The 56,625-nt window shown below is 54.8% G+C and carries 55 protein-coding genes, 1 other RNA gene, 1 pseudogene and 3 riboswitches (2 of these 60 only partly in view); of the genes and pseudogenes, 42 read left to right on the forward strand and 15 right to left on the reverse strand.

Annotated features, from left to right (window positions below):
- The 3 genes in view from carB to pyrE are tightly spaced (at most 49 nt apart) and all read left to right on the forward strand, a layout consistent with a single transcriptional unit that may run on beyond the window.
- Positions 1–1,939 carry the 3' portion of a carbamoyl-phosphate synthase large subunit gene (gene carB, locus M655_RS10755; protein WP_005833369.1) on the forward strand. 1,277 nt of this gene lie to the left of the window's left edge, so the window shows 1,939 of its 3,216 coding nt (coding positions 1,278–3,216); the start codon falls outside the window, past its left edge; it ends in the stop codon at positions 1,937–1,939.
- Positions 1,940–1,988: 49 nt separating this feature from the next.
- A complete protein-coding gene (gene pyrF, locus M655_RS10760) occupies positions 1,989–2,726 on the forward strand; it encodes an orotidine-5'-phosphate decarboxylase (protein WP_025844987.1) in 738 nt (245 codons plus the stop codon).
- Positions 2,727–2,756: 30 nt separating this feature from the next.
- Positions 2,757–3,395 carry an orotate phosphoribosyltransferase gene (gene pyrE / locus M655_RS10765; RefSeq protein WP_025844985.1) on the forward strand — a complete coding sequence of 213 codons (639 nt, stop codon included), beginning with the start codon at positions 2,757–2,759 and terminating at the stop codon, positions 3,393–3,395.
- Positions 3,396–3,610: 215 nt separating this feature from the next.
- Here the strand turns inward: pyrE and M655_RS28315 are convergent.
- Positions 3,611–4,696 (reverse strand): annotated as a pseudogene (locus M655_RS28315) (saccharopine dehydrogenase family protein).
- 425 nt (positions 4,697–5,121) lie between these two features.
- Positions 5,122–5,436 carry an ArsR/SmtB family transcription factor gene (locus tag M655_RS10780; RefSeq protein WP_007784302.1) on the reverse strand — a complete coding sequence of 105 codons (315 nt, stop codon included), beginning with the start codon at positions 5,434–5,436 and terminating at the stop codon, positions 5,122–5,124.
- 191 nt (positions 5,437–5,627) lie between these two features.
- On the opposite strand from M655_RS10780, the gene M655_RS10785 reads away from it, so the two are divergent.
- The 3 genes from M655_RS10785 (at position 5,628) to kynB (ending at position 8,993) form a co-directional block, all read left to right on the forward strand.
- A complete protein-coding gene (locus tag M655_RS10785; protein ID WP_286086007.1) occupies positions 5,628–6,746 on the forward strand; it encodes a peptidoglycan-binding domain-containing protein in 1,119 nt (372 codons plus the stop codon).
- 308 nt (positions 6,747–7,054) lie between these two features.
- Entirely contained in the window at positions 7,055–8,236 is a 1,182-nt protein-coding gene (locus M655_RS10790) for an ATP-binding protein (RefSeq protein WP_025844976.1), read from the forward strand.
- A 139-nt stretch (positions 8,237–8,375) separates the two neighbouring features.
- Positions 8,376–8,993: an arylformamidase gene (gene kynB, locus M655_RS10795; protein ID WP_005829717.1), complete on the forward strand. Its 618-nt coding sequence runs from the start codon at positions 8,376–8,378 to the stop codon at positions 8,991–8,993.
- A gap of 78 nt (positions 8,994–9,071) precedes the next feature.
- Here the strand turns inward: kynB and M655_RS10800 are convergent, their stop codons facing one another.
- Together M655_RS10800 and M655_RS10805 are read right to left on the reverse strand one after the other, a co-directional pair.
- Positions 9,072–10,274, reverse strand: coding sequence for a saccharopine dehydrogenase family protein (locus tag M655_RS10800; RefSeq protein WP_026557371.1), 1,203 nt, complete (start codon positions 10,272–10,274; stop codon positions 9,072–9,074).
- 549 nt (positions 10,275–10,823) lie between these two features.
- Positions 10,824–12,119 carry an IS110 family RNA-guided transposase gene (locus M655_RS10805; RefSeq protein WP_023555147.1) on the reverse strand — a complete coding sequence of 432 codons (1,296 nt, stop codon included), beginning with the start codon at positions 12,117–12,119 and terminating at the stop codon, positions 10,824–10,826.
- Positions 12,120–12,445: 326 nt separating this feature from the next.
- On the opposite strand from M655_RS10805, the gene zwf reads away from it, so the two are divergent.
- The 5 genes from zwf to M655_RS10830 all read left to right on the forward strand — a co-directional run bounded on the left by zwf (position 12,446) and on the right by M655_RS10830 (position 18,952).
- Entirely contained in the window at positions 12,446–13,945 is a 1,500-nt protein-coding gene (gene zwf / locus M655_RS10810; RefSeq protein WP_005829721.1) for a glucose-6-phosphate dehydrogenase, read from the forward strand.
- A 138-nt stretch (positions 13,946–14,083) separates the two neighbouring features.
- On the forward strand, positions 14,084–15,136 hold the full coding sequence (locus M655_RS10815; RefSeq protein WP_026557370.1) for a Gfo/Idh/MocA family protein: 1,053 nt from the start codon (positions 14,084–14,086) through the stop codon (positions 15,134–15,136).
- The gene (locus tag M655_RS10820) at positions 15,123–15,743 is read left to right on the forward strand and encodes a cyclase family protein (protein WP_005829724.1); all 621 of its coding nucleotides are present in this window, start codon (positions 15,123–15,125) and stop codon (positions 15,741–15,743) included. Before M655_RS10815 ends, M655_RS10820 begins: the two co-directional genes overlap by 14 nt.
- Before the next feature lie 216 nt (positions 15,744–15,959).
- The gene (locus tag M655_RS10825; RefSeq protein ID WP_005829727.1) at positions 15,960–16,475 is read left to right on the forward strand and encodes a DinB family protein; all 516 of its coding nucleotides are present in this window, start codon (positions 15,960–15,962) and stop codon (positions 16,473–16,475) included.
- 105 nt (positions 16,476–16,580) lie between these two features.
- Positions 16,581–16,780: riboswitch (cobalamin riboswitch) on the forward strand.
- Positions 16,781–17,245: 465 nt separating this feature from the next.
- A riboswitch (SAM riboswitch) is annotated at positions 17,246–17,353 on the forward strand.
- A gap of 143 nt (positions 17,354–17,496) precedes the next feature.
- Positions 17,497–17,606, forward strand: a riboswitch (SAM riboswitch).
- 83 nt (positions 17,607–17,689) lie between these two features.
- Entirely contained in the window at positions 17,690–18,952 is a 1,263-nt protein-coding gene (locus M655_RS10830; protein WP_007786304.1) for a homoserine dehydrogenase, read from the forward strand.
- A 66-nt stretch (positions 18,953–19,018) separates the two neighbouring features.
- Here the strand turns inward: M655_RS10830 and M655_RS10835 are convergent, their stop codons facing one another.
- Both M655_RS10835 and M655_RS10840 read right to left on the reverse strand, forming a co-directional pair.
- Positions 19,019–19,174, reverse strand: coding sequence for a hypothetical protein (locus M655_RS10835; RefSeq protein ID WP_007786301.1), 156 nt, complete (start codon positions 19,172–19,174; stop codon positions 19,019–19,021).
- Positions 19,175–19,327: 153 nt separating this feature from the next.
- On the reverse strand, positions 19,328–20,467 hold the full coding sequence (locus tag M655_RS10840; protein WP_005829732.1) for a CapA family protein: 1,140 nt from the start codon (positions 20,465–20,467) through the stop codon (positions 19,328–19,330).
- A 77-nt stretch (positions 20,468–20,544) separates the two neighbouring features.
- Between M655_RS10840 and M655_RS10845 the strand changes: the two genes are divergently transcribed.
- From M655_RS10845 to M655_RS10860, 4 genes are all read left to right on the forward strand, one after another.
- On the forward strand, positions 20,545–21,351 hold the full coding sequence (locus M655_RS10845) for a VOC family protein (protein ID WP_005829734.1): 807 nt from the start codon (positions 20,545–20,547) through the stop codon (positions 21,349–21,351).
- A gap of 42 nt (positions 21,352–21,393) precedes the next feature.
- Positions 21,394–21,801 (forward strand): NUDIX hydrolase, encoded by a 408-nt coding sequence (locus tag M655_RS10850; RefSeq protein ID WP_026557369.1) that lies wholly within the window; start codon positions 21,394–21,396, stop codon positions 21,799–21,801.
- Between the two features lie 221 nt (positions 21,802–22,022).
- On the forward strand, positions 22,023–23,099 hold the full coding sequence (locus tag M655_RS10855; RefSeq protein ID WP_026557368.1) for a P-loop NTPase family protein: 1,077 nt from the start codon (positions 22,023–22,025) through the stop codon (positions 23,097–23,099).
- 1 nt (position 23,100) lies between these two features.
- Positions 23,101–23,937 carry an alpha/beta hydrolase gene (locus M655_RS10860; RefSeq protein ID WP_026557367.1) on the forward strand — a complete coding sequence of 279 codons (837 nt, stop codon included), beginning with the start codon at positions 23,101–23,103 and terminating at the stop codon, positions 23,935–23,937.
- Between the two features lie 179 nt (positions 23,938–24,116).
- On the opposite strand, the gene M655_RS10865 is transcribed toward M655_RS10860, so the two are convergent.
- Positions 24,117–24,599 (reverse strand): CcdC family protein, encoded by a 483-nt coding sequence (locus M655_RS10865; protein ID WP_005829742.1) that lies wholly within the window; start codon positions 24,597–24,599, stop codon positions 24,117–24,119.
- A gap of 113 nt (positions 24,600–24,712) precedes the next feature.
- The gene (locus M655_RS10870) at positions 24,713–25,912 is read right to left on the reverse strand and encodes an MFS transporter (protein ID WP_005829744.1); all 1,200 of its coding nucleotides are present in this window, start codon (positions 25,910–25,912) and stop codon (positions 24,713–24,715) included.
- A 195-nt stretch (positions 25,913–26,107) separates the two neighbouring features.
- On the opposite strand from M655_RS10870, the gene M655_RS10875 reads away from it, so the two are divergent.
- On the forward strand, positions 26,108–26,788 hold the full coding sequence (locus tag M655_RS10875) for a CPBP family intramembrane glutamic endopeptidase (RefSeq protein WP_026557366.1): 681 nt from the start codon (positions 26,108–26,110) through the stop codon (positions 26,786–26,788).
- A gap of 28 nt (positions 26,789–26,816) precedes the next feature.
- A complete protein-coding gene (locus tag M655_RS10880) occupies positions 26,817–27,359 on the forward strand; it encodes an RNA 2'-phosphotransferase (RefSeq protein ID WP_005829748.1) in 543 nt (180 codons plus the stop codon).
- A gap of 5 nt (positions 27,360–27,364) precedes the next feature.
- On the opposite strand, the gene M655_RS10885 is transcribed toward M655_RS10880, so the two are convergent.
- Positions 27,365–27,907, reverse strand: a complete 543-nt coding sequence (locus M655_RS10885; RefSeq protein WP_005829750.1) for a DUF309 domain-containing protein — start codon at positions 27,905–27,907, stop codon at positions 27,365–27,367.
- A gap of 171 nt (positions 27,908–28,078) precedes the next feature.
- Between M655_RS10885 and M655_RS10890 the strand changes: the two genes are divergently transcribed.
- Complete coding sequence (locus tag M655_RS10890) at positions 28,079–28,327, forward strand: hypothetical protein (RefSeq protein WP_025844653.1); 249 nt, start codon at positions 28,079–28,081, stop codon at positions 28,325–28,327.
- A 54-nt stretch (positions 28,328–28,381) separates the two neighbouring features.
- Here the strand turns inward: M655_RS10890 and M655_RS10895 are convergent, their stop codons facing one another.
- Positions 28,382–28,552: a YjzC family protein gene (locus M655_RS10895; protein ID WP_005829753.1), complete on the reverse strand. Its 171-nt coding sequence runs from the start codon at positions 28,550–28,552 to the stop codon at positions 28,382–28,384.
- A gap of 137 nt (positions 28,553–28,689) precedes the next feature.
- Between M655_RS10895 and M655_RS10900 the strand changes: the two genes are divergently transcribed.
- From M655_RS10900 to M655_RS10915, 4 genes are all read left to right on the forward strand, one after another.
- Positions 28,690–29,634, forward strand: coding sequence for a GntR family transcriptional regulator (locus M655_RS10900; RefSeq protein WP_005829754.1), 945 nt, complete (start codon positions 28,690–28,692; stop codon positions 29,632–29,634).
- Between the two features lie 589 nt (positions 29,635–30,223).
- Positions 30,224–30,574 carry a DUF4870 domain-containing protein gene (locus tag M655_RS10905; RefSeq protein ID WP_005829756.1) on the forward strand — a complete coding sequence of 117 codons (351 nt, stop codon included), beginning with the start codon at positions 30,224–30,226 and terminating at the stop codon, positions 30,572–30,574.
- 136 nt (positions 30,575–30,710) lie between these two features.
- The gene (locus M655_RS10910) at positions 30,711–31,886 is read left to right on the forward strand and encodes a CaiB/BaiF CoA transferase family protein (RefSeq protein WP_026557365.1); all 1,176 of its coding nucleotides are present in this window, start codon (positions 30,711–30,713) and stop codon (positions 31,884–31,886) included.
- An 18-nt stretch (positions 31,887–31,904) separates the two neighbouring features.
- A complete protein-coding gene (locus tag M655_RS10915) occupies positions 31,905–32,678 on the forward strand; it encodes an enoyl-CoA hydratase/isomerase family protein (RefSeq protein WP_005829759.1) in 774 nt (257 codons plus the stop codon).
- 13 nt (positions 32,679–32,691) lie between these two features.
- On the opposite strand, the gene M655_RS10920 is transcribed toward M655_RS10915, so the two are convergent.
- On the reverse strand, positions 32,692–33,114 hold the full coding sequence (locus tag M655_RS10920) for a Gmad2 immunoglobulin-like domain-containing protein (protein ID WP_026557364.1): 423 nt from the start codon (positions 33,112–33,114) through the stop codon (positions 32,692–32,694).
- A gap of 155 nt (positions 33,115–33,269) precedes the next feature.
- On the opposite strand from M655_RS10920, the gene ssrS reads away from it, so the two are divergent.
- Positions 33,270–33,463: non-coding RNA, 6S RNA (gene ssrS, locus M655_RS10925), on the forward strand.
- A 115-nt stretch (positions 33,464–33,578) separates the two neighbouring features.
- Here ssrS and M655_RS10930 read toward each other — a convergent pair.
- Positions 33,579–34,046: a hypothetical protein gene (locus M655_RS10930; protein ID WP_025844644.1), complete on the reverse strand. Its 468-nt coding sequence runs from the start codon at positions 34,044–34,046 to the stop codon at positions 33,579–33,581.
- 390 nt (positions 34,047–34,436) lie between these two features.
- Complete coding sequence (locus M655_RS10935) at positions 34,437–36,185, reverse strand: Rqc2 family fibronectin-binding protein (protein ID WP_005831058.1); 1,749 nt, start codon at positions 36,183–36,185, stop codon at positions 34,437–34,439.
- Positions 36,186–36,373: 188 nt separating this feature from the next.
- On the opposite strand from M655_RS10935, the gene M655_RS10940 reads away from it, so the two are divergent.
- The 15 genes from M655_RS10940 (at position 36,374) to rpe (ending at position 51,872) form a co-directional block, all read left to right on the forward strand.
- Positions 36,374–37,258: a YicC/YloC family endoribonuclease gene (locus tag M655_RS10940; RefSeq protein WP_026557363.1), complete on the forward strand. Its 885-nt coding sequence runs from the start codon at positions 36,374–36,376 to the stop codon at positions 37,256–37,258.
- 24 nt (positions 37,259–37,282) lie between these two features.
- Complete coding sequence (remA, locus tag M655_RS10945) at positions 37,283–37,543, forward strand: extracellular matrix/biofilm regulator RemA (RefSeq protein WP_005831055.1); 261 nt, start codon at positions 37,283–37,285, stop codon at positions 37,541–37,543.
- 16 nt (positions 37,544–37,559) lie between these two features.
- Positions 37,560–38,180, forward strand: a complete 621-nt coding sequence (gene gmk / locus M655_RS10950; RefSeq protein ID WP_007779210.1) for a guanylate kinase — start codon at positions 37,560–37,562, stop codon at positions 38,178–38,180.
- Between the two features lie 4 nt (positions 38,181–38,184).
- Positions 38,185–38,391, forward strand: a complete 207-nt coding sequence (gene rpoZ / locus M655_RS10955; RefSeq protein WP_005831051.1) for a DNA-directed RNA polymerase subunit omega — start codon at positions 38,185–38,187, stop codon at positions 38,389–38,391.
- A 196-nt stretch (positions 38,392–38,587) separates the two neighbouring features.
- Positions 38,588–39,277, forward strand: coding sequence for a hypothetical protein (locus tag M655_RS10960; RefSeq protein WP_026557362.1), 690 nt, complete (start codon positions 38,588–38,590; stop codon positions 39,275–39,277).
- A gap of 543 nt (positions 39,278–39,820) precedes the next feature.
- Positions 39,821–41,074, forward strand: a complete 1,254-nt coding sequence (gene coaBC / locus M655_RS10965) for a bifunctional phosphopantothenoylcysteine decarboxylase/phosphopantothenate--cysteine ligase CoaBC (protein ID WP_005831049.1) — start codon at positions 39,821–39,823, stop codon at positions 41,072–41,074.
- Complete coding sequence (gene priA, locus M655_RS10970; RefSeq protein ID WP_026557361.1) at positions 41,071–43,506, forward strand: primosomal protein N'; 2,436 nt, start codon at positions 41,071–41,073, stop codon at positions 43,504–43,506. The genes coaBC and priA overlap by 4 nt, the downstream gene beginning before the upstream one ends.
- A 16-nt stretch (positions 43,507–43,522) precedes the next feature.
- Positions 43,523–43,999, forward strand: coding sequence for a peptide deformylase (gene def / locus M655_RS10975; protein ID WP_005831045.1), 477 nt, complete (start codon positions 43,523–43,525; stop codon positions 43,997–43,999).
- A 5-nt stretch (positions 44,000–44,004) separates the two neighbouring features.
- Complete coding sequence (fmt, locus tag M655_RS10980; protein WP_007779202.1) at positions 44,005–44,955, forward strand: methionyl-tRNA formyltransferase; 951 nt, start codon at positions 44,005–44,007, stop codon at positions 44,953–44,955.
- Between the two features lie 3 nt (positions 44,956–44,958).
- The gene (gene rsmB, locus M655_RS10985; protein ID WP_026557360.1) at positions 44,959–46,305 is read left to right on the forward strand and encodes a 16S rRNA (cytosine(967)-C(5))-methyltransferase RsmB; all 1,347 of its coding nucleotides are present in this window, start codon (positions 44,959–44,961) and stop codon (positions 46,303–46,305) included.
- 198 nt (positions 46,306–46,503) lie between these two features.
- Positions 46,504–47,574 carry a dual-specificity RNA methyltransferase RlmN gene (rlmN, locus tag M655_RS10990; protein WP_005831039.1) on the forward strand — a complete coding sequence of 357 codons (1,071 nt, stop codon included), beginning with the start codon at positions 46,504–46,506 and terminating at the stop codon, positions 47,572–47,574.
- Between the two features lie 4 nt (positions 47,575–47,578).
- Complete coding sequence (locus M655_RS10995; protein WP_005831036.1) at positions 47,579–48,334, forward strand: Stp1/IreP family PP2C-type Ser/Thr phosphatase; 756 nt, start codon at positions 47,579–47,581, stop codon at positions 48,332–48,334.
- 5 nt (positions 48,335–48,339) lie between these two features.
- Positions 48,340–50,322 (forward strand): Stk1 family PASTA domain-containing Ser/Thr kinase, encoded by a 1,983-nt coding sequence (gene pknB / locus M655_RS11000; RefSeq protein WP_026557359.1) that lies wholly within the window; start codon positions 48,340–48,342, stop codon positions 50,320–50,322.
- Between the two features lie 18 nt (positions 50,323–50,340).
- Entirely contained in the window at positions 50,341–51,231 is an 891-nt protein-coding gene (rsgA, locus tag M655_RS11005; protein WP_007779188.1) for a ribosome small subunit-dependent GTPase A, read from the forward strand.
- Positions 51,225–51,872, forward strand: coding sequence for a ribulose-phosphate 3-epimerase (gene rpe, locus M655_RS11010; protein WP_026557358.1), 648 nt, complete (start codon positions 51,225–51,227; stop codon positions 51,870–51,872). Before rsgA ends, rpe begins: the two co-directional genes overlap by 7 nt.
- A 230-nt stretch (positions 51,873–52,102) precedes the next feature.
- Here the strand turns inward: rpe and M655_RS11015 are convergent, their stop codons facing one another.
- Both M655_RS11015 and M655_RS11020 read right to left on the reverse strand, forming a co-directional pair.
- Entirely contained in the window at positions 52,103–52,528 is a 426-nt protein-coding gene (locus M655_RS11015) for an RDD family protein (RefSeq protein ID WP_005831029.1), read from the reverse strand.
- A 114-nt stretch (positions 52,529–52,642) separates the two neighbouring features.
- Positions 52,643–53,773, reverse strand: a complete 1,131-nt coding sequence (locus tag M655_RS11020) for a M20 family metallopeptidase (RefSeq protein ID WP_035316857.1) — start codon at positions 53,771–53,773, stop codon at positions 52,643–52,645.
- Between the two features lie 329 nt (positions 53,774–54,102).
- Here M655_RS11020 and M655_RS11025 point away from each other — a divergent pair, with 329 nt between their 5' ends.
- The 4 genes from M655_RS11025 to thiT form a co-directional block, all read left to right on the forward strand.
- Positions 54,103–54,927, forward strand: coding sequence for a transporter substrate-binding domain-containing protein (locus tag M655_RS11025; protein WP_005831027.1), 825 nt, complete (start codon positions 54,103–54,105; stop codon positions 54,925–54,927).
- 56 nt (positions 54,928–54,983) lie between these two features.
- Positions 54,984–55,643, forward strand: coding sequence for an amino acid ABC transporter permease (locus M655_RS11030; RefSeq protein WP_005831026.1), 660 nt, complete (start codon positions 54,984–54,986; stop codon positions 55,641–55,643).
- Positions 55,636–56,358 carry an amino acid ABC transporter ATP-binding protein gene (locus M655_RS11035; protein ID WP_005831025.1) on the forward strand — a complete coding sequence of 241 codons (723 nt, stop codon included), beginning with the start codon at positions 55,636–55,638 and terminating at the stop codon, positions 56,356–56,358. The genes M655_RS11030 and M655_RS11035 overlap by 8 nt, the downstream gene beginning before the upstream one ends.
- Before the next feature lie 143 nt (positions 56,359–56,501).
- Positions 56,502–56,625, forward strand: the 5' end (the start) of a protein-coding gene (gene thiT / locus M655_RS11040; RefSeq protein ID WP_007779172.1) for an energy-coupled thiamine transporter ThiT. Its footprint extends 437 nt past the window's final position; the window shows 124 of its 561 coding nt (coding positions 1–124); its start codon is at positions 56,502–56,504; its stop codon lies off the right edge, out of view.

Below are 56,625 nucleotides of genomic sequence, written 5' to 3' on the forward strand. Positions count from 1 at the left end.
TGCGGATGACGAGCGACTGTTCCTCGTGGCAGAGGCGCTGCGCCGCGGCTGGACCATCGAGGAGCTGCACAGCCTGACGAAGATCGACCTGTTCTTCCTGCACAAGTTCCATAAAATGGTTGCTTTTGAACAGGAGCTGGCAAAAGGTCTGACGGCTGAGAAGCTGTTCGAAGCAAAACGGATGGGCTTCACAGACCGCAAAATCGCCGAACTGTGCGGCGAAACGGAAGAAGCAGTCCGCGCGCTGCGCAAGGAAAAAGGCTATGTTCCTGTGTACAAAATGGTCGATACGTGCGCAGCCGAATTTGAGGCGCAAACGCCGTACTACTACTCCAGCTACGAAGTAGAGGACGAGCGCATCGAAACAGGCAAAAAGCGCGTGGTCGTGCTCGGCTCCGGCCCGATCCGCATCGGCCAAGGGATCGAATTTGACTATGCGACCGTGCACGCTGTCTGGGCTTTGCGCGAAGCAGGCTACGAAGCCGTCATTATCAACAACAACCCGGAAACGGTATCGACAGACTTCAACACTTCGGACCGGCTGTACTTCGAGCCGCTGTACATCGAAGACGTGATGAACATTCTCGATGTGGAAAAACCGGAAGGCGTAATCGTCCAGTTCGGCGGCCAAACCGCCATCAACCTGGCTGACAAGCTGGCGGAACGCGGTATCAACATTCTCGGAACGAGCCTGGAAAACATCGACGCAGCGGAAAACCGCGAGAAGTTCGAAGCGCTCCTGCGCAGCCTCGACATCGCACAACCGCCAGGCAAGACCGTAACCTCCGTGGAGCAAGCAGTGGTAGCAGCGGAAGCGCTCGGCTTCCCGGTACTCGTTCGCCCATCCTACGTGCTCGGCGGACGCGCAATGGAGATCGTCTACAATCAGTCTGAGCTTTTGGAGTACATGGAAAAAGCAGTGAAGGTCAACCCGGATCATCCGGTACTGGTCGACCGCTACATGGTCGGGGTAGAGGCCGAAGTCGATGCGATCTGCGACGGGGAAAACGTCCTGATCCCGGGCATCATGGAGCACATCGAGCGCGCAGGGGTGCACTCCGGCGACTCCATCGCGGTCTATCCGCCGCAATCGCTGTCCCAGGCGATCAAAGACGAGCTGATCGAGATGACGACGAAGCTGGCGCGGGCGCTGCAAATCAAAGGGCTGCTCAACATCCAGTTTGTCATCTACAAAGATCGTCCGTATGTGATCGAGGTTAACCCGCGCTCGTCCCGTACAGTGCCATTCCTGTCCAAAGTGACAGGCATCCCGATGGCGAACATCGCGACCAAAGCGATTCTCGGTCACTCGATTGTCGACCAAGGCTTCACGCCTGGCTACCATCCGGAAGAGTCTGTCGTATCGGTAAAAGTTCCGGTGTTCTCCTTTGCGAAGCTGCGCCGTGTGGATATTACGCTCGGACCGGAAATGAAGTCCACCGGGGAAGTAATGGGACGCGAAAGCACCCTGGCCAAAGCGCTGTACAAAGGCTTGGTCGCCGCAGGCATGAACATCCCGACGCAAGGCACCTTGCTCGTAACGGTCGCCGACAAAGACAAGGAAGAGGCGCTCGCAATCGTGAAACGCTTCCGTCACCTCGGCTTCAAGCTGATGGCGACAGCGGGCACAGCGGATTATCTGGAACAGGCGGGCCTGCCTGTGACGCGTGTTAACAAACTGTCCGAGGGTACGCCGAATTTGCTCGACGTGATCCATACAGGCGAGGCCAACATCGTGCTCAACACGCTGACAAAAGGCAAAACGCCACAGCGCGACGGCTTCCGCATTCGCCGCGAAGCAGTGGAGAACGGCGCGGTTTGCCTGACGTCGCTGGATACGGCTGCGGCCCTGCTGCACGTACTGGAAACGATCACCTTCTCGACAGAAGCGATGCCTGCCCAACGCGCAGGTGCCAAAGTCGCAGCGGTGACTGTATAAACGAAACGGACCCAAGCCATGGCGGCAGGGAGAAAAAGGGGAGAGCAGTGTGCAACAACAACTGACAGATGTGCGGGAGCGTATGATTGTTGCGCTCGACTTTTCCACGATGGATGAAGTGAAAAAATGCCTGGAGCCATTGCAAGGGCATATCCGCTACGTAAAAGTGGGGATGGAGCTGGCCTATGCCGAAGGACCTGCCATCGTTACGTACCTGAAAGAAAAAGGGTTGAAGGTGTTCGTCGACTTGAAGGTGCACGACATCCCGAACACAGCCAAAGGCGCGATGAAAAGCCTTGCCCGTCTCGGAGCGGACATGGTCAACGTCCATGCGGCTGGCGGCGTGACGATGATGGCAGCGGCGAGGGAAGGACTGGAGCAGGGGACAGCGGCTGGCGCTCGTCGTCCTCTCCTGATCGGAGTGACGATGCTGACCTCTACAGGCGTGCAAACGATGAACCACGAGCTGGCGATTCCAGGTTCGGTGGAAGACGTAGTGGTACACTACGCGATGATGACCAAGCAGGCAGGACTGGACGGGGTTGTCGCTTCGCCGCTGGAAGTGCCGATGATTAAAAAGGCGGCGGGCGACTCGTTTGTCACCGTGACACCTGGCATTCGCCCGCTGGGGACAGACCAGGGCGACCAGACGCGGATTACGACGCCGGAACAGGCATTCCGCCTGGGCAGCGACTATCTCGTGATCGGACGCGCCATCACCGGAGCAAGCGATCCGGCAGGCGTATGGCAAAGCATTGTGGCAGCGGTCGAGGCAGATCGTGCGTAACAAGCATTCACGCGGGAAGGGATGGAAGAAATGACGACAACGACAACGGCGAAACAGATTGCGGCGCACCTTTTGGAAATCGGAGCGGTTCACCTGCGCCCGGAACAGCCTTTTACCTGGACTTCCGGGATCAAATCCCCGATTTATTGCGACAACCGGATTACGATGTCTTATCCGCATGTGCGTCGGGCGATTGCGGGCGCGTTTGCCGCGCTTATCAAGGAGCGTTATCCGGACGCGCAAGTCGTGGCAGGAACAGCTACGGCGGGCATTCCGCACGCGGCCTGGGTCGCGGAGCTGCTCGACCTGCCGATGATTTACGTGCGCGACAAGGCCAAAGGCCACGGCAGACAAAACCAGATCGAGGGTGCGCTGTCCACAGGGCAAAAAGTAGTGGTCATCGAAGACTTGATTTCCACAGGCGGCAGCTCCCTGAAAGCAGCACAGGCGGTTCAGGCAGAGGGCGGCGAGGTGCTCGGAGTCGTGGCGATTTTCAGCTACCAGTTCCCCGATGCCGAAGCCTTGTTTGCCGAGGCAGGCATTCCTTGCACGACGATTTCCCATTACACCGCACTGCTTGAGGCAGCGAAAGAGCAAGGCGTGATTACAGCCGAGCAGGAAACCGTGCTGGGCGAATGGCGCAAATCCCCGCGGACGTTTTTTGAATAATACGCTTATGGGCCAAAAGTTTGTGAAGAGTGGAGACAGTTGAGAAAACTGCTCCACTCTTTTTTTCCTGCTTTTTTTCGCACTGTTGCGGCGCAGGAATGGAGAGAGAAGCGTCTTTGCATTGGCTGACAGGTATTCGTGCTTTGCTCGCTGGCCTCTGGTCTTGAAAGTCCGCCGCTGCTTGCTTTTTTCGGCAAGCGGATTGTGAGTGCGGATCAGCTCAAACGTTTCAACCGGATTTGCACCCCTTCCGCTTCGTAATAAGCAGTGATCCACGGCTCATCGGCTTGCGATGCGGCCAAGTTTTCCGGAAAAAAGATGCCGGGTGTAGCGGCTTTGCCCCTCGCCCGCCAGTATGCGCTGGGCCTGGATGGCCGCGCCTGTCGCCGTCAGATGGGTCTGGCCATTTGGATCGCTGATCTCTACCTGGCGACGTATGCGAACGCCGCGCTGATCGCGTCCCTCGATTTGCACGACGACTTCGTGAGCCGCGCCCTGGCCCGGATTGTACAGGATGCTTTGCCGCACCTTTTGCCCAAGCAGCTTCCATAAGCCGCTGCGCACGAGCGAAACTAGCGCCGCCGTCGACCATTTCTGATCGAAAGCGATGCGGAAGCTGGCGGAGGTGACAGGCGGCGTCTGCACGAGCGTCAGGTGATCGGGAGTGTCCAGCCGATAGCAGTTCGTGCGAAAGCCGTTCGGGAACGTAACGGCAAGCGGCTCCGACATGGGCACGACCGTTCTCGCCGCGCCTTTCGTGTAGATATTGAACGGAATGGTCAAACGGTCCATGTAAGCAGCAGAATCCGACCCGGCCTTATCCTTGGTAGCGTACAGCGCAAAAATGTCGATCGTCACCTCTTGCAGGTCAGCGGAATGCAGTTTGCCGAACAGAGCTGGCGTGCCCCCCATCCAGCCAGAGGCGGAACAACCGGAGATTGAAGCTCGCTGCTGACCAGCCGGTCGATTGCGCGCGTGAATCGCTCGGTCCAGCGCGTAATGTCCACAAGCGGAATGCGGCGCGAGACGGCAGCAAGCAACAGGGCGTCGTCCGGATCGTTGACCGCGTTGACTATCAACGCCAAATCTTCGGGGGCGTGGGCAAGCGGATCTTGCGCTGTCGTGTCCACGAGCAGCGAATGCAGTCGCGGGGAAGCAAAAGGAAGCGGTTTTCCCGGATTTCTGCCGCCCAGCAGCAACAGTAGCTCCTGGTTTTGGCCGTGCAAAATTTTGGCGATTTGGCTGCCGACAGTCCCGAATCCGCCTGCAATCAATACTTTTTTCTCCGTTGTCTCACGCATGATAATCTCCTTGGATGAAATGTTCATTTATTTAAGTTTATTAACATAAAGGAGTTAAGAAAAGGGACGCTTTGTCCCTGGGTGTTTGTTTCGATGGCTACCCGTATGGTCGCTATAGTCGCTGTGAAAGGCGCTTGGATCGGTGCCGCAGTGGAGGGAGGAACCGGGAGAAAACGTTCAAGGTGCTTGTGCCTCCAACAAGGAAGTGGAGACTGCCCGCCTGTGGGGAAAGAGAAAACCGCATCCAAAGCCGGGGATTCTGGGGAGTCGTTCAAGGTGGACGCTTGAAAGCGCGTTTTTTCCCGCAGGCTCGGTCCGAGTCCAAAAGACCTCGCTTATTTCTCCTGGTTCCTCCACGGGTTGTAGATTTCAACGAATCACGACCAGCCGCAAAAATCAAACGCCTGTCTCACCCAATCGCTCTGCTAACATTCTTCCTCCACAAATTGGACGAGCTGCTTAAACAGGCTGATCGCCTCCGCAATTTCCAGACGGTAGTAAATCTCTGTCCCTTTCTTCTTAGCCTGAAGCAATCCAGCCTGCCGCAAAATTTTCAAATGATGGGAAACTGTCGGTCTGGACATGGGGATATGCTCGGCGATTTGAGAGACGTTCAAACTCTCCTTGTCAATCAGCAGAGCGACAATTTGCTGGCGAACCGGATCTCCTAGCCCTTGGAAATAAGGGCTCAATTGCATGAAAATTTGAATGGCCTTTTCGTTACAGGTTGGATGACTCATAGCCACACTCCGTTAATAAACTTAATCATTTGAACGTAGTATAAAGCTTCTTCCTTTTTTTTTGCAACACGAAAAAAAGCTGATTTTTCAAAGGAAAATCGCTCTGTCCCTCTCATGGGATAGATGTAATTGTAAAGAAAAACAGGTAATAGTAAGGGGGGTACAAAAAATTGAAGGAAGGTGCTTTGGTCATGAAGCAATGGTATGGGAGTACAGCCTCCCGAGAAACAAAGGGGAAAATCAGAAAAGTATTCAGTTTATGCGTTTTGGCGCTGGCGCTGCTCTTTTTCATCCCGAACACGGGGCTGGCAGTAGGAAAAGGGGCCCAAGGACCAGACGTCTATGTGATCCAAGGGATGTTGAAATCATTAGGTAGCTATTCGGGTCAAATCAATGGATACTACGACGATGTCACGGTGAGTGGTGTCAAGCATTTTCAGAAAAAGCACGGCTTGCCCGCAACAGGTTCTGTGGACAAGCGCACCATGCAACGGATGGTTTACGCCTATGACCGCGTAGTCTCAAATCCGCATCGCGGAAGCGGCGGCAAAGGCATCGGTGGCGGAGCAGGCCAAGGCGGCGGCAAAGGCATCGGTGGCGGAGCAGGCCAAGGCGGCGGCAAAGGCATCGGTGGCGGAGCAGGTCAAGGCGGCGGCAAAGGCATCGGTGGCGGAGCAGGTCAAGGTGGCGGAGCAGGTCAAGGTGGCGGAGCGGGCCAAGGCGGCGGAGCAGGCCAAGGCGGCGGAGCGGGCCAAGGTGGCGGAGCGGGCCAAGGTGGCGGAGCGGGCCAAGGCGGCGGAGCGGGCCAAGGTGGCGGAGCGGGCCAAGGTGGCGGAGCAGGCCAAGGTGGCGGTTTCGGCGGTGGTGCTGGTGAAGGCGGCGGAGCAGGCCAAGGTGGCGGAGTCGGCGAAGGAGAAGGTCGCGGCAAAGGCTACGGCGGCGGAGCTGGTGAGGGCGAAGGCCGCGGTAAAGGCATTGGCGGCGAAACTGGCGAAGGAGAAGGCCGCGGCAAAGGCATCGGCGGTGAAGCTGAAGAAGAGGAAGGCGGCAAAGGAACCGGCAACGGCGGCGGCACCGGAGAAGGCGGCAAAGGAAATGGCAACGGCGGCGGCACCGGAGAAGGTGGCAAAGGAAATGGCAACGGCGGCGGCACCGGAGAAGGTGGCAAAGGTAACGGCAACGGTGGCGGCACTGGAGAAGGCGGCAAAGGAAATGGCAATGGAGGCGGTAACGGAAACGGCTCCGGTAATGGAACTGGCAAAGACAACGGCAAAGATGCCGGGGACAATGAAGGAACCGGAAAGGACTAAGCCTGACTTGTCAACCAAAAACGCTTCGTTTCTCTCGCAGAGACGAAGCGTTTTTTTTTGCTTTCCGCCAATTCCAGCGACCCAAATCTTTCGAAAAACAGTTCCAAAGAAACAGCCGTCCGTTTCTTTCGGCCTCTGCTCATTTCCGACTTTCCATATTCTGATTGCAGGACGTTTGCATTATAATAAAGACGTCTACGCTCCTTTTTTTGGATAGGATGAAAGGCTTTTTACCTAGCATGAAAGTCATGCCAACGCAAGCTGCACATACATAAAAACGAAGTAAATGATGGCAGAGGATGAAGTACATGGCGAAAATAGAGATCATAAAAAGCATGCTGAGCGAGGACGAGGAAAATGCCCATGGATGGCTTCTGTTGGGGTTGGAGCATGCGGAGCAGGGGGATCGCACGGCAGCATTGCAGGCTTTTACGAAAGCTCTCACGTATGGAAACGAGAAGATAACAGGCAAAATTGCGGCAGAATTGCATAAGCTGCAAGGAGAATCCACGTTTTTTCCAGCGGAAAAAGGGAGCGAGTTTTGGCAACCCTCTACATACGGTTCGACGCCCGCTGTGCGGAATCAGGGGATGGAGACGAGCGATGGGCGTGAAACTGCGAAACACGCGGAGCGATTCGATAGCACGATCCGCTATCACTCGGTTGGCGGCTTGCATCCTATCAAAGCGGCGATTCACGATACGCTTTTCGCTCCCACCGGGCAGTTGGAGCGGCAGGCTGAATTTGTCCGGCAAAAGGGCGTGCTGCTTTACGGCCCACCAGGGTGCGGCAAGTCGTTGCTCGCCAAAGCGACGGCCGGGGAGTACGGCGCTCACTTTCTGCGATTGCCTGCAACACAGAGAGGAGAGGCTGTATTGGACAGGGCTGGTTCCGCTGCGTCTTCTCTCTTATGGCCTGCTGCTTCAAGAGAATCGACGCTTCTCGCTTTTTGGGACGAGCTGGATGGGACGCATTGCCAGCCGGGCGTTTTTTCCAACTATAGCAGCCCCCAGCCTGTTGAAAAGTGGCTTTCGCAGCTAGCAGAGCTGGGGAGCAGGCTGCTCATTTTGGGAGCGACAAATGTGCCATGGGAAATCGACCCCGCTTGGATGCGGGAAAGCGGCTTTGCGCACCTGCTTTTTGTCGGGCCACCTGACCGGGCCGCGCGAGAAGATATTTTTCGCCTGAAGTTGAAAGGCCGCCCCGCTGAGCCGCTTGATTACTCGCAACTGGCGGGATGGACCGAGTTTTATTCGGGAGCGGATATTGAATACGTGGTGGAGCTTGCGACCGAGCAAGTTTTGCATGACGTCTGGACAAAAGGCATCGAAAGACCGATCCAAATGAGCGACCTGCGCGAGTCGATCGCGGCTACTCGACCGACGACAATCGAGTGGCTCAGGACAATCAAGGAGCAGTTGCCAACGATCAACACAGATGGCGATTATGCGGCTGTGGAACAATATCTCGCTATGCATCGGCGCATTTAAACAAGGAGGACCGCATTCACGAAAAGCGAGTGAGGCGGTGCTCCTTTTTTGCGGAATAGAAAGAATATTGACGCAACGTCTGTCTTTCTATAATCTGAGGGTAATCGAGCAGATCCAGCAAATAATGGGAGGAATCGACATGAAGCTGTACGACATATCTCGCCCGCTAACGGCAGCTACGCCGACCTGGCCAGGTGATACCGCTTATCGTTATACCGTAAACTGGCCGAAGGCAGAGAGCGGCTCTGTCAATGTAGGAAAGCTCGTGATGAGCATCCATACGGGGACACATGTAGATGCTCCTTTTCATTTTGACGATGCGGGCAAAAAGACGCTTGAATTGCCGCTCGATCTGTATGTGGGAGCGGCGCGAGTCGTAGATGTGTCGGGACGCGCGAGCATTGGCGCTGACGATTTGGCGGGAGTCGATCTGTCAGGCGTGACGCGTTTGCTGCTGAAAACGTTGTCGTGGTCCGACCCCGAGCAGTTTCCCGCAGAGATATGCTACCTTCGCCCTGATTTGCCGCCGTATTTGGCCGAGAGAGGCATCCGGCTGCTCGGCGTGGATGTGCCTTCTGTCGACCCGCTGGCCAGCAAGGAGCTGCCCGCTCATCACGGCTTGCACCAGCATGGCATCTATATTTTGGAAGGACTTTTGCTGGACGCGATCGAGCCTGGCGACTACGAGCTGATTGCCCTGCCGCTCGCCCTGGCCGATGCCGATGGCAGCCCGGTCCGCGCCATCCTCCGCCGCTAAAGCGAAGACAGACGAAAAACCGTCTATACCGGGAAGCGGCATGCACGGTTCTTCTGTGCCTTTATCTCAACTTACGCCCTACTTGATTTGCAAAAGAGGGGAAGTTTTCTCGATGACATCCCAGTTCATGCCGCGCGCCTTCAGCCGCTCCAAAAACGGGATCGGGTCGATCAGCTCGGGTGGGATGCAGCCTGTTATGGTAAGCAGCCCCTCTGCCATCATGTCTACGGCAACGACAGGCGGGATGCCGGTTTGCCAGATCGTTGCCTGAAACTCGGTTTTTTGGAAAACCTCGTCATGATTGGCGATCGTGTAGACGTAAACTTCTTTTCGCTTGTTATCCTTTCTGCCTTTGACGAGCGCGCCGACACTCGAATAGCCGTGAATTTTTCCGGCGAGGTCAACGGGCTTCGGCATGGTCGTGACGACGACGTCGCGCGGGGCGACGCGCACCCCTTTTACTTCAATTTCCTCGTCGCTGTCCAGCCCCAAATAGCGCAATACTTTCAACGTATTGACAAACTCCGGGTGCAGGGCGTACTTGAAGTCGACGTATTTGCAGCCTTTTGCTCGCCCAATCGTCTCGCCGAGCGTGGTTGCTTCTTCATGCTCCACGTTGTAGCAGTCCAGCCAGCCGATCGGCTCTGGAAATTCAAATTCTTCCTTGTTGGCAAAAGGGGTAGGAAAGTACTGCTCGCCTTTGGAGGCGGTCCAGTAGTTCGGCTTCGCGAGGCATTCCTGAATGGCTGTCTGCGGGCTGAAATACGAGCAAAAGCCGTCGTAATCGACGACAGAATTATCTCCGTCCCGAATCAAGATCGCGTCCACTTCATCGAGCGCATCGACGGCGTAACGCGCAGCGATGTTGGAAAAACCGGGATCGCAGCCAAGTCCCATAATCCCCAAAATTCCCGCTTTCCGAAAACGGTCGTTCCAGGAAAGCTGCTTTTGCAGCCATTGCGGACCGCAGGAAGCTGTGTCAATATAGTGCGTTCTTGTGTGCAGACAAGCCTCCATGACAGCGAGGTTGTTTTCTGGCAAGCCAATATGCAATAAAAGGTCAATGTCGCCCAAAATGGATCGTACGCTGGATACGTCACGGGCATCCACGCGTTTTACCTGGATATCGACATCCGTCTCCCGGCGCAGCTCCTGAGCCAGCTCTGCCGCAGGGCCGATGGAGATGTCAGCCAGGACCAGCTTGGTTACAAACCGGGATTTGATAAGCTCACACGCGCTTACTTGTCCGACTCCGCCTACTCCTAAGATTGCGACTCGCATAGAGTCCTCCTCCCTGGTGACAAATCTGCTATCTTCGCATTCGGAACAGCCATTTTTGCAAAAATAACGAAACAGACGAGGGGCGATTCACTCCCGCCATTACATCATCAATGGGCTCGCGGGGACGCAAGCAAAGCATCATGGGAAACCTCCCACTATAAATTAATGTTTTCTCGCGTTTGCTCACTCATTCTTAGATTTTCAACCATCAACATTCCAGAGAAGTGGGCGAAGCATGTAATTATGGAATATTTTTCTGGATGAGCCGGTGGCGGGAATAAAGATTCGAATCTTTTTTCCAATCTATTGGTAAATCGTATGACCGCACATTTGGATATCCACTCCATTCCCCTGACGGCTTACCCTCCCATGTCACGCTGGGTCTTCGCCCTTACATTCCTTCGTTCTGCCTCTCAAGGTGTGGACGCCGCTTCTTGCTCCTTTACTGGGTCGTTGCCCTTACGGAATAGATCCTGCGGCTGCTCCGTGCTTCTGTTGTCATTGGTTTACTTCCAAGCTCTTGTGAGAAACGAGAATTATCGTTTGAATTTAAGCTACCATCTGTATTTGGGACTGGCGTACAGGTCCTAATACGTCGGACGCATTGTACGGAATGCACTTCGTGCCTAGTGTGTACAGTACGCGAATGAGCTTCCCGCAGAGTGCCACTATAGACTGCTTCTTCTTGAGCGGATTATGACTTCGCTTCGTAAAGTAATGGTGCAACGCCTTGAATTCGGCGTTTTTGGCGACCATCGGCATCATCGCCCGAAATAGCAAGGCTCTTAGTCGGGATCGTCCACGCTTGGTAATCGTGGACTTGCCCTTCTTCTTGCCGGAACTGTTCTCTTTGAGGTTAAATCCAGCAAGACGGATGATCTGCTGCCCATGGTCATAACCGCTAAGATCACCAACTTCAGCCAAGAAGCCCGCCAGCGTAACAACGCCGATTCCTGGTACTGTCAGCATTTCATTTGTACCTGGAATTTGTGCAAGCAATGCTTCCACTTGCGCCATGATTTCTTCAAGTTGCCTTGAGAATAGTTCATATTGTTCCAGTAAGGCCTTGAGCTCGATTTTCGCCGCCGTCAGCCCTTCGGTAAGTCCAATTGAGTTTGTGGCAGCTTGTAGGAGTTGCGCTGCACGTTTGGAGCCAACCGCTCGCTTCACGTCTTCCTTCCATCGGTTCACGATTGTACTCGCGCCAAGCGATACAATCTCCTGTGGCGTCGGAAATTCACGAAGCGTGATGAGCGAGGCCTTTCCTTCCCAATCTTTAAACACAAGGCTGTACTCCGGAAAGAAGCGATCAAGCCAGTTCTGGATACGCCGTTGGACTTGACCGAAGTTCACCATCACCTTCTCTCGAAGGTTCATGAGAATACGAAGATCGGCATAAACGCTCGTAGGCAATTTGGGCTCGCTGTACTTGCCATTGCGAACTAAATCAGCGATTAACCTAGCATCCTTGTAATCATTCTTCGTCGGTGAATTGTCTTCAAGTTCTTTGCTTTTATTGACGTGATGAGGATTCACGATAACGACTTTGATGTTTTCTCGATGCAGAAATTCGGCCAGTGGAAACCAGTAGTGTCCGGTTGGCTCAATGCCCAAGATGATATCCGTCTTGGCGTATTGCCGCTGAAGCTCCTTCATCCACGAAACGAGTTTCGTCAGGCCAGAATGGTCATTGCCGAACACACAGTCCTTACCAATCTCGATTCCGCGGAAATCGACAGCTCTGGCAACATGCGTTTTCTTGGCAATATCTGCACCGACAACAAGGGTTAATTCGGTAATTTGTTGAATACGTTGATTCTGCTTTTTCGATTGCTTATACTTCATTGTGGAGTACCTCCTGTACGGGTAATTGTTCTTTGGACGGAACGTTTCCCAGTTTACAGAAGGTGCTTTTTTTATTCAAACCCCAAATTCATTCATTACAGGAATGGCTCCTTTTAGGTGCTGGGATGTTCACCTGCCATGCAAGATAGCAAGGTGGATAGTACATGTATATGAACCGTTCCTCACGTCCCATGCGCGACAGCGTGCGATCAAAAACAATTCTTTGCAGGTGTTTTGCTTGATAAAGTGGCCGTTTTCTCTAATAATAACGGTGTGTACCTACGATGCATTCAGCATGGCAAGCGTACGGAAGGAAGGAAACGCATATGGAACCGATGAGCTTTGTCCTTTTTGGTGCTACAGGAGATTTGGCGAAACGCAAAATTTTTCCGGCGTTGTTTAATTTATATGTCGATAAAAAGCTGCCTGCTGCCTTTTCCATTGTCGGAGTGGGCAGGAGAGCATGGTCTGATACGGCGTTTATCCAAAGTGTAGAGCAGTCCATCCGGGAGTTTTCCCGTCGCCACGAGATCGACCAGGCGGTGCTTGCACCATTTTTGGCGGCGTTCTCGTATGTGGCAGTCGATGTGACGGATGCTGCGGGATACGCGTCGTTGCTTGAGCGGGTGGAGCAGCGGGAAAAGGAGTTCAACCTCCCGCAAAACCGGATGTTTTATTTGTCGGTGGCGCCCGAGTATTTTGAAGTGATTGCGGCCAACATCCAGGAGAGCGGACTCGGCTCTCCACAGGGCTGGAAGCGCCTGATTATCGAAAAGCCGTTTGGGCGCGACCTGCAATCGGCCGAAGACTTGAATCAGAAGCTGACGAAAGCTTTTACCGAAGAAGAAATTTACCGCATCGATCATTATTTGGGCAAGGCCATGGTGCAAAATCTGGAGGCGCTGGAGTTCGCCAACCCTGTGTTTGCCGCGCTGTGGAACAATCGGCACATCGCAAACGTGCAGATTACAGCCAGCGAGACGGTCGGAGTGGAAGAAAGGGCAGGCTTTTACGAGCAGGCCGGAGCACTCCGCGACATGGTGCAAAACCACATGCTGCAAATGCTGATGATGGTCGCCATGCACATCCCCAAGCGGATTACGGCAACCGATATTCGGGCACAAAAGCGCAAGGTGATGGAGGCAGTGCGGCCGCTGAAAATAGAAGAGGTGGCGCAAAACGTCGTGCGCGCCCAGTACAGTGCCGGGCAAATCGGGGAGACGCCTGTTGTTGGCTACCGGGACGAGCCGGGGGTATCGCCTGCGTCCATGACGGAAACGTATATCGCAGCGCGCGTTTGGATCGACGACCCGTTTTGGAGCGGTGTGCCTTTTTACATTCGCACAGGAAAGCGGCTGAAGGAAAAAGCGACCCGCATCGTCATCGAATTCAAAAACCCTTTGGAGCGGCTGTACCGGGAGCAGCAAGAAAAGACATTGCCCAACCTGCTCATCATCAACGTCCATCCCGAAGAAGGAATCGCCTTGCAGTTGAATAGTAAGAATCCGGCCAATAGCGGAAAAATTGAGCCTGTCACGGTTGACTTCAGCGCAGGCCACCAGGACGTGCCAGAGGCGTACGAACGACTGCTGTTCGATGCGCTGCGCGGCGATTCCACTTACTTCGCCCACTGGAACGAAGTGCGGCTGTCGTGGAAATGGGTGGAGCCGATCCTTGCCGCCTTCGAACGCAATCTCGTTCCGCTCGTCTCGTATGAGGCAGGTTCACACGGTCCGGAGGCCGCGCGTGATTTGCTTCGGGAAGAAGGATTTTCCTGGTGGCTAGATCATGTAGAAGAACGTGAGCTGGAGCCAGTGCATCGGTAGTGTGTGCAGAGGGAGTGTCGGGCGCACGAGCGAAAAGGCTACGTGCCCAACCCGGCCCCTTCGACCAGCCAGCGAAAAACTGCCTGCAAATCCCACGACTTTCGGCCAATCAGCCCAAAAACAAGGGGGAAGCGATTCATGCGATTTGGCGTAATCGGTACCAACTGGATTACAGAAGAGTTCATCCAGGCAGGCCATACGGTAGAGGGCTTTTCCCTGCAAGCTGTTTGCTCGCGAACGCTCGAGCGCGCCAAGGAATTTGCGGCCAAGTTCGCGGCTCCTTTTTTCTACACGAATCCCGCAGAGATGGCGGCGAGCGGACAAATCGACGCCGTCTACATTGCCAGCCCCAATTGCTTTCATGCCGAGCAGGCCATCCTGTGCATGAGCTTGGGGCTGCACGTCTTGTGCGAAAAGCCGCTCGCCTCGAATGCGGACGAAGTAGAGGCGATGCTTGCGGCGGCGAAAAAGCATGATGTTCTGCTCATGGAAGCGGTCAAATCGACCCTCGTGCCGAACTTTTTTACGATTCAGGACCATTTGCCCAAGCTGGGGAAAATTCGCCGCTTCATCGCCAGCAATTGCCAGTATTCCTCCCGCTACGATGCGTATCGCGCGGGCGAGGTGCTGCGGGCTTTTGACCCGGCTTACTCCAACGGAGCCTTGATGGATATCGGGATTTACTGTCTCTATCCGGCAATCGTTCTGTTTGGCAAGCCGGAGCAGGTCAAGGCAGAAGGAGTTGTGCTGGCGTCAGGGGTAGACGGAGAAGGCAGCATTCTTTTGAAGTACGAAGAGATGGACGCCATCCTCAGCTTTTCCAAGATTACCACCTCCTATCAGCCAGCGGAAATCCAGGGGGAGGACGCCACGATGGTGATCGATAAAATCAATCACCTGACGCGCATCGAGATTCGCTACCGAGACGGCAGGATCGGGGATGTGACCAGGCCCCAGACGCCGAAGGCGATGCACTACGAAATCAGGGAGTTTATCCGGCTGGCTTCGGCGGGCGCCAGAGAGTCGGCGACCAATTCACATGCAGCCTCCCGATTGACGATGGAAGTCATGGACGAAGCGAGAAGGCAAATCGGCGTCGTCTTCCCGGCCGATTTGCGGCGCGGAAGCAAGCATCCGGAGACAGGGAAGAACGAACAAAACAGGGAGGCGAAACGCGATGAAAATGTTTGATGTGACCGCACCTATTTTTGAAGGGATGACGGTGTACAAAAACAAGCCGGAAAAGCAGCCGAAGATTTTGTCTGCAACAAACGGCTACGTGACCGAGTCGAGAATCGACATGGATGTGCATTCTGGCACACATGTGGACGCGCCGCTGCACATGGTGAAGGACGGGGAGACGTTTGAAAGCATTTCGCTGGAAAAGCTGGTAGGAAACTGCCGCGTACTCGACCTGACGCATGTGGAAGACAAGATCGGGCGAGCCGAGCTGGAAGGTTACGACATTGCGTCGGGAGAGTTTGTCCTGTTTCAAACGAAAAATTCGTGGGAGGATGCTTTTTCGTTCGAGTTCGTCTATTTGGCACAAGACGGCGCAGCGTATTTGGCGGAAAAAGGCGTGCGCGGTGTCGGCACGGATGCATTGGGGATTGAGCGCAGCCAGGAAGGACACCCAACCCACAAAACGTTGTTTGGCGCAGGCGTGATCGTGATTGAGGGCTTGCGGCTTCGCGAGGTGCCCGCAGGAAAATACTTCATGGTTGCTGCCCCGTTAAAGCTGGTCGGCACAGACGCTGCTCCGGCAAGGGTGCTGTTGTTTGAGGGCTGGCAGGGATGAAGGTAAATAAAGCGTTCGCAGGGGGGAGCTGCGGGTTCGGGTACGGGTTCGGGCACGGATACGTATGCCCAACTGCTTTGCGCGACAGAGGGTCTGGCTTGCTATCCCTTTAAAACGGCCGTGATGTTACCACAGAGCATCTGAAAACCGGATGCTCCAAGAAAAGGCCAGACAGCAAAGGAATGACCGTTCCCAAAATCAAAGGAGGCGAAAAGCATGCCAAGTCGACCAAATCGCGAGGAATACGGGGAGTATTTTGCCTACTATGTCGAGCAAGTGCCAGAAGGCGAGTTGACAGCCGTACTGGCGAAGCAACTGGCGCAGACCGTCGAGATGTATGCCGGGCTTACCGAGGCGCAAGCGGAGTATCGCTACGCGCCGGGCAAATGGACCGTAAAAGAAGTGTTGGGGCATCTGATCGATACGGAGCGGATTATGAGCTACCGCTTGCTGCGAATTGCCCGGGGAGATCAGACACCGCTCGTCGGATTTGACGAAAATGCGTATGTTGCGCAAGCTTTTTTTCAGAAACGCGACCTGGCCGATTTGCTCGAAGAATATCAGGCTGTTCGGCAGTCGACGCGCGCTCTGTTGCGGGGAGTGGCAGAGGAGGCGTGGACGCGAACAGGGACGGCCAACGGCAACAAACTGTCCGCACGCACTTTGGCCTATGTCATTGCCGGGCATGAGGCCCATCACTGTCGCATATTGCGGGAAAGGTATTCACTGTAGACGGTATGCAAAAGCGAACCGCGTTGATTTGATTCGTCCCTTTCGCTTGTTTATTCTACCATTTTTCAGGAAAAGTAGAATAGAATGGTAGTAACGATTTGCAAAATTGCATACGGGGGAACAGGTTCCTTGCGGCGATTCGCTGCTAAGGATAATAGGGAAGCTCGGTGCAAATCCGACACGGTCCCGCCACTGTAAGAGGGGAGTTTCGCGCACACAGGCCACTTGTCCAGCCGCTGGACAGGGAAGGCAGCGCCAGACGATGATCCCGAAGTCAGGAGACCTGCCTGTTTCAACAACACTGATGGACCTACGGGAGATAGGGAGGTGTTAGAGGACTCGCCATACTGGCAAACGGACAAGGATGTCTATTGCTTGCCTGCGCATTTTCTAACGATCGGATCTTTTTTCGATCAGTAGAAAATGCGTTTTTTGTTTTGGGGAGAGGAAATCGGCGCTGATTGACCGTGAGCAACTCAAAGGAGGGAGCAGCATGGTTCAGCTTTTCATCTGTCAATGGTGCGGTTATGTCGAAGAACGAGAGCTGTCGGGGGAAAGCGAGGAAGGGCTGGTCCGTTGCGTTTGCTGCAGTACGGAGGAAGTCGAAAGCGTTTTTGCCAGGTGAAGGCGACCGTACATTCGGAACGGTTGTCCCGTTTTTGGCCGTATCTGAACCGTTTCTGACCGCATCTAGCCTGGTTAAAAACGAAAAAGAATTTTGTTGACGAATGCTTTGGAATTTCTTAGAATAGGCTCAACAGCAAACAAAGTTCTTATCCAGAGAGGTGGAGGGTCTGGCCCGATGAAGCCCGGCAACCGTTGCGTAGAGCGACAAGGTGCCAATTCCTGCGGGGCGTTTTCGTTCCGAAAGATAAGAAGCGGGTACATCGTAGCAGTTATGACGAACCTTCTTCTTAACGAAGAAGGTTTTTTGATGTTTCCGCTCAACAAAGGCTTTCTTTTCCAATAAGCTTTTCGCTTGGCCGCTTTCTCGACGAGAAAGAGCAAAAATTCATAGTTTTCTTTATCCAGAGAGGCGGAGGGACTGGCCCGATGAAGCCCGGCAACCGTTACACAGCTTGTGACAAGGTGCCAATTCCTGCAGGGCGGAAGCGTCCTGGGAGATAAGGAGAAGGATTTCGTTGATGCCAAAACCTTCTTCTTAGCGGGAAGGTTTTTTCTTTTTACGAAAATATTGCTATGAGGTGGTAGAAATGAGCGCAGGTGTAGTCAAGGTAGGGCTGCTTGGATTGGGAACAGTAGGGGGCGGCGTCATCAAGACGATTCGTTCGCAGCAGGAGAAGCTGGCTGCGAGATTGGGCAAGCGAATCGAAATTGTCAAAGCATTGGTCCGCGATTCGGAAAAAGAACGGGCCGTTCAGGTAGATCCCGCGCTTTTGACCACGGATTTTGAGGACGTGTTGAAAAGCGATGTGGACATTGTCGTCGAGGTGATGGGGGGCGTCGAGCCGACGTATGACTACGTCCGTGCCTTGATCGAAAAAGGCTGCCACGTGGTGACGGCGAACAAGGAGCTGCTTGCCAAACGTGGCACAGAGTTGGTCGATCTGGCAAACCGGCATCAGGTCCATCTGGCCTATGAGGCGAGCGTGGCAGGCGGCATCCCGATTTTGAGCGTGCTGCGACAGTTTTTGCGCACGAACGATATTCAAGGAGTGCGCGGCATTCTCAACGGTACGACGAACTTCATCCTGACGAAAATGGAAGCGGAGCAGCTTCCCTATCAGGAAGTGTTGAAGCAAGCGCAGGAGCTGGGGTATGCGGAAGCCGATCCGCGCTCTGACGTGGAAGGATTCGACGCGATGTACAAACTGTACATTCTCGCGCAGCTTGTGTACGGAGAATCGCTGCCGCTTGCAAATGTCGTGCGCAAAGGGATTGCCGATTTGTCTCCTGGTCACATCCGTATCGCAAACGAGCTGGGCTACCGGATCAAGCTGATTGCCCAGGCGCACAAAACAGAGCAAGGAATCCGGCTCTCGGTTCAGCCGACCATGCTGCCTGTCGCTCATCCGCTGGCGCAAATTCAGGATGCTTTCAACGCTGTTCAGCTTTCCGGAAACATCGTAGGCGATCTGCTGTTTACGGGCAGAGGCGCAGGCGAGCTGCCGACGGCAAGCGCCGTTGTCGAGGATTTGGCTTATTTGTTGACGCAGCCGTTTACCCCGCATCCGGCCTGGAAGGAAAAAACGGCCGAAGCGCAGCCGGGTCAATGGCAGGACGAGCGCGTGCTGTGTTATCTCGAAGGCTCGTGTCTCGCTGCGACGCCTGATCGCGTCCTGCATTTCTTGCGCGAGGCGGGCGTGACGGTGACGAAGCTGAAAGTCCAATTCGATCTGGGCGGAGTATTGCGCGCGGGGTTGATCGTAACAGGGATTCGCGAAGAGCACGAGGAAGTGCTGAAAAGCGATTTTGGCCTGTCCGTCCGCTGCTTCCCGCTGCTGGAAACGGCATAACCCGAAAAAGCGGCGCAAAAGAAAAAACGGGCAGGCAGCAAGGACGAATGCCAGATGGATGGCGTCCTACTGCCTGCCGTTTTTGTCCGAATGCTTGGGGGGATCAGGGGCGGAGCCGTTTTGCTGGTTTCCCGGGAAGACGGCTTTTTCCCATTTGGTCATGAAATAGCCCGAGAGCAGAAAAACGCCAATGGCTGCTACGGTAATGATGGCTCCTGTCATGCTCTCCCTCCTTTTGCTCGTAAAAGCGGTCTTGCTATGGTTTACGAATAAGGCTTGGAGAGGTTTCAGCCAAAAGAACAGGGATGCGCCCGTTTTTTCATGAGCGGCTTCCGGCTGAAGTGGCGAATAGGACGGGGGTTATACTATGCCATGCTAACTTCCCCGCACGCGGCCCTCTGCGTCAATCTGGACGTTTTCCGAGAGCGATTCGATTCGCTTGCGCAAAGCGGCTCCATCTGTGGCGTTCATCGGCACGGCTTGTCCCAGTTCGGCGTGGAACGGAAGCATTGTCAGGTCGCAGGCGGCGTTTTTCGTACAGCTTGCTTGCAGCACCATCGTTTCCCACGTTTTCGGCTCGGTCGAGCGCGTGAAAATGAAGTTGCCCAGGCTGTAGGCGATCCATTTGCCGCGATACTGCTCAAAGCCTTGCAGCACGTGCGGATGGCCGCCGACGATCAGGTCAGCGCCTGCGTCGATGTACGCCTTGGCGAGTTCTTTTTGATGATCGACGGGAAAGTCTTCGCGCTCTTTGCCCCAATGGGCGATCACGACGACGAGATCAGCCTGTGCTTTCGCCTGCTCGATGGCTTGGACGGCCAAGGCGGGGTCGTAGGTTCCCGCCAGTCCCGGCCCGTTTTTTTGCGCGAACCAGCTCACTTCCGGTATGACCCGGCTGAATCCGAGCACGGCGAGCCTGATGCCGTTTTTCTCCACAAAAACAGGCGCGAAGGCGCGGGTGGCATCGACTCCGCCCCCGACATAGGCGATCCGGTGTTCCTCCAGCGCGGCGAACGTATCGAGCAAGCCGTCTACGCCCTGATCCATCGAGTGGTTGTTCGCCAGATTGACCGCGTCGATTCCGGCGGCCTGCATGGCGGGCGCAGCCAAAGGGGACGACTTGTAGACGTACGCTTTGTTGTCGGCGGGAGTCCCTCTCGTCGTAAGCGGCGTCTCCAGGTTGGCGATGGTGTAGTCATCCTGCAAAAAAAGCGAGCGCACATGCGTGAACGGGTAGTCGTAGCCTTTTTCTAGCAAAACGTTTTCCACATTTCCTGCCATCATGACGTCCCCGACAAAGCTGAGCCGGACAGTCGGCTCCGGGGCAGCGACCGGCTCTGGTGCGGGAGTGGCTTTGGGAGCCTCGTGCTTGCCGAGCGCAGTGAAGCCGAGATAAGCGCCTGCCCCGAGGACGGCGAGCAAGCTGAAAAGCAGCGTATTTTTCCCTGCCCGAAGCCACTTTGGTTTTGTCTGTCTTCGCCGGGAGCGTCTCCGGCTGTGATTCGTCTCGTTCATGCTTCTCCTTTCTTCGCTAACGAAAAGCTGCTAAATTTTGCTATGATAAAGGTAATTACGAAAAGAGGCGAAAAAAGATGCAATTATCCTTTGACCATCTGGTTCATTTTGTCCATCGTCCGCCCGCAGAAGCAGCGCGGCTGTTTCGCGAAGCCGGATTTCACGCTGTAACGGGAGGCAGGCACACCCATTGGGGGACATGGAACAGTCTCAGCTATTTTGGCTTGTCGTATGTGGAGTTTTTGGCGGTCGAGGATGCGGCGGTTGCCGGACGATCCGACAATCCGCTCATCGCGCAGTTGGTCGCGGAGCACGAGCTTGGCGAAGGGCTTGGGCAAATCGCCTTGCGCACCAGCGAAATGGATCTGTGGGTGGAGCGATTTCGCGCGCTTGGGCTGAAGCTGACAGGGCCAGTAGACGGCAGCCGTACAAGAGACGACGGAAAAACATTACGCTGGCGCATGCTGTTTGCCGAAGACCCGCAGACTGCGCGAAAGCTGCCGTTTTTGATTGAGTGGCAGGAGACAGACGAGGAGCGCCAGGCAGATTTGACGCAGCGCGGGATCATCGCTCCGCATCCGAACGGAGCCGCCGAGCTTCTGGCTGTCGGCTTCGCTGTCGCGAATTTGGACGCGGCTGCTGCGGACTGGACGCGGTGGTTCGGCTTGCAGGGCGGGGAAGTTTTCACGGATGAGCGACTGGGTGCGCGTTGCTTGTCGCTTGCGCTGCCCGGCGGAAGCATCGTCCTGTGTGAACCGACGCAGCCTGGAGCGGCGCAGCAGGCGTTAGCGGCGAGCGGCGAGCGTCCTTTTTTCGCGAAAATCGGCGCGGCGAATGCATTGCCGCTTCCGCACGACATTTGCGGCGGGATTTATCTCACTTGACGGACAGCAAAAGCAAGAAACCGGAAAAAAGGAGGCAAGCCTTTGACTGTACCTAAGCATTCACTGTCTGCTGCAGCGATCATTGTCAACGAGCGCAAGGAAGTGCTGCTGATAAAAGGCCCGAGGCGCGGCTGGGAGATGCCTGGCGGAAAAGTGGAGGAAGGCGAGTCCATCCGGGCGGCAGCCATCCGGGAGACGAAGGAAGAGTGCGGCTTGGACATCGAAATTACGACGTTTTGCGGCGTGTTTCAAAACGTGAGCAAGTCGATCTGCAATGTGCTGTTTTTAGCGAGGCCGATTGGCGGGAAGCTGATCGCGACGCCCGAGTGTCTGGAAGCCGGGTTTTTCCCGATTGAAGAGGCGCTGCAAAAGGTTACGTGGAGCAACTTCCGGCAGCGAATCGAGCTGTGCTTGCAGGAGGAAAAGCACCCGTTTTACGTGGAGTTTTGAAAGAACACGCAGCTTGGGAAAGCGGCGTGGGCGTGCAGAGACGAATCCACGACTCGGCGCAGGAACGAGTGAAAGAAGCTGTCCGAAAGCGGACGGCTTTTTTGTGTAGCCAATATATGTGCAACATAATAACGTAGTCAGAGTTGTCAGGAAATATTTTGCTTCTTTTTAGGGTAATAAATGTTACGCTTTGAAGTAATTGAATGGTAAAGAGGGAGCGCATGACGGATAACTTGACTCTTAATGTCGCCTTGCTCAGACGCAAGGTTCCCAACCTGACTGCAGCCGCTAAAGAGGCAGGCTTGCGGCCAGCTACGGTGTCCAATTTGTGTACGGGCAAAATTCCTGTCGGCCGGGCAGAGGTTCGCACGTTGGTGAGTCTGGCTGAGCTGGCAGGCTGTCGTCTTGACGATTTGATTATTCGCGGCGGGCAAACGAAAATGCTGGAGACGGGAATCAAGGTGATCGACGTTTTCGCCCCTGTCGTTCGCGGGGGGACGGTCGGGTTGGTGGCAAAGCCAGGGATGGGACAACTGGTCGTGCTGACGGAGTTGTTTTTGCGCCTGAAGCAGACAGGCTTTACCCCTGTTTTCTGGCGCCCGGCTCGGGATGTCGTGGGCATGGAAGAGGTCATTTCAGAAGCGGCAGCCGTATGTGATAGCTGCGAAGAGTGCTTTCAAGCCATTTTGCAAGCAGAAGAACACGGCACAGCCGTACTGGCCGCTGACCGGTCTTACGTGTTATTTGGGGAGCTTGGCAAGTTGCGGGGCATGCTGGCCGAAGCGCGAGTAACAGACTTGACCGTATTTCTGATTGATGTGAGCGGCGTGGCCACGGAAGAGATTGTCCCCTATGGTCCGTTGGATACGCTTTGGCAATTTGATTTTGTCTTGTCCAGCAAGCGCTACTATCCGGCGATTGATCCCGTAGCCTCTACCGCGACTTTGCTGGAAGACGCGCATTTCGAAAACCGTCATTTTACAGTCCAGCAAAAAGCCAAGAAACTGTTGCGCAGATACCGCGAGCTGGCACAATGGCTGGAAGCGAGCGAACAGGCTGCCGTTCCCCCGGAGGAAACGGAGACATTCGTGCGGGGCAGGAGACTGGAGCTGTACTTGACGCAGCCTTTTTACATCGCAGAGCCAGTGACCAAGCTTGCGGGAGTGTGGGTCAACGCCGCTGATTCATTGGAACATGTGTCGCGTATTGTAGAAGGAAAAACGGATGGGCTTGACCCGCAACTGCTTTTTTACATCGGTGGCTTGCCCGATACAGTGCCTACGGGGGAGATGGGGTAACGTGGAGCAAAACGAGCTGTTTGCCAAAAGAATCGTAATGAGGCCAAGCGACGAGAAGACTTCTCTTGTAGAGGTAAAAAAGGATCTCGTGTACAAGACATCCGATCGCGGCGATCTGAAAATGGACGTGTACTATCCAAAAGGGAGTGAGTGCTCCAAAGGGATGCCTGCTGTCATACTCATCCACGGAGACGGACCGTGGCATTTTTTGCAAACGATCAAGGACAGCGGACAATACGTATCGTGGGGACAGCTTCTTGCTGCGAGTGGCCTGATCGCTGTCACGTTTACCCATCGTTCCACGGAGCGGTTTTCCAAGCTTGATGAGGCTGTCCGGGATGTGGAGGACGCTTTGGCGTACATTCGCGAGAGCGGAGAGCAGCTTGGCATCGCGCGCGAGCGACTCGGGATCTGGGTGTGCTCCGCCGGTGGCCCTGTCGGACTTCCGACTGCGCTGCGGAATAAGGCGGGTGACATTCGCTGTGTCGCCGCATTGTACGCGATTATGGATTTGTGGAGCGCGCGGGCTATGCTTCCTGATCTGGATGAGCAAACTTTGCGGGCTGCATCCGCACGGGCTGCTCTGGAGGAAGCCCCTGCAAACCTTCCGCCGCTTCTGGTAGCGAAAGCAGGGGCAGATCGGGCGGACTTGAACACGACGATTGATGACTTCTTTTTGACCGCCTCCAAGCAAAATGTTTCTCTCGATTACTACCTCCATCCCGATGGTCGCCATGCTTTCGATCTCTGGGATGACGATCTGCGGAGCAAGCAGATCATTAACCACACGGTAGCTTTTTTCCAAAATCATTTGCTGGAAGCAAACAGCGGTAGCTAAAAACAACGGTTCGCTTACACCCGGGCTTAACGTTACACATCGATCATGACCAGAGTGTAGCACGCTAACGGTGTTATCTCTTTCATCGCGCATGGCGTCAAAACCATTTTCAGACCAAAAAAGCAACCGCCTCCTCCCCCAAAAGAGGAAGCCGGTTGCTTTTTCGTTTTTCCTACGCCTCATTGCGTGCCAAACGTCTTTTTCGTCAATTGGCGGTACATGTACAGCATCGCGATTCGCCACGGGACGAGCATGCCGAAAGCAAGCAGGAAAAACAGTCCGCCCGTCTGAATCGAGGTGAAGCTGTCGTTTATCACCAGCTTGATAATCACCCGGATGATTAACAGACCGACCAGGATGAAGAAAAAGGCTCGGGAGCGCTTGAGGTAGACGTCTTGGCCGATCACTTCGAAACGCGAAGTCATAATCAACGGAATCGAGAAAAACAACCCCGTGACAAAAGCCGCTACATCGTACATCGGCGGGAGCGCCGCCTCCGGAAAGAAAAACATCGCAAAGCCCGTCGCCATGAAGAAAGGCGGCAAGATAATGCTCTTTGCCGACACAGGCTTTTTTTGCCTGCGCATACGCACAAAGATGAGTGCAGTCGCCATCAGGAGCGGAACCAGAAGGCCGAATGTAGGGGAAGATAATATCTGCATGGAAAAAACGCCTCCAAAGACTTGCCACATATTTTCAACGTTGTTTTTTCTAGTCTAGTGTACACCAAATGGAGGCGCATGGAAAAGCAGGAGACAGGCAAACGGCGCTTTTGCTAGGCGGCCGCCTCGTCGCTTTGACGGACGTCCAGCTTGTGCTTTTTGCTGTAGACGAACGTCAGGATGCCGGACAAGAGCGTCAGCGAGCCGATGAACAGCAAGTAGCCGCTGATCCCGAGCAAATCGAGACCGATTCCGGTAATCCCGAGCGCGAGCAGGAAACAGGTGCGATCCAGCATGCTTTTGAACGAGAAAAACCGTCCTTGCTGGTGGGCGGGCAGCCGCTTCTGAAAGATCGTCGCGATCACCGGGAAAAAGAAGGCGACGACAAAGCCGAACAGGGAAAAAGAGGACAGCACCATCGCCTTATGATCGGCAAACGACATCCCGAATTGCGAGAGGGCAAAGAAAAACAGCATGAGCGTCGAGGCTGCGACCAAGTTTTTGCCGCCGATCCACCGTTTGGCAAGCAGGCCGCCGATTAGGATGCTCGTTCCTTCTACGGCGTAAATCCAGCCCATGAGCTGAGGCGCCTGCTGGAGTTCGCTGAGGTTGAGAATCAACAAATTGATGCCGCCCAAAAACAGCGTAATCAACCCGTTGTTGATAAGCCCGACAAACAGCGCCGGGTCTTTACGGGCAATCGTCAGCACTTCGCGAAACTCCACTTTTTCCTTCAGGTTGCGCGAGGCGACAGGAGGAATGCGCAGGAACAGCGTGACGACGGCGAGAATCGCATACGCAATCATCGAGCAGACGTACAGCATGGACAGCTCCATGGAGACGACGAGGATTCCCCCGAGGGCCGTTCCGCCGATGCGCGACAGCGTGGAAATGTTCAAGTAGGCGCTGTTCGCTTTCAGCAGTTCATCCTTGGTCAAGATGGCAGGCAGGGAGGCTTGCACGGTCGGGAAGTAAAACGCCGCCGACACTTGCATGACGAGCAGCGAGACAATCATCCACAAAATCGAATCGTACGCGAGTGCGGGAAACATAAACACAGGACTCAAGGTTCGAGCCAGGCTGGCACAGAGCATGATTTTTCCTTTGTCGTACATGTCGATGACGACGCCTGCTTTCGGAGCAAGCAAGATGCTTGCGATCAGGCCGGTCATCAAAATCAGCCCCTTCACGGTTTCGGAAGGGATCAGGCTCTGCATGAACGACAAATTGGCAATAATGGAAATCCACATGCCTGCCCCAGCGACGATCTCTCCTGTCATCAGCAGGAGAAAGGTTCGGTTACGCCACAACATGAGAGCCACTCCAAATCTTTTTTAGTTTTTCACAAAAAAATGAACCGATCGATTTTTTTCAAAACGGTACCACTCAGTATAGCATCTGCCCAAATATTTGTATATTTATTGTCAATAGATGTATGCTTCCTGGCAATAACGGGCACATTACAGGAACAATGGGCGGCGATTACGCAACAAAGGAGCTTATCGTAAATGGCGCGAAAACGTACGCTGCTTCTCCTGATCGGGTATGGGTTTGCTGCCACGCTCGCCATTTTTTACGGGCTGGTAGAACGGCACAGCTTGTTTGTCACGTTTGTTTCGTTTCATTTGGCGGTCTGTGTAGCAATCCCGCTGTTGCATGGCTGGTGGGAAAAAAGCTTGCAAGAGCATTGGCGCTTGGCGTGGGGCCTCTTTGAAAAACGAGGGGCGCTTTTCGGGATTGGGCTGGGGCTGCTGTTTTTTACAGGAATCCTGACAGGACTGTGGCTGATTTTGCAGGCGGAGGGCAGGCCGGACATCATGCGGGCCGGGCTGGAGTCATGGGGGTTGAACCGCAACTGGATCGGTTTGTTTGCGCTGTATCTGGTGGTCGTCAACTCGCTTTTGGAGGAATTGTTCTGGCGAGGCTTTGTCCTGCAGCGAATGCTGCGCTCGCTCTCCCGTGTCGTCTCCGTGTTGCTCACGAGTTTTTTTTACACGTTGTACCACCTGATTATCACGACGGCCTTGTTCGGCGTGTGGCAAGGCTTGCTGCTTACGACCGCGGTGTATGGCGCGGGCGTCATCTGGGGGTGGATGAAAGGGCTGTTTCCGTCCATCTACCCGACCTGGTTCAGTCATTTGCTGGCGGATTTGGGGTTGGCGCTGGCTGTTGTTTTCTGGATTTATTAGCGTAAAACAGACGAAGGGGGAGATCGCCATGCTGGCGCTGCACGAGGAAGTTACGCTGCGCAAGCGTCTGCTCAGCATCCTGCGGCAAAAAAACGAGCACGTCCAGCTTTACTTCGATACATACGGCTTCACGCCAACGGGACCACTGCTCGCTTATTTGCGCGCGATCAAAGGGTGGGCGAACCTCCGGCGTGCCGATTTGTGGCAGGTGGTGGAAAATGACCCGGAGCGGCAGATCGAGTGGGATGGGGGCGAGTTGATTCGTGCCACGTACGGCTTTGCGCCGAGCCAGACGGCAACCCGGCTCACAGAGGTGGAACCTCCGGCGCGCCTGTATTACGGCACGCACGCAAAGCTGGTGCAGCAAGCGCTCGCCGGGGGACTTTTGCCGATCGCAAGCGAGCACGTCCAGCTTGCTTTTCGGGCAGAAGACATCGGGATGCCGGAGGACACGCTCTGTTTGCTGACCGTTCAGGCGGCTCGGGCGCGGGCAACCGGCATCCGATTTTTCCAAGGGAGCGGAGCATTTTGGTTCAGTGAGGCGATTCCAGCGGCTTTTGTCGCGGAGTGAGCGCATCAGGTTGCGGAATCGGGATCGTTCTGTTTGCCTTGGCGGAGCTGTAGCTGGCGCTCTCGTTCTGCGAGGACGTCGCTGCGGTCGCGCAACGTGTGCTTGTTTAGCAAAAACGGATCATTCATGTCGCTGTCGCGATACTCCGGCTGATTTTGCTTGGCACAGGCCGCTTTGTACGCGGCAATCAGCTCGGCTGCCCGCATCGGCAAGGTGATGCTGCGGTAAGGCAAGCCTTGTTCAATCTCTTCCAGGCGGACTGCCAAGAGGCGCTCCAGGGCCGTGCTGTCCAAGCCGAGGCGCTCCAGCTCCGCGTGATGCTGTTTCACCAGCGCGTGGGCACTTGTGAGCATTTTGCGGGCGCCGTTTACGTTGCCGCGTCGGTGGTGGTACAGCCCGACGGCAATTTGAATCAAGCCGACCCAGACAGACTGGCGCTCCGCGGGTGGAGCGCTTTTCCAATATTCTTCCAAAATCTCGTGACACTCGAAATAGTCGCGTTCGACATGAAACTGAACCAGGTAGTCCAGATACGGCTCAGGATACATGATGGACTTCACCTCGCTCTTTTTTGTAAGAAAAAACGCCTCGACGCTTTGCGGGCAAGCGGCTGTGGCTGTTTGCCGCCAACCACAAGGTCGTGACCGTTATGTTTTCATCGGTTTGTTTATGTACTATTATAAAGCATAGAGTAGAGAAATCGAGGTGGGAAACACGATATGACAAGAGATGAACTGATGGCTGTCTTGGAAAAAAAGCGAATGACCGAAATCATAGAGCTGATTGAGGATGCCGAGCAAGGCGAACTGGAGGAGCTTGAACTGGTGGAAAGCCTGGGGCTGCTGATGGACCAGGAGCTGAACAGGGAAGTTCTTGCCCTTTTGGAGAGCCTTGGCGTTACCATCGTTTATGTGAGCGGTGACGAAGAGGACGAGGAAGACAGCGAAGACGACGAAGACGAGGATTAAGAAGAAACCAACCTAGCTCTTTGCGGCCAGGTTGGTTTTCTTGCTGATTTGCCCCTACTTTTGGGTCCAGACCCGGTTTTTGTTGCGGGTCGCGGGAAACTTTTCGCCTTTGTCCAGCTCGATAATCATCGGGTCCTGCACGCTGGCGCCGGTTTCCCCGATTTCCATGTACACTGCGTTTTTTGGCGACTTGTCGCCTTCACGAAAACGGCTTTGTTCTCCCATAGGGACACCTTCTTTCTCGCAATGTGTGATCTGCCTTAGTATGGCCGTCGCGGGGATGTTCATGCTGGCTGCCTCTATTGACGTTCGATTCAAAATTCATATACGATGGTTTCAACGATGGATGAAGAGGTGAATTCATGCTACGCCTGACCCTGCAAAAGGATTCGAATGTGTCGTACCACGAACAGCTCTACCAACAAATTGCTTCCTCGATTCGCAGCGGAGAAATTCCGCCGAATGAGCAGTTGCCGACGGTCAGGGAGCTAGCGGCACAACTGAAGGTCAATTACAACACGGTTCGCAGCGTTTATCTCCGCTTGCAGCAGGAAGGGATGGTCGATTCGCGTCAAGGGCGCGGGACCATCGTCAGCAATATTGTTAACGATCCTCTACTGACCCGCAATCCCGCGCATCTCGCTTTGCTGGCCAAAGAGACGCTGCACAAAGTAAAGGCCATGGGCTATTCCATGGATGAATTTACCCGTGTCCTCTCGTGTGTCATGCTGGAGATCAACCAGTTTCCTGTCCTGTTTTTGCGTTTCACAGAGCTGGAGCTTGCCGAGTATTTGCGCCTGGTGCAATACCATCTCCCCAGTGTCATGCTGGAGGGGCGGACCTTCGATGATTTTGCCCAGCGAGTCGAACAGGACCCGAGCTTTTTGCAGCAATACAAGGCGATCGTCACTCACCCTTCCGTTAATTTGCGCATGAAGCACCGTTTGCCGCGAGAGGCTCCGCCTGTCGTCAGCCTCGATTTTATACCCGATCCGACTACGGTCATTCCGGCCATGGAGGCGTATCCCCGCCATACAAAAGTCGGGCTGGTCTGTGCGACGATCCGCGGTGCGGCAGGAATGATAAATGACTTGTACAACGCAGGCATCACGCATCTGGATATTCGGACGATCGAAGCGAATCATCCCGACGTGTTCGACCTGATTACGAATTGTGATGTCGTCTACATATCGAAGCCCGGCTATATGGTCAGACCGCATTTGCTGACGCTGCCAAAAGTAAAGGAATACCAGGAAATTCCCGATCACCACGGAATCAATGAACTGCGCAAGATCGTGACGCAATGATTTTTTGCCTGTTATGCCCTTATTTTCTGGCGGTTTGCAGAGCTTTTTCCTTCCTGATATGTACAAAAGCCGCCGGCAGCCTGTCTGCCGGTTGTGCTGTTTTCAGGCAAGACATCCGCTGATTTTGCCGCAAGAATAGACAAGTGTACCATGCCGATGCACCTTCACCTACATACTTTGTAGATGTAACGAACAGGAGGGGGTGAGGTTCATGGGTTGCGGATGCAGAAAGTCTCATTGCAAGTGCTACTACAAGAAGTGCTGCAAGAGGAAATACTACAAAAAACATTGCTACTACAAGCCTTACTACAGAACGGAATGTAAAACTGGTCGTGGAAGCTGCGGTCACCATCACCATCACGGCGAGAGCTGCGGACACGGCGGTTACGGGTCCTCTTGGGGTGGCCACGACAGCAAATATTAATTCATCGAAAAAAAGCGCCTTTTACGGCGCTTTTTTCGTGCTATCCAGTATAAGGGCCACTATGACTGCGTCAACGGTTCGGCGCAGCCAAGTTTTCGAATTTTTTCGCAAGTTTGCGGTGCTGGCATCGTACACTACAGTAGCGAAGGGAATGGGGGAATGCAAATGAACCATCTGGTCGGAAAAGACGAGCGAATGTGGGCCATGATCGCACATTTGTCCGCGCTGATCGGCTTTCTGATCCCATTTGGCAATGTGCTGGGGCCGCTTTTGGTCTGGCTGTTCAAACGCGAAGAGGGCCCCTTTTTTGAGGAGCACGGCAAGGAAGCGCTCAATTTCAGCATCTCGGTCACGATCTACGCAGCCATTTCCAGCATCCTGCTCATTGTCTTCATCGGCGTGATTTTATTGACCGCCCTGTTCTTTTTCTGGATCGTCTTCGTCGTGATTGCCGCCGTTCGGGCCAACGAAGGGAAAACGTACCGCTATCCGCTGACGTTGCGATTTATCAAATGAGTGATTCGCCATCGAGCAGCCGCTCCTTTGGGAACGGCTTTTTTTTCGTAATTTTCCCGCAACAGGCAGGGTGAATGGTCATTCATCGCGAAAAACTAGGGAGGACAAAGAATCGGGGCGAAGGGAGTGGGAAGTCATGCTGACTGGCGTTACGGTTGTCGATTTTTCTCGTCATCTGCCTGGGCCGATCTGCACCATGCGACTCGCTGACCTGGGAGCGGAAGTCATCGAGGTGGAGGCGTTTCGCGAAGACGAGCACGCTTCGGCGGTTTTTCCCAGCCCGTCTGCGGCCAGAGAAACGGGAGCGTTTTCCTTGCGTTCGCATCGCAATCACAAGAGCATTTCGCTTAACCTGCGGACAGATGAAGGAAAGGCGCTCGCGTTTGCTCTCGCCAGACAGGCTGACGTCGTGGTGGAAAGCTACCGTCCAGGTGTCATGCGCCACCTCGGGCTTGACTACGATCGCCTGTGGGCCGCTCACCCGGCTGTCATCTACTGCTCGGTCACCGGGTACGGACAGAGCGGGGAGATGCATCAGCTCGGCGGGCACGATCTCAACGTTCAGGCGGTCAGCGGCTTTCTCTCCCTGCTGCGCGATGCTTCCGGCAAGCCAGTCCTGGCAGACATTCCTCTCTCCGATTACGCCCTGGGTCTGTACGCAAGCGAGCAAATTTGCGCGGCGCTGGTGCAGCGGGCGCGAACCGGGCGCGGCGCCTATCTGGACGTGGCCGCCGCCGACTTGCTCGCGGCGTGGGTAGGGCTGCAGGCGATTTTTACGGCTTGCCAGGCTACCGCGAGTACGAATCAGAGCAAAAAGGGGCTGTTGGCGCATCAGGTGTTTGAAACCGCCGACGGGCAGTACGTGGCGCTCGCCGCTGTGGAGGAGCGCTACTGGCTGAGCTTTTGCCGGGCGGTGGGCCGGGCTGACTGGGAGGCGTATCACCGCGGGACGATCGCGGAGCACCCCGAGGTATGGGAGGAGCTGAAAGCCTTGTTTTTATCCCGCACACAGGCGGAGTGGAACGAGCTGGGGAGCGAGGTGGATTGCTGTCTGACGGCGGTGGAGGAAATGGAAAACTGGTCGAATATTCGCTATGTGTCCGAGCGGGAAATTGCCTACACGCTTCCTTTTCTGGACAAGCGGGAGCCGACCGGCGCAGCGAAAAGCTCTCGCCCTGGCGCTTCCAACCGCAAAGCTCCTTCGTGGCATGCCGACTGCACGGCAGAGTTGCTCAGGCGAAAGCTGAACATAACGGATGAAGGCTTGCGCAAGCTCAAGCGGCAAGGCGTCATCCCGGAGTCGTCCGTATAGAAAGGAGAAGAGACAACTATGGAGCAAGAAGTCCAAGCAACCCCGCTTTTGGTGAAAAAAGAAGAGGGCGTCTGCACGATCACGCTCAATCGGCCGCGCGTGCTGAACGCGATGACGGTCGAGATGTTTGCGCTGTTGCAAACGTCGATTGCGGAGGCGGCGGATGACCCGGAGGTGGAAGTGCTCATTCTCAGAGGAGCAGGCGGCAATTTTTGCTCCGGCGCTGATTTGACCGTGCTGACGGCGCTAAGCGAAAAAGACGAAGCGGATGAGGCGCTTGCGGTCATTAACGATTTTATTGCGCGGCTGCACCAGATGCCGAAGCCGGTAATTGCCGTCGTGGAAGGGGTGGCGGTCGGAGCGGGGCTCAATCTGGCGCTGCATGCCGATTTTGTCATTGCCACGACAGATGCTGTGCTGCAGGAGCCGTTTGTCCAGATCGGACTGACTACCGACTTTGGCGGCACGTATTTGCTGCCGCAACTGGTAGGAACGGCATGGGCGAAACGGCTGGCTCTGCTCGGGGAAAAAGTTTCCGGGCAAACAGCCGAGCAGATTGGCTTGATCTATCGTGCGGTTGAGCCAGCGCTCATCGAGCAGGAGGTGGAAGCGCTGGTGGCTGCCGTGCGGCGCTTGCCGCGACAGGCGTATGCCGTTACGAAAGAAGGGCTGGGACGGTGCCAGTTTAACGGGCTGGAGTACGCGCTCGCCTGGGAAAAGCAGCAGCAGCCGTCCTTGATCGCCCATCCTGCGTTTCAATCGCTGGTACGTGCCAAAATGAAACGGACGTAAAAACGCTACAGCGCTACTTCGGCAAAGGGATGTTCAGCTCGTGAATGCGCTGGCCGGATTCCGCGCTTTCCTCGAACAAGGTAAGGACAGGGGCTTTCAGCTTGGCGGCGTCGAGACTCAGGTTGATGGCGAACGTGCCCCATTCGGGTGCCCCTTGGCTGGCTGTGACAAAGCTGTCGGCCAGCGTGTTGCCTTCGTCTGTCACGACAAAGCGCACGGTAGCTTCGAACACGCGGGCTTCGCCTTTTACGGCGTATTGGCCGGGTCCTGTTTTCGTTACGGCGATGTTGCGAAACGCTTCGTTCTCGTACTTGCTGCCTTGCTCGCCGGCAGGCTGTTCCGTGGCGCTGCTAGGCAACGGAAGTGCAGCGGCTGGCACACAGACGGAGCCGACCGCGAGAAGTGACACGATCATCAGTTTTTGGGGAAAACGCATGCGATCCCTTCCTTTTCCAGAGTGATGCTACGTTTTTAAGATGGCGTGCCAGCAACTGTTTTATGCTGGAAAAGTCGCTCGCCTCAACAATGGGAACGGGGAAGGGAAGAATATCCGTTGAGCGAGAGTGAATTGTGTGGTAAAGTAGGGATATCAAGATCCTGCGATGTACGTAAGACCGTAAATGTTTCTAACCTTATACGTGTTTTTCGGGAGACGGAAATTTGCGTTGGATGTCAGGCCCACCTCCCTTTTGGGGATGCATGGGAAGGCTGAAGGGCAGAAGGGTCACCCACCTGTGTGAGCGCAGGTTATAGAAACATGAGGTCAACGGCAGAGCGGGGACTTGGCAGCATGCAAAAGCAAAGATTGGCCGATAGCATGAAAAAACCACTTGGAGACTTCCAGGTGGTTTTTCTATGTTTGGGGTGCGGAGCGAGACGACGTGCAGGACGTTGTTCGTCTCAATGGGTCGTTTTGTTTTGCTTGCCGGAACCGTGTCCCTGGCCCTGGCTTTGTCTGCGCCCCGAATCCTGGCCGTCCTGCTGGTCGTTGTTTATGATCGTCAGGCTTTGCTCCAGCGATTGCGAATCTTGGGCGTCCTGCAGAATTTGGTACATTTGCAAAAAGTTCGCTTTTTGACCTTCCGGAATCCCTTTGATGCGGACGGTCAATTCTTGTGGACCGCTTTGCTGTCCTTGCCCCTGTCCGCCTTGGCTGCTCTGCCCGCTTCCTTCGCCGGAGGTTGGCTGCTCGTCAAGAAAACTGAGGAACATGGAGTCGCTGTCCTGAAAATCTTGCCCGCCGCCACTCGATTGCTGCCCGCCGCCGTTCTGTCCACCGCTGCTTTGTCCGCCTTGTCCGCCGTTTTGCTGCTCAAACAATACGCTGAACTCGTTTAGATCAGTCTGGATGATGCCGATGACGTTCATCCTGATCCTCCTTCCAAAATTGAAAATGGGCTGGAATCCTGTTTCTTGCCAAAGGAGCGTGCAACAAGCCCTTCACCACTGCGATGGCAAATGCCGTAAACACCAAGCTCGATCATCAGTAAGGCTGGCCAGGCAGGACACGGCGCGGACCAAAAAGGCGAACACGAACCAAAACAGTCAGTCGTGCAAGCAAACTATGGTTGCGGGGCGAAGCAGGATAAGGAGCAGCAAGCAGCACGAAAGGCAAGCAAGCGGGTCATGCTTGCCTTTGATGCAACCGGAGGTGACGTTTTCGACCGCCAACGCCCGGCGAAACAATGCGTCCGTTTTCGTTAGCGTAGGCAGGCTGATTCAAAAACGAGGACACCCATCCATGCTCTTAGTATGAGCTTAGGGAGTTTCGCTATGCGTAGGGGAAGCGTTCGCTTTCAGGCGGCGAACGAGCGCTTCATCCGGGGTGACGTACAACGTGCGCTGCTGCTCGTAAATGACGTAGCCTGGCTTGGCGCCGCTCGGCTTTTTGACGTGCCGAATCAAGGTGTAGTCGACAGGAATCTGGCTGCCTTCTTTGGCGCGGCTGAAATAGGCGGCCAGGTTGGCGGCTTCGAGCAAGGTTTGATCGGAAAACTCGCGGGCGCGGATGACGACGTGGGAGCCGGGAATGTCTTTTGTATGCAGCCACGTTTCATGCGCAAAAGCCAGCTTGTTTGTCAAAAACTCGTTTTGCTTGTTGTTTTTTCCGACCAAAATTTCGGTGCCGTCTGACGAGACGTACCGTTCCAGCTCGGGGCGCGTATCCTTTTTCTTGCGCGGTCCGCGCTTTTTCCGGTCGCGCATGTAGCCTTGCTCGACCAGCTCTTCGCGAATTTCTTCCGCTTCCTTCAGGCTGGCGTGGCCGAGTTGGACCAAAAGGCCGTCCAGGTAAAGAATTTCCGCTTTGGCTTGCTCGATCTGCTCGCTGACGATTTGCAGGCTGTTTTTCGCTTTGTTGTACCGTTTGTAATAGGCCTGCAAATTTTCCGAAGGAGTCTTCAACGGGTCCAGCGGGATGGTGATGGTGCTGCCAGCCTCGTCGTACCAGTTGACGGTGACCAGTTCGGTGTCGCCGCGCTTCATCTGATGCATGTTGGCGGTAATCAGCTCGCCGTACAGGCGGAACAAATCGGCGTCGTGCGCCTCCTGTAGCGTTTGCTCCAGTTTCTCGATCTTCTTTTCGTTTTTGTTGCGCTCGGCCGTGACGAAGCGAATCAGGTCGTGGGCGCGTTGCTTGACCGTATCGCGCAGAGCTTTGCCCTCGTAAAATGCCTGCAGGCAGGCTTGCACGGAAGGATACGGCGTGGCGGTGCCATCGCCGCCATCGGTCAGGTGCGTCAGCTCGACGACGTGAAAATACGCTTTGTCGGGGCGTTCCACAATCGCAGGCGCGTAGTTGTGCGCCTTGACCGCTTCCATGACCGAGGAAAAAGCTTGCCACAGCGTGTCGCGATTGGCCAGCTTTGCCCGGTGGACGATTTCTTTTGCCAAAAGCGGGCTGATGCCCATGTAGCGGTCGACGATTTGCTTGTCCAGCCGCCCGCTGTTCCAATCGATGGAGGAAATGAACGCCTGCTCGGTGACGGTGAGCGGATCGTGTTTGTCCTGGCTCGGCGGGGAGACGTACGGACGTCCAGGGGTGACTTGCCTGTATTGGCTGATCGCCAGCGTCACGTGCATGGCACTGTCGAGAATCGTTCCCGTTGCCGGATCGACGAGAATAATGTTGCTGTGCTTGCCCATGATTTCCATGATAATGCGGCGGAGCGCCGTGTCTCCCAGCTCGTCGCGGGTACGGATATCCATGTGGATGATCCGCTCCATGCCGATCTGTTCGATCGATTCGATCAGCCCGCCTTCACAATGCTTGCGCAGCAGCATGCAAAACATCGGAGCTTCCAGCGGATTCGTAAACTCTTCGGTCGTAAGGTGAATCCGGGGGTACGTCGGATTGGCAGACAGCAAGAGCTTGACTGTTTCTCCCGGCGTGCGTACTTGCATGACAATATCGCTGTGGTGCGGCTGGTGAATCTTGGAGATGCGACCGCCGACACATTTATGTAACTCCCGCGCGACGGCACGGGTTACTACGCCATCAAATGCCACAATCACTCACCTCAATCGTTAAAAATGCCTGGAACGTAAAAAAAGATGCCAGAAATGGTTGCCAGTCACAGTGTAGCACAAAGCGGGGGAGGGAGGAATCTTGTTGTCGCCCTGCGGCTTCGGTTGACACTGCCAAGAGTTGTCTCCTATAATAAATTAACGATTTTGCGTCTGTGGAAGTGAAAACGATGGTTCGGAGCATGACAGGTTATGGACGGAAAGAGGATAGCAGGGGCGCTGTGCGGTTGACGGTGGAGATTCGCGCCGTCAATCATCGGTATTCCGAGATACAGGTACGCCTGCCAAAAGCTTGGAGCATGCTGGAGGACCAGGTGCGCAAGCTGGTGAGCCGGTACGTCCGCAGAGGTCGTGTCGATGTGACCATTGCGATGGACGGGAAAAGTCAGACGGCTTCCGCTGTCGAGATCGACTGGCAGGTGGCCGGGCAGCTCGTCTCGCTGTCGCGCACGATGGCTGAGCGCTTTTCGTTGCAGGAGCCGCTTGGCGTCAAGGAGCTTTTGCTCTTCCCTGGCGTGTTACATACAAAGGAAATGACAGAAGACAGCGACGAAGCGGCCGAATGGCTGCTGGATCAGGTCAAGGCTGCAGCGATCGATTTGCTCTCCATGAAAGAGGCGGAGGGCAAGCAACTGTACGCTGATTTATCCGGACGGCTCGAACAGATTGAAGCGTGGGTCAAACAGCTTCAGCAATTGGCTCCTGTGGGAATCGAGGAGTACCAGACCCGTCTTCGCCAGCGATTGAACGAATGGGCCAGCCAGGCTCCTTTTGAATTGGACCTTGCGCGCGTGGCTCAGGAGGTTGCTTTTTTCGCTGACAAGAGCGATATCAGTGAGGAGATTACCCGCCTGGAAAGCCATTGTCTCCAGTTTGCCAAACAGTTGGAAGCAAGCGAAGCGATCGGGCGAAAGCTGGATTTTTTGCTCCAGGAAATGAACCGGGAAGCCAATACTATCGCTTCCAAGGCGAATTATTTGCCCATTTCCCACCTCGCTGTGGAAATCAAGACGGAACTGGAGAAAATGAGAGAGCAAGTACAGAACGTCGAGTAGCATGAAAGGATGGGCTGGGCCGTTATGGCAATCAAGCTAATCAATATCGGATTTGGCAATATTGTGAATGCCAACCGCATTATTTCCATTGTAAGTCCGGAATCTGCTCCGATCAAACGGATCATTCAGGAAGCGCGCGATCGCAACATGCTCGTCGACGCTACCTATGGACGCCGGACGCGTGCTGTGATTATTACAGATAGCGATCACGTCATCTTGTCAGCGGTACAGCCGGAAACAGTGGCGCAGCGCCTCTCGACGAAGGACGACGAATCGGACGAATAAAGTAGGAGTGTAAACAATGAGCATGGTTGATCGCGGTCTCCTTTTGATTCTCTCCGGACCTGCGGGAGTGGGGAAAGGCACGGTATGCAAGGCCCTTCGGGAAAGAATGCCCGAGCTGGTGTATTCCGTATCGGCTACCACACGTTCTCCGCGCCCGGGCGAGGTGGAAGGAGTTAATTACTTTTTCAAGACAAAGGAAGAGTTCCAGCAAATGATTGAGCAGGACGCTCTTCTGGAATGGGCAGAATACGTAGGAAACTTCTACGGCACGCCCCGCCAGTTTGTGGATGAAATGCTGAACGAAGGGCGCGACGTGATCCTGGAGATCGAAGTCCAGGGCGCGCTGCAAGTAAAACAGCGATTTCCGCAAGGGACGTTCCTGTTCCTGGCCCCGCCTGATCTGAACGAGCTGGAAAACCGGATCGTGGGACGGGGAACGGAGACGGAGGATGTGATCCGCAAGCGGATGGAAGTCGCCCGAGCCGAAATCGAGCTGATGGATCATTACGATTACGTAGTGGTCAACGATGTGATCGAATCAGCCTGCGATCGCATTCAGGCGATTATTACAGCCGAGCACCTGAAAAAAGATCGTCAGGTTCACAAATATCGCAAATGGTTGAAGGAGGTTGAATAGTTTTATGTTGTATCCATCTATCGACGAATTGACCGCAAAAGCGGAAAGCAAGTACATCCTGGTGACCGTAGCTTCCAAGCGCGCCCGCCAATTGCGTGAAAACAGCGAAATGCAGGTAGTCAAACCAAAATCCAAAAAGTTTGTAGGCGTCGCGCTGGAAGAGTTTATCTCCGACGAGCTGGTGCACGAGTTTTTGGACGGACGTAAATAAGAGCTTGCTTTGAAAAAACAACCTGTATGCAGGTTGTTTTTTTGTGGGCATTTGTTTGAATATTATATTTCAGTATTTTTAAGGCGAGTGCCAGCTTGGCGCTTTCTTGGAAATTTAATTGTATATAAAATGGAAATAATAATGAATATATGTTATATTATTCCATGTAAATATTTTCTGAATGGAGTGGTTAATTGTGAAAAAAGTAGTTTCATTGGTTGTTGCCGTCTCATTAGCCACAACGCCCTTCACATATGTCGGCAACAGCACAGCACATGCACAAACAAGGAATGCAAACGTCAATCAAGCAGTGGACGTAGGAGAGCTTCAATTGATTTTCGATGCTATTGAACAATACCAAAACTATTATTCCGTAGACAAAAATGGATATCACCTAAACGAAGAAGCAAGTCAGATAATCCCTGAGAAAACTTATAAGCTGCTAAAAGAAACCTTTGATAAAACTAACGAAATTTTTAAAACAAAACAGATCAATAGAATTGGAAAAAGAGTAAAAGGAGGGGAAATAACAAGTGCTGAAGGTTTTTCAACATATGCTGTAGATGAAGGATACACATACTATGGAAAAGATTCTGATACTTATTACTATGTAGGACCAAACTGGGATGTTGGGAATTGGCTCTACATAAGCGATGATGATACTAGATGGCTCGCGAATGTATTGGTTGGGGTAACTCTTGCGACGACTGTAGCAGGGATCATTTTGTCGCTTTTCCCAGCGACGAAAGGCTTGGCCGTGTCTTCGGCTATTATTGCTGCCATTACGGGTGCGGGCGCAGCGTATATCGCTAATGTCAACAAAGGGTACGGCATCGTAGTAAGGGCATATAGCGGTGGAGTAACCTTAAAAGCACGGAAATATTAAAAACGAGGAAGTGGGTAAAAATTACTGTCTATTATCCTTACCTCATATCGCTTCTGATTGTTGTATCGTGCGGAGTTAGCTACTTTCAAAAAAATTCCAAAATCATGCAACTGAATATCGGTTTATTAGCCTTATATCCATACCTGATCAATCAGGACTATTGGGTCGCGAGTTTGGTCCTGCTGCTTATAGCTTATATTGTGGCAATGGTGAAAAGGAAAAATGAATAACGAATCGTCTGATCTTAAAAATATAGAAAAGTTCGTCATAAGGACGAGCTTTTTCTTTTTGATATAGAGATAAACCACTGAAATCATAGCGAACCGTTTTCTAGGTTACTCGTGAAAAGGGGAGGTTTTTTTATCGAAAATGGCAAATAGCGCCCCTGCTCTATGAGACCATCCATCCTAGACGAGCGAATTGCGAATGCTAGAAAGTCTTGATATCCCAACATCGAAAAGACTATAGTGTAAATAGCTATAGACCAATGACAACCTGTATGCAGGTTGTTTTTTTCGGATAGGGAAGAAAGGGGAGTTACAGATGGATTCGCTCGCAGAAAAACGAATTGTGCTCGGCGTCTGTGGCGGGATTGCGGCCTACAAGGCGGCTGCGCTCACAAGCAAGCTGACGCAGGCCGGCGCACAGGTGCATGTCATCCTGACGGAAAATGCGATGAAATTCGTTCAGCCAGTGACGTTCCAGGCATTGTCTCATCAGCCTGTCTACACGGATACATTTTCGGAGCCAGACCCGCACGTCATCAGCCACATCGACCTGGCGGACAAGGCCGATCTTGTGCTGATTGCTCCCGCGACGGCCAATGTCATCGGCAAAATCGCAAACGGCATCGCGGACGACATGCTGACGACGACGTTGCTTGCGACGAAAGCTCCGGTGATGATCGCGCCTGCGATGAATGTGAACATGTACGAGCATCCGGCGGTTGCGGCCAATATGGAAAAGCTGGCGTCGTTTGGCTATCGGTTTGTGGAGCCGGGGGTCGGGCTGCTCGCATGTGGCTGGGTTGGCAAAGGGCGTCTGGCCGAGCCGGAGGAAATCGTCGAAGCGGTGCAGAGCTGGTTTAGGCAACAAGCTGCACGAGACACGCAAGCAGCAGCGAAGCAAGACTTGCTGGACAAGCACGTACTCGTCACAGCCGGACCGACGCGGGAAAAAATTGATCCGGTTCGCTATATCACCAACCACGCATCGGGCAAAATGGGCTACGCTATTGCGGAGGCAGCGCGTGACAGAGGGGCGCGCGTGACGTTGATTAGCGGCCCGACCGCGCTGCCACGGCCAGAGGGCGTCGCGTTCGTCGCCGTCGAATCAGTACAGGAGATGTTCGATGCCGTCATGGAGCATTTGCCACAGAGCGATATCGTCGTGAAGTCGGCTGCTGTGTCCGACTATCGGCCGAAAACAGTGCAGGCGCATAAAATGAAAAAAGGCGACGGCCCCTTCGTGCTGGAGCTGGACAAAGCGCCTGATATTTTAAAAACAATCGGCGAGCGCAAAACGAAGCAGTTTGTCGTCGGGTTTGCTGCCGAGACGCAAGATGTGCTGCTGCATGCGCAGTCGAAGCTGGAACGCAAAAACCTCGATATGATCGTAGCCAACAACGTCCTCCTGGAAGGCGCAGGGATGGGCAGCGATACGAACATCGTCACTCTTTTGACGCGGGACGGCGAGCAATTGGCGCTGGAAAAACTGAGCAAGCGGGCTGTGGCCGACAAGCTGTTTGATGCCGTGCTGTTGAAGCTGCAGCAAAAGCCGCTGTCTGAACTGTCATGATCGCCCAGGTGATTGTGGACGTACCGGTCAATCGAACGAATCGCCCGTTTGACTACAAGGTACCGTCCTGGCTAAGCCCGTTGATCCGCGTGGGCAGCAGGGTCATCGTCCCGTTTGGCCCGCGCAAGCTGCAAGGCTACGTGATCGGGATCGTGGAGCAGGCGGAGGGGGAAATCGCGTCGGCGCGCTTGAAGGACGTCGAGCAGGTGCTGGACGATACGCCTCCGCTCACGCCAGAGTTGCTGGAGCTTGGTGAGTGGATGTCCCGCCAATACTTGTGCCCGTGGGTGACAGCCGTCCAGGCGATGATTCCGGCTGTCTTGAAAGGCAAGTCGGAAAAATGGCTGGTCGCGACAGAGGCGCTGGAGGCAGAAACGTGCGGCAACTCGGGGCTATTGTGGGAACTGGCGCGCAAACGGCAAATGCCGCTCGCAGAGGTGGAAAAGCAGTTTCCCGACGAGTACTTGCTCGTGCCGGGCTGGATATCGAGCGGCTTGTTGGCGACGGAATACCAGGTCACCGACCGGATTACGCGCAAGCAGCAATCGTTTGTGCGCAGCCTGTTGAGCGGGCCTGAGCTGGCAGAAGCAATCCGGTCCTTGCCAGCGCGGGCAGAGCAGATGAAAAGGGCGCTCGAACTGTTCCAGATGCATGAAGGCCAGTCTTTGTCCACCCAGATGCTGCAGGCGGAGTACGGAATCAGCCGTGCGTCGCTGAAGAGTCTGGAAAAAAAAGGATTCGTCGCCATCGAGCAGGTGGAAGTGTACCGCGATCCGTATGCCAATCGCCGCTTTTCCGACAAGCCGAAGCCTGACTTTACCCCGCTTCAGCAACAAGTTTTGGCACCAATTTTGCAATCTATAAAAATGGGCACGTACGCCTCGTACTTGCTGCATGGCGTAACAGGCAGCGGCAAGACAGAAGTGTATCTGGAAGCGATCGAACAGACGCTGGCAAAAGGGCGCGAGGCGATTTTTCTCGTGCCGGAAATTTCTTTGACGCCGCAAATGGTGGAGCGGTTCAAGGCGCGGTTTGGCGCCGATGTCGCCGTCCTGCACAGCGCCTTGTCGCAGGGAGAGCGCTACGACGAGTGGCGCAAAATTATTCGCAACCAGGTAAAAGTCGTAGTCGGGGCGCGCTCGGCTATTTTCGCTCCTTTTCGCAATGTCGGCTTGATCGTGATCGACGAAGAGCATGAAAGCTCCTACAAGCAAGAAGAGACGCCGCGATATCACGCGCGGGAAGTCGCCCTCTGGCGAGCGAAAAGAAACGACGCCGTCCTGCTGATGGGGAGCGCGACGCCCGCCTTGGAGACGTACGCCTTGGCTACGCGCGGCAGATACGAGTTGCTGGAAATGCCCGAACGGGTAGGCAATCGCCCGATGCCGCAGGTGCACGTCGTCGATATGCGCGAGGAGCTGCATGCGGAAAATCGCTCCATGTTCAGCCGCAAGCTGCACGAAATGATTGCCGATCGGCTGCAAAAAGGCGAGCAGATGGTCATTTTCCTGAATCGGCGCGGCTTTTCCACGTTTGTCATGTGCCGTTCGTGCGGCTATACGATGCGCTGCATTCATTGCGACATTTCGTTGACCTACCATAAAACGAACCATACGGCGCGCTGCCATTACTGCGGCTACACGATCGCCCAGCCTGCGCACTGCCCGGAATGCCAGAGCGAGCATATCCGCTTTTTCGGCACGGGGACGCAAAAGGTGGAGGCGGAGCTGGCGAAGCTGTTTCCCGGCATCCGCGTGATCCGGATGGACGTGGATACGACGTCGCGCAAAGGCGCGCATGAAGAGTTGCTGAACAAATTCCGCAACGGGCAGGGCGACGTGCTGCTCGGGACGCAAATGATCGCCAAAGGGCTCGATTTTCCGCGAGTGACGCTGGCGGGCATTATCGCAGCGGACAGCTCGCTGCATTTGCCTGATTTTCGCGCGGCGGAAAAGACGTTCCAACTGCTCACGCAGGTCGGAGGACGCGCGGGGCGGCATGAGCTGGCGGGAGATGTCGTCATCCAGACGTACACGCCCGAGCACTACAGCATCGTTCACGCCACGCGGCACGACTATCCGGCGTTCTACCGGGATGAAATGCTGCAACGCAGGCGCACAGGGTATCCGCCGTATTTCCGGCTGGTGCTCATCACGTTCAGCCACGAAGATGTGCCTGTCGTCATTCGCGGCGCGCATACGATGGCGGACTTTTTGCGGCCGCGGCTCGCCCAGACGACAATCGTGCTCGGGCCAGTCGCATCGCCTATTGCGCGCGTGAAGGATAGATTTCGCTTTCAGATCATGCTAAAATATCGGGATGAACCGCAACTGTCTGACCTGCTTGCCCAGGCGACGGCGGCATTTGAAGAGTGGAACAAACAGCAGAAAGTATTGATGACGATTGACGTCGATCCGTACGTGCTGCTTTAGGGAGGATATGATTCACATGGCAATTCGCACAATTGTAAAACATCCAGATCCGATTTTGCGTGAAAAGGCAATGAAGGTGACCAAGTTCAACTCCAACCTGCACAAGCTGTTGGACGATATGGCTGACACGATGTACGATGCAGAGGGCGTAGGCTTGGCTGCACCGCAGGTAGGCATCTCCAAGCGCGTGATTGTCATGGATTGCGGCGACGGGCTGATCGAAATCGTCAACCCGGAAATCGTCGACCACAAAGGCGAGCAGTTTGACTATCCGGAAGGCTGCCTGAGCATCCCGGGGCTGCGCGGAGATGTTCGCCGCCACCAATGGATCAAGCTGCGCGGACAGGATCGCTTTGGCAACGAAATCGAGCTGGAGGCCGAAGACCTGTTGTCCCGCTGCGCCCAGCATGAAATCGATCACCTGAATGGCGTGCTGTTCATCGACGTAGCCGACAAGGTCTATCAGGTGAACCCGGAAGAGGAAGGGGAATAACCGATTTGAAAGATGCTCGCATCCTGTTTATGGGTACGCCTGACTTCGCGGTTTCGAGCCTCGACGCGCTCATCGAAGCAGGCTATAACGTGATTGGAGTCGTGACACAACCGGATCGTCCCGTAGGACGCAAGCAAGTGTTGACGCCGCCCCCCGTCAAGGAGGCGGCTTTGCGTCATGGACTTGCTGTTTTGCAGCCGGAAAAAATCAAGGCAGAAGAAGCGCTGGAAGAAGTGCTGGCGCTGTCTCCCGACCTGATCGTGACAGCGGCTTACGGGCAAATTTTGCCCAAGCGGCTCTTGGATGCGCCGCCGTTTGGCTGCATCAATGTGCACGCCTCGCTTTTGCCGAAATATCGCGGCGGTGCGCCGATCCACAAAGCAATCGTCGACGGGGAAGCCGAATCGGGCGTGACGATCATGTACATGGTAGAGGCGCTGGACGCAGGGGACATGCTGTCCAAAGTCGTCGTGCCGATCGAGGAACGCGACACGGTCGGACTTTTGCATGACAAGCTGGCGGTCGCTGGCTCCCGGCTTTTGCTTGAGACGGTGCCTCGGCTGCTGGCAGGGGAGATTCAGCCGGAAGCGCAAGATCACTCGGCTGCGACATTTGCGCCGAATATCAAGCGGGCTGACGAAAAAATTGACTGGACGAAATCCGCCGCGCAAATCTACAACCAGGTACGCGGACTGAACCCATGGCCTGTCGCCTTCACGACATACGAAGGCAAAGTGTGGAAGCTGTGGTGGGTGGAAAAATGGCCCGAAGCTGGCAGCAAAAAAGCGCCGGGAACGATTATCGCCCGCGAGGAAGACGGCCTGGTCGTCGCGTGCGGCAGCGGGGCGGTCAAAATAACCGAATTGCAGCCGGAAGGCAAAAAACGGATGAGCGCTCTCGACTTTTTGCGCGGAGCGGGCAGCAGCATCGAAATCGGCACGAAGGTAGGAGAATAGCCCGTGGCAAAAAAGGGAGCGCGTGATATTGCGCTAGATGTATTGAACAGAGTCGAGGAACACAAATCGTACAGCAATCTGGAGTTGCGAGGCGTTCTGGACCGCGCGCAGCTCAGCGCGGCAGATACGGGGCTGGTGACAGAACTGGTGTACGGCACGATCCAGCGGAAGCTCACGCTCGATCACGTCCTGTCCCACTTTGTCGGGAACAAAAAGCTGCAGACGTGGGTGCGCAACCTGCTGCGGCTCAGCCTGTACCAAATCCGCTTTCTGGACCGTATCCCTGAGCGCGCAGCCGTTCACGAGGCGGTGGAAATGGCGAAGCGCCGAGGTCACCAAGGGATTGCTTCGATGGTCAACGGCGTCCTGCGCAACGTCTTGCGCCAGCCGGATGTGTGGGAGCGTCTGCCAAAAGGTGACCGCGCCACGCAGATCGCAGTAGAGCATTCCCATCCGGAATGGCTCGTTCGGCAATGGCTTACGGTGTACGGCGAAGCGACGACGATCGCGATCTGCGAAGCCAACAACCGCCATCCGCACAGCTCCATTCGCGTCAATTCGCTGAAAACAAGCGCGAGCGAATTGCTGGACAAGCTCGCGGCAGAAGAAACGGCGGCGAGGCAGTCGGCGCTCAGCCCGCAAGCGATTTTGGTAGAGGGTGGGCACGCGGCCGGCTCGCGCCTGTTTCGCGAAGGCTACTTTACGATTCAAGACGAAAGTTCCATGCTGGTAGCGCCTGCGCTTGCCGCCAAGCCAGGCATGCGCGTCCTCGACGCCTGCGCGGCTCCCGGCGGGAAAACGACGCATATCGCGGAGCTGATGGAAAATCGCGGGCACATCGTCGCGTGCGACCTTCACCCGCACAAGCGCGACCTGATTGCGCAAACGGCAAAGCGGCTCGGCATCTCCATCATCGAGCCGATCACGAGCGATGCGCTCGATTTGCCAGACAGAGGCTTGGGGACGTTCGACCGGATTTTGCTCGACGCGCCGTGCTCGGGCTTCGGCGTCATCCGGCGCAAGCCAGACTTGAAATGGAACAAAACGCCAGAGGATGTTCGCGCGATTGCCCAGTTGCAGTACGAACTGCTCAAGGCGCTGGCGCCGATGCTTGCGGCAGATGGCGTTCTCGTGTACAGCACGTGCACGATTGAGCCGGAGGAAAATCAGAAGATCGTTCAGCGCTTCGTCAAGGAGCACCCGGAGTTTGTCCTGGACGAGACGCTTGCGCACGACTTGCCAGAGGCCGCTCGGGCGCATGTGGACGAGACAGGGGCATGCGTGCAGATTTTGCCGCATCATTTTGAGAGTGATGGCTTCTTTATCGCGCGTCTGAAACGAAAAAGATAGCAAGAGAGGGGTGGCGCGCCAACTGCGAAAAATGCCACTCCTTTGCCTTTGTTTGCGCTTCTGCAGATTGGTTTACACTAGGAAAAGGGATGCATTTCTGAAATGGATGCCAAAACCGTTTGAAGCGCGACGCGAGGCGAGGTACAATGATAGAATGACGATTTGTGCAAGCAATGATTTTGAGGATGTGGAAAAGAAATGCCATTCACGACATTTACAGGCGAAAAGCCGCTTATTTACAGCTTGACTCAAGACGAACTGAAAGAATGGCTCATCAGCGCAGGTGACAAAGCTTTTCGCGCCCAGCAAATTTTTGACTGGCTGTACGTAAAGCGTGTGACTTCCTTTGATGAGATGAGCAATCTTTCCAAAGACCTGCGGCAAAAGCTCGCCGAGACGTTCCGCCTGGATTCTTTGAAAGAAATTACGCATCAGCAATCGACGGACGGAACGATCAAGTTTTTGTTCCAGCTCGTGGATGGTCACGCCATCGAAACGGTCATCATGCGCCACAGCTACGGAAACAGCATCTGTGTGACGACGCAGGTCGGCTGCCGGATCGGCTGCACGTTTTGCGCCTCCACGCTCGGCGGATTGAAGCGCAACCTCGATGCGGGCGAGATCGTTTCCCAGGTGCTGATGGCCCAGCGCAAGCTCGATGCAGAGGGCGAGCGCGTCAGCCACGTCGTGGTGATGGGGATTGGCGAGCCGTTTGAAAACTTCGAGAGTCTGATGGCCTTTTTGTCGATCATCAACGACAACCGGGGACTGAACATCGGCGCCCGTCATATTACCGTCTCCACCAGCGGAATCGTGCCGAAAATTTACGAGTTTGCCGAGCGCGGCGGACAAGTGAACCTGGCGATTTCCCTGCACGCGCCCAATACGGAGCTGCGCAGCAAGCTGATGCCGATCAACCGCGGCTTTCCGCTTGACAAGCTGATGGAAGCGTGTCGTCATTATATTAACAAGACAGGTCGCCGGATCAGCTTTGAGTACGGTCTGTTCGGCGGGAAAAACGATCAGCCCGAGCACGCCGAGGAACTGGCCGACCTGATCGGAGACATGCTCTGCCACGTCAATCTGATTCCGGTCAACTACGTGCCCGAGCGCGATTACGTGCGTACACCACGCAACGAAATTTTTCAGTTCAAACGCATTTTGGAGGAAAAGGGAATCAATGTGACCATCAGACGTGAACAAGGCAGTGATATCGCCGCTGCCTGCGGTCAACTGAGGGCACAACACGCTAAAGAAACCGTGGGGTGAAGCCATGGAAATCGCGATGAAATCCCATGTTGGCCGCGTCCGTCAGATCAATGAGGACTACTATGCCTGTGTTGCCGATCTGAACGGACGCGTGCTGGCCATTGTTGCAGACGGTATGGGCGGCCATCAGGCTGGTGACATTGCCAGCCGCCTTGCTGTTGAGCGAATAGTAAAAGAACTGCGCCACCTGGATGGGCAACTCGACGCAGAAGACGCGCGCGAGCAACTGATGAATGCCGTTCTGCTTGCCAACAGGGAAGTCTACGATTACGCTGTGAACCATCCAGAGTGCAGCGGAATGGGGACGACCGTTGTGGCGGCGCTGTTGGGAGAATCTTCCGTTATCACCGCCCATATTGGCGACAGCCGTCTGTATTTTTACAATGCAGACGGGCTGGTGATGAAGACAGAGGACCATTCTCTGGTGAACGAACTCTTGAAAAGCGGACAAATCACCGAGGAAGAAGCATCGGTCCATCCGCATCGAAACGTGATTATGCGTTCGCTCGGCACGGAGCCGGATGTGTTGATTGATTTGGGACAGTTCGAGTGGTCGGAGGGCGATGTCGTCCTCATCTGCTCGGATGGTCTCACGAACAAGGTAGGCCATGCCTCTCTGGAAAATTGGTTACAGAAACAGATATCGCTGCAAGCAAAAGTGGACGGTCTGGTGCAGGAAGCGCTGGATGCCGGTGGGGAAGACAACATTACGCTGGTTGCTGTCCAAAAAAAGCTTGATGTCGGTCAGAAAGAGGGGTGAGAGAGATGGAAGGTCAACGACTGGGAGGACGGTATCAATTGGAATCCCGCGTCGGCGGAGGCGGTATGGCGATCGTATACAAAGCCAGGGATTTGATCCTGAATCGTCCGGTGGCCGTCAAAGTGCTGCGCTCGCAGTTTGGTACGGACGAAGACTTTGTCAATCGGTTTCGGCGTGAAGCGCAGGCGGTGGCAAGCTTGTCTCACCCCAATGTGGTCGGGGTGTACGATGTAGGCCAGGAAGGCGACACGCACTACATGGTGATGGAGTACATAGAAGGCTGCACGCTCAAGGAAGTCATTATCCAGCGTGGGGCATTGCCCGTAGAGGAGGCAGTGCGCATCGCCGAGCAAATTTGCGATGCACTCGATCACGCGCATCAAAACCAGATCATTCACAGAGACATCAAGCCGCACAATATCATGATCGGAAAAAATGGCAGAGTGAAGGTGACGGACTTCGGTATCGCGCGCGCCGTTACTTCTGCTACGATTACCCATACGAACGCCATGCTTGGCTCTGTCCATTATTTTTCGCCGGAACAGGCGCGTGGCGGGATTACGGGAGAAAAGTCCGATATTTACTCGCTCGGGATCGTGCTGTATGAGATGGTGACCGGGGAGCTGCCGTTTTCCGGCGATTCGCCGATATCGGTGGCGCTCAAGCATTTGCAGGAGCCGTTGCCCGAGCCGCGTCAGGTAAACCCGAACATTCCGCAAAGCGTGGAAAACGTCATCTTGAAGGCGCTGGTCAAAGATCCGTTTCTTAGGTACGCATCCGCGCGGGAAATGCTTGAAGATTTGGAGACGTGCCTGTTTCCGGAACGGTTGAACGAAGAAAAGCTAACCTTCCCGGTGGATGAGGAGATGACGCGCGTCGTTCCGATTATTACACCGGAGATGATGGAAGGGCACACGAGCGGCCGAACAGGAGTCGGACAGCGCAGCCGCCATGAGCCGTCCGAAGAAGACGAGGATGATAAGCCGCCGAAAAAATGGTGGGTCAAGGCTCTTTTCTGGGTCGGTGGCATTGGACTGTTTTTCGTGCTTGCGTTCTTCGGTTTCAACTTCTTGTTGAACGTGTTCCCTTCCATTCCTGAGGTGCCTGTTCCGTATGTGGAAGGAATCCAAGTGGAACTCGCCGAGGACAAAATCAAGGAAAAAAATCTCGTACCGCAGATTGTAGAAGAAGCAAGCGATACGATCGAAAAAGGCATGGTCATCCGTCAGGACCCGGCCCCGCCGATGAGGCTGAAGGAAAAGGCCGTCGTCACCTTGTACGTCAGCAAAGGCCAGGAACTGATCGACATGCCGAATCTGGTCACGCTGCCGCGGGCAACGGCGGAGGAAACGTTGAAAAAGAACGGCTTCAAGCTGGAAATGGTCACGTTCGTCGAGGAAGAGGACGACAAGGCCGAAGTGGGAACCGTCATCAAGCAGTCGCCGGAAGCGAATGAAAAGGTGTATCCGGGCAAGACGAGTGTGAAGGTGACGATCAGCAAAGGCAAAGCGTTTGTCCGCATGCCGGATGTGCGGGGAAAATCGGTGGAAGCGGCCCAAGTGGAACTGTTCAAAAAAGGGCTTGGTGTCGGAGAAATCAAGGAAGTGCCAACGTACACCACCGACAAGGCGGGCGAAGTGCTGAGTACGCATCCGTACGACCCGGGCATGCAGGTCCAAAAAGGCGTAGCCGTACCGCTGACCGTCAGCAACGGACAGTATCCGCAGGATGCCAAGTCTGCTGTAGCGACGGTGTACGTGGAAGTCGTACCGGGCGAGACCGTGGAAGTCAAGATCGAAGTGACAGACGCGCGCGGCGAAGCAAAAGTATTCCAGCAAGAAACAATCGCGGAAAACAAAGAATACGACGTGCCGGTCGTTCTCTCGCCGCAAAAAGACGCAGTTGTCCGAGCAACAGTCAAAAGGCAGAACGACACCGAATTCAGGGATTATCAAACCATTCCGATCTCGTATAACAGCTTGCCGTAGGATAGTGGAGGGACATGAATGCCAGAAGGACGGATTGTGAAAGCGCTGAGCGGCTTTTACTATGTAGCCGATGAGGGGCGCATCTACAGTTGCCGTGCAAGAGGGCTGTTCAAGAAAAAAGACGCCAAGGTGAACCCGCTCGTGGGCGACTGGGTCGTCTACGATGCGATCAATGAAGAAGAAGGCTATGTCATGGAGGTGGGCGAAAGGACCAATGAGCTGGTCCGCCCGCCCATTTCCAATGTAGATCAGGCTGTTCTCGTCTTTTCCATGTACAAGCCGATGTTTAGCTCGCTTCTTTTGGACAAGTTTTTGGCTCATACCGAGCACGTCGGGATCGATTCCGTCATTGTGCTGTCCAAAGCCGATCAGGTGTCGCAGGAAGAAGTGGACGCCATCGTGCGCCAATACGAGGCCATCGGCTATCAGGTGATTCCGACCTCGACGGTAGACGAGCGCGGCCTAGAGGAAGTGCGCTCCATTTTGCACGACCGGATTACCGTTTTCGCCGGGCAGTCAGGAGTGGGAAAATCATCGCTGATTAACACGCTGTTCCCTGGCGTCAGCCTGCAGACAGGCGATGTCAGCCAAAAGCTGGGACGCGGCAAGCATACAACCCGTCACGTCGAGCTGATCCCGCTTCCAGGCGGCGGCTATGTGGCCGACACGCCAGGCTTCAGTTCGCTGGAGTTCATCGACTTTACCGAGCTGGATCTGGCCGAGTCGTTCCGTGACTTTGCTGCCCTCAGCGCGGATTGCAAATTCCGCGGCTGTCTGCACGTAAGCGAGCCGTCATGTGCCGTCCAGGCGGCGCTGGCGGCAGGCGAGCTGAGCGAGGATCGCTACGAACACTACAAACAGTTCCGCGAAGAGCTGAAAGAATATCAACGGAGGAACAAACCATGGTAAAAATCGCACCTTCTATCCTGTCAGCGGATTTTGCCCGTCTGGGCGAGGAGATTCTCGATGTTGAGCGCGGGGGAGCAGACTGGATTCACGTGGATGTGATGGATGGACATTTTGTGCCGAACATCACGATCGGGCCATTGATCGTCGAGGCAATCCGTCCCGTGACCAAGCTGCCGCTGGACGTGCATCTGATGATTGAAGAGCCGGACCGCTACATCCCGCAGTTTGCCAAAAGCGGTGCGGACTGGATCACGGTTCATCAGGAAGCGTGCCGCCACCTGCACAGAACGCTCTACCTGATTAAAGAACAAGGCGTGAAGGCTGGCGTTGTGCTCAATCCGGCCACTCCGATTGCGACTATCGAGCCTGTGCTGCCTGATCTGGACATGGTGCTTTTGATGACCGTCAACCCTGGTTTTGGCGGGCAAAAATTCATCCACAACGTCGTGCCGAAAATCAAGGCGCTGCGCGACCTGCTGAACGAGCGCGGGCTGGACCATGTCGAGATCGAGATCGACGGCGGCGTCAATGCCGAAACAGCGCGCCTGTGCGAAGAGGCGGGAGCGACTGTACTCGTCGCAGGCAGCGCGGTGTTCAACCAGCCTGATCGCGCAAAAGCGATTTCAGCGATTCGCGGATAAACGAAAACGGTGAACAGGAAAAAGCCATCTGCAACAAAACGGCGCAGATGGCTTTTTGGCGTGCGAAAAAAATGGAGCGGCCGAGCAAAACGACGTGTCCGCAACGAGGCTTTTGCCGATGCGGCAAACACAGCATCCGGCATCCGGTTTTCGGCTGGCAAGCAGTCGCCTGTCGCGGAATTTTCCGCAATCCTAGTGGCGCTTTTCTGCTGAAAACAGGCAATCATCTGCTAGGGACGATCAGAAGTCACATACGTACCGGCGATCAGGTCGTGAATCGCGCGCTTGTCTTTGCGCACACAGACCATGATGAGGCTCACTAGGGCTCCCAGCCCGAACGTAATGCCATAGACGAGCATCATGCCGACGAGCACGCGCAGCAGCATCGTGCCGATCCCGACAGACTCGCCGTCCACGCGGGCGATGCGCACGCCGACAATTCTTTTGCCTACCGTATAGCCGGACCAAAATACCGGAACGAGCAGGCTGTATAGCGTGGAGATCAGATTGGTCGCGAGATTTCCTTCCGTTTGGCCTGTAATCCAATAGCTGATGATAGCCAGAGGCACACCGATAATCAGTCCGTCCAGCAGGGACGCTCCGAGACGCCGCCAAAACCCGACGGGATTGCTTGGCAATGGTGCAGCGTTTTCCATACGTACCCTTCCTTTCTTTTCCGAGGCTAGGGAATATATATGTTTGGTCAGTTGAAAGTATTTCATGAAAAAACGCCAGCGATTCCTCGGCGATCAAGCGGGAGAAAAGCTTTTTTACAGGGTGGTCAACAGGCGGAGCAAAACTGCCATGCGGCCGGGGATGGCATCGACGACGACGTGCTCGTGGGAGGCGTGGGCGCCGTCACCGACAGGGCCGAGTCCGTCGAGTGTCGGACATCCGGCATCTGCGGCAAAATTGCCGTCACTGGTTCCGCCGACACCGCACTCCGTCAGCTCGAAGCCTTCCAGGCGCGCTTGCTCCTGGGCAAGCGAAAACAGCTTCGCGGTACCGTCGGTCCGCTCCATCGGCGGCTTGGCAATGCCGCCCGCAAGTTTTAGCTCTGCGCCAGCGAGCACAGGGGAGAGCTCGTTCATCAGCCGGGTAATCCGCTCGGCTTCGTCGTGGCTTTGAACGCGGACGTCGATGTCCGCCGTCGCCCAGTCCGGAACGACGTTGGAGACGCTGCCTCCCTTGATCGTGCCGACAGACAGGGTCGTTCCTTTGGCGTAGTCTGTAAACGACTGAATCGCCAGGACGTGATGGGCCAACTCCTCGATGGCATTCACCCCAAGGGCGTGATCGTTGCCAGCATGAGCAGCGCGTCCGGTTGCGGTCAGGAAAAATTCCCCGCCGCCTTTGCGGCTCGTTTTCAAGGAACCGTCTCCGGCTGCCGGTTCCAGCACCAGCGTGTATTTGCTTCGCGCCGCTTCCTGTCTAATCAGTTGCTCGGAGGAGACACTGCCGATCTCCTCGTCCGTATTCCAGAAAAAGACCAGCTTTTTCCGGAGCGGGAGCTTGTGCGAGATGATCGCGCGCAGGGCGAAGTAGGCGAAAACGATCCCGGCTTTCATGTCGTACGTGCCCGGTCCGTACAGGCGGCCGTCTTCCTCCCGCCACGGCTCCTTCGCAAGCGTGCCGATTTCCTTCACCGTGTCAAAATGTCCCAGCACGAGAATTTGCTCGTCGCCCTCGCCGTATTCGATGCGGAGTTGGTCGCCGTACGTTTCCTGCGGCAGACGCTCGATCCGGCAGCCCAGCTCGCGGAAACGCTCGGCGATCAGCAGGCCGAGCCGATCGACCGCCTGCTTGTTGTGGGTCGGGCTTTCCATCTCCACGTAGGTGCGCAGCTCGGCCACGATTTCCGGGAGCTGCTCGCGAAAATAAGACGTCCAGTTGGTCATCATCGTCTTCCTCCTTTATGTACGAGCTTTTCATATGCACTATAAAGCTTCGCGCCCCTTTTCGCCAGAGAAAAATCCGACGGGCCGTCACGATATCCTTAAGAAGTCGGGCATACTAGGCAGAGCAGGAAGCACGGCAAACAAAAGGAGGAAAGTGATTTGTGTGTAAAATTCTGTATTTTGCATAATTAACAGATGGTGAAAAAATGATTGAAATTGTTTAGTTATTGATTAAAATAGTCATTATCCTGCATAAATATAAGTTGTTGTGCAAAATATTCTAGGCAAGCATGGCTGCTTTTGCAGTAAATCATTTCAACCGGGGGTACACAATGAAAAAACGGACATCGATTCTTTCTCTTGCATTATCGTCTCTGCTGGCTGCGGCGATGATCGCAGGCTGCGGCACGGGCAACCAGCCACAAGCGGGCGCAGGCCAGGAGCAACCGGCAGGCCAAGGAGGACAAGCTGGCGAGAAAAAGACGCTCATCATGGCGACGTCTGCGGACTACAAGCCGTATGAATACCACGACCTGACCAGCGGCAAGGACGAGATCGTCGGGTTTGACATCGACATCGCCAAATACATCGGCAAAGAACTGGGCTATGAAATCCAGATTACCGACATGAACTTCGACGGACTGGTTCCGGCGCTGCAAACGAATCGTGCCGATTTCGTCATGGCGGGCATGACGCCAACGGATGAGCGCAAAAAAAATGCGGATTTCTCCGAGATCTACTATGAAGCGAAAAATACGATCGTCTCCAAGAAGGATAGCAACATCACCAAGCCGGATCAGCTCGCGGGCAAAAAGATCGCCGTACAGCTTGGCTCTATCCAGGAAGAGGCGGCGCAAGAGCTGGCGAAAACCGTACAAGGCTTGCAAGTGACTTCCTTGAACAAGCTGGGCGAGATCGTGGAAGAAGTAAAAACCGGCCGCGTCGACGCTGCCATCATCGAGGACCACGTGGCCAAAAGCTTCGTAGAGAGCAACCCTGGCTTGCAGTTCACCACGATTGAATCGAAAGAAACGAACGGCTCTGCCATCGCTTTTCCAAAAGGCTCTCCACACGTAGCGAAGTTTAACGAGGTTATCAAAAAAATGCAGGAAAACGGAGAAATGGACAAGCTGATCCAAAAATGGTTCGCTCAATAATCTCTGAACGCAAAGCTTTTTACAACTACGCAACGTAGCAAGAGGTGAGAGAGGGCATGAATTTGGATTTTGCGCAAATCGTGCCCTATATCCCTTTCATTTTGCAGGGGATAAAGGGCACGCTGCTTGTTACATTGATTTCCGTCGTTTTAGGCTTCATCTGGGGCTCGATCCTCGCACTCATCAAAATTTCTAAATTCGGGCCGCTGAATTGGCTCGCTGTCGCCTACACGTCCGTCTTTCGCGGAACGCCGCTGATTTTGCAGCTCACGTTCGTCTACTTCGCGACTCCGCAGCTCACCGGCTACAACATTTCGCAGTTGGAAGCAGCCGTCCTGACGTTTACCCTGAACTCGGGGGCGTACATTTCGGAGACGATTCGCGGCGGAATTATGGCTGTGGACAAAGGACAGTGGGAAGCGGCCAAGGCGCTCGGCATCCCGTATCGCCGCATGATGCTCGACATCATTTTGCCGCAGGGCGTGAAAAACATTTTGCCTGCGCTCGTGAACGAGACGATCGCGCTTCTGAAGGAGTCGGCGCTCGTTTCCACGATCGGTCTGTCCGACATCATGCAAAATGCGAACGTGGTAAAAGGGGCCATCTTCCGCTACTTTGAACCATACCTGATCGCCGGCTTCCTGTACTATGTCATGGTCATGATCCTGACATGGGTAGCGCGCGTAGTGGAACGGAGGATGAGACGCAGTGATTAAAATCGACAACATTACGAAGTCGTTCGGGCAACTGAACGTCTTGAAAGGCATCTCCACCGAAATCGGCAAAGGCGAGGTCGTGGCGATCATCGGGCCGTCCGGATCGGGAAAATCGACGCTGCTGCGCTGCATAAACCTGCTGGAAGTCCCTACCAGCGGCAAAATCGCGATCAACGGTCAGGAAATTACCGACCCAAAGGCAAACGTCATGGCGATCCGCCAGCAAATCGGGATGGTGTTCCAGCATTTTCACCTGTTCCCGCACATGACCGTGCTGAACAACCTGACCTACGCGCCAATCAAGGTAAAAGGCATGGCGAAAAGCGAGGCGGAGAAAAAGGCGCGGGAGCTGCTTGCGCGTGTCGGTTTGGCCGACAAAGCCGACGTCTTCCCGTCGCGATTGTCCGGCGGGCAGAAGCAGCGCGTCGCCATCGCCCGCTCGCTGGTCATGGAGCCGCAAATCATGCTGTTTGACGAGCCGACGTCCGCGCTTGACCCGGAGATGGTCAAAGAGGTGCTGGAGGTTATGAAAGGGTTGGCCCACACCGGGATGACCATGGCGATCGTGACGCATGAGATGCGTTTTGCGGAAGAAGTGTCCGACCGCATCCTGTTTCTGGACGACGGCCGACTGTTGGAGGATGCGCCGCCAAAAGAGTTTTTCCAAAATCCGAAAAGCGAACGGGCCAAGCAGTTTCTGGAAAAGGTCCGTTGAGCAAAGGAAGCCGCGGGAGCGCTTGTGCCTGCGGCTTTTCTCTTTGACAGGCGTTGGGACTTGGGCTAGAATCAGAGACAGCTTCGGTGGCTGTTGCTCTTTTATTATGAAAATTCATGAGGAATGACAAGGAGTGAAGGAGATTGGATCGTCAACGATTGGTCATCTTGCTGGAGATGGCGATGATGGCGGCGCTCGCGGTTGTGTTCAGCCAGATCAAGGTGTTTGAAATGCCGCAGGGCGGCTCCGTCTCGCTGGTCATGGTCC

It is taken from the genome of Brevibacillus sp. NSP2.1 (assembly GCF_000470975.2).
GTDB lineage: Bacteria > Bacillota > Bacilli > Brevibacillales > Brevibacillaceae > Brevibacillus > Brevibacillus agri.

Coding starts and splice junctions, on each gene's coding strand:
- pyrE (WP_025844985.1), top strand. CDS start 2,757: ATGACGACAACGACAACGGCGAAACAGATTGCGGCGCACCTTTTGGAA.
- M655_RS10780 (WP_007784302.1), bottom strand. CDS start 5,436: ATGAGTCATCCAACCTGTAACGAAAAGGCCATTCAAATTTTCATGCAA.
- M655_RS10785 (WP_286086007.1), top strand. CDS start 5,628: ATGAAGCAATGGTATGGGAGTACAGCCTCCCGAGAAACAAAGGGGAAA.
- M655_RS10790 (WP_025844976.1), top strand. CDS start 7,055: ATGGCGAAAATAGAGATCATAAAAAGCATGCTGAGCGAGGACGAGGAA.
- kynB (WP_005829717.1), top strand. CDS start 8,376: ATGAAGCTGTACGACATATCTCGCCCGCTAACGGCAGCTACGCCGACC.
- M655_RS10800 (WP_026557371.1), bottom strand. CDS start 10,274: ATGCGAGTCGCAATCTTAGGAGTAGGCGGAGTCGGACAAGTAAGCGCG.
- M655_RS10805 (WP_023555147.1), bottom strand. CDS start 12,119: ATGAAGTATAAGCAATCGAAAAAGCAGAATCAACGTATTCAACAAATT.
- zwf (WP_005829721.1), top strand. CDS start 12,446: ATGGAACCGATGAGCTTTGTCCTTTTTGGTGCTACAGGAGATTTGGCG.
- M655_RS10815 (WP_026557370.1), top strand. CDS start 14,084: ATGCGATTTGGCGTAATCGGTACCAACTGGATTACAGAAGAGTTCATC.
- M655_RS10820 (WP_005829724.1), top strand. CDS start 15,123: ATGAAAATGTTTGATGTGACCGCACCTATTTTTGAAGGGATGACGGTG.
- M655_RS10825 (WP_005829727.1), top strand. CDS start 15,960: ATGCCAAGTCGACCAAATCGCGAGGAATACGGGGAGTATTTTGCCTAC.
- M655_RS10830 (WP_007786304.1), top strand. CDS start 17,690: ATGAGCGCAGGTGTAGTCAAGGTAGGGCTGCTTGGATTGGGAACAGTA.
- M655_RS10835 (WP_007786301.1), bottom strand. CDS start 19,174: ATGACAGGAGCCATCATTACCGTAGCAGCCATTGGCGTTTTTCTGCTC.
- M655_RS10840 (WP_005829732.1), bottom strand. CDS start 20,467: ATGAACGAGACGAATCACAGCCGGAGACGCTCCCGGCGAAGACAGACA.
- M655_RS10845 (WP_005829734.1), top strand. CDS start 20,545: ATGCAATTATCCTTTGACCATCTGGTTCATTTTGTCCATCGTCCGCCC.
- M655_RS10855 (WP_026557368.1), top strand. CDS start 22,023: ATGACGGATAACTTGACTCTTAATGTCGCCTTGCTCAGACGCAAGGTT.
- M655_RS10865 (WP_005829742.1), bottom strand. CDS start 24,599: ATGCAGATATTATCTTCCCCTACATTCGGCCTTCTGGTTCCGCTCCTG.
- M655_RS10870 (WP_005829744.1), bottom strand. CDS start 25,912: ATGTTGTGGCGTAACCGAACCTTTCTCCTGCTGATGACAGGAGAGATC.
- M655_RS10875 (WP_026557366.1), top strand. CDS start 26,108: ATGGCGCGAAAACGTACGCTGCTTCTCCTGATCGGGTATGGGTTTGCT.
- M655_RS10880 (WP_005829748.1), top strand. CDS start 26,817: ATGCTGGCGCTGCACGAGGAAGTTACGCTGCGCAAGCGTCTGCTCAGC.
- M655_RS10885 (WP_005829750.1), bottom strand. CDS start 27,907: ATGTATCCTGAGCCGTATCTGGACTACCTGGTTCAGTTTCATGTCGAA.
- M655_RS10890 (WP_025844653.1), top strand. CDS start 28,079: ATGACAAGAGATGAACTGATGGCTGTCTTGGAAAAAAAGCGAATGACC.
- M655_RS10895 (WP_005829753.1), bottom strand. CDS start 28,552: ATGGGAGAACAAAGCCGTTTTCGTGAAGGCGACAAGTCGCCAAAAAAC.
- M655_RS10900 (WP_005829754.1), top strand. CDS start 28,690: ATGCTACGCCTGACCCTGCAAAAGGATTCGAATGTGTCGTACCACGAA.
- M655_RS10905 (WP_005829756.1), top strand. CDS start 30,224: ATGAACCATCTGGTCGGAAAAGACGAGCGAATGTGGGCCATGATCGCA.
- M655_RS10910 (WP_026557365.1), top strand. CDS start 30,711: ATGCTGACTGGCGTTACGGTTGTCGATTTTTCTCGTCATCTGCCTGGG.
- M655_RS10915 (WP_005829759.1), top strand. CDS start 31,905: ATGGAGCAAGAAGTCCAAGCAACCCCGCTTTTGGTGAAAAAAGAAGAG.
- M655_RS10920 (WP_026557364.1), bottom strand. CDS start 33,114: ATGCGTTTTCCCCAAAAACTGATGATCGTGTCACTTCTCGCGGTCGGC.
- M655_RS10930 (WP_025844644.1), bottom strand. CDS start 34,046: ATGAACGTCATCGGCATCATCCAGACTGATCTAAACGAGTTCAGCGTA.
- M655_RS10940 (WP_026557363.1), top strand. CDS start 36,374: ATGGTTCGGAGCATGACAGGTTATGGACGGAAAGAGGATAGCAGGGGC.
- remA (WP_005831055.1), top strand. CDS start 37,283: ATGGCAATCAAGCTAATCAATATCGGATTTGGCAATATTGTGAATGCC.
- gmk (WP_007779210.1), top strand. CDS start 37,560: ATGAGCATGGTTGATCGCGGTCTCCTTTTGATTCTCTCCGGACCTGCG.
- rpoZ (WP_005831051.1), top strand. CDS start 38,185: ATGTTGTATCCATCTATCGACGAATTGACCGCAAAAGCGGAAAGCAAG.
- coaBC (WP_005831049.1), top strand. CDS start 39,821: ATGGATTCGCTCGCAGAAAAACGAATTGTGCTCGGCGTCTGTGGCGGG.
- priA (WP_026557361.1), top strand. CDS start 41,071: ATGATCGCCCAGGTGATTGTGGACGTACCGGTCAATCGAACGAATCGC.
- def (WP_005831045.1), top strand. CDS start 43,523: ATGGCAATTCGCACAATTGTAAAACATCCAGATCCGATTTTGCGTGAA.
- rlmN (WP_005831039.1), top strand. CDS start 46,504: ATGCCATTCACGACATTTACAGGCGAAAAGCCGCTTATTTACAGCTTG.
- M655_RS10995 (WP_005831036.1), top strand. CDS start 47,579: ATGGAAATCGCGATGAAATCCCATGTTGGCCGCGTCCGTCAGATCAAT.
- pknB (WP_026557359.1), top strand. CDS start 48,340: ATGGAAGGTCAACGACTGGGAGGACGGTATCAATTGGAATCCCGCGTC.
- rsgA (WP_007779188.1), top strand. CDS start 50,341: ATGCCAGAAGGACGGATTGTGAAAGCGCTGAGCGGCTTTTACTATGTA.
- rpe (WP_026557358.1), top strand. CDS start 51,225: ATGGTAAAAATCGCACCTTCTATCCTGTCAGCGGATTTTGCCCGTCTG.
- M655_RS11015 (WP_005831029.1), bottom strand. CDS start 52,528: ATGGAAAACGCTGCACCATTGCCAAGCAATCCCGTCGGGTTTTGGCGG.
- M655_RS11020 (WP_035316857.1), bottom strand. CDS start 53,773: ATGATGACCAACTGGACGTCTTATTTTCGCGAGCAGCTCCCGGAAATC.
- M655_RS11025 (WP_005831027.1), top strand. CDS start 54,103: ATGAAAAAACGGACATCGATTCTTTCTCTTGCATTATCGTCTCTGCTG.
- M655_RS11030 (WP_005831026.1), top strand. CDS start 54,984: ATGAATTTGGATTTTGCGCAAATCGTGCCCTATATCCCTTTCATTTTG.